Source organism: Bordetella genomosp. 13 (assembly GCF_007679965.1).
In the GTDB taxonomy this organism is placed as follows: domain Bacteria; phylum Pseudomonadota; class Gammaproteobacteria; order Burkholderiales; family Burkholderiaceae_B; genus Bordetella.
Genome location: NZ_VEHL01000003.1, coordinates 451671 through 507639 on the forward strand (window position 1 = coordinate 451671; position 55969 = coordinate 507639).

The window sequence follows — 55969 nt, forward strand, 5'->3', positions numbered from 1 at the left end:
CGGCATTGCCGATCAAGAGGCCGATGCCGCGGCCGCCGCCGCGCCCGCCTCGGCGTCCCCGGCCGCCACCAAGGCCGAGTTCACCGACGCGGACTACCGCAGCGCGGCCGGCTGATCGCTCCTGCCTTCAACGGCCCTTCGCGGGGCCGTGCTCGTGCCCATGGGCGTGGTCATGGGAATGGCCATGCTCATGGCCGTGATCGTGATCATGGCCATGCCCGCACCCGGGCCCATGCACGTGGGCTTCGTTCGCATGTCCATGCGCGTGTGCATGCCCATGATCATGTCCGCAGTCCGGCCCGTGTACATGGGCCTCGTGTGCGTGATCGTGCGTATGTCCGTGTCCATGATCATGCCCGCATCCCGGCCCATGCACGTGGCCGCCGTGGGCATGATCGTGGCCATGCCTGCGCGCGTTGGCCTGAACGTCGGCTTCGGGATCGAATGCGCCTTGCGCCTCTTCCACACTCAGCCCCAGCTGCTGCAGCACGCCGCGCACCGTCGCATCGTCTTCCAGCAGCAGGGCATCCGCCAGCACCTGTACCGGCACCTGACGCTTGCCCAACTGGTAGGCCGCGCGCAGCAGCGCCAGCGGATCGGGGCTGGTGACGCGCAGCACCGGCTGCTGGGCGGCCGTCACGCGCACCAGCGTGCCGTCGGTGGCGATCAGGATGGCGCCTGCGCGCAGGCTGGTGCCTTCGGGCAGGGCCAGCTCCGCCTGGCGGCCGTCGTCCAGCGATACGGCGGCATGGCCGTGGCGGCGGTCCGCATAGGCCAGCGTCAGTCCGGCGGCACGGCGGCGTAGCGGCGCCGCGATGCTGGATTCATCACCAAGTACTTTCTCGATACGGATCATGTTCGGGCAACAAAGGAACGCTGCGGCTCGGGCAGCAACCGCGCCGTGGGCCCTGCGGCAGGGCTGGCCACGACGCGGCGGGGTTTCGGGATCGGCTTAGACATGGGCATGCCGGCCATGATGGATCATATCCGCCTTGCGGATCGCGTGTCTGGCCCGGCGCGTTCTCGGAATCCTTCACAAGCTGCATTGTCCGTGGAATAACGCCGCGCCATGGGGCGCCATGGTGCATGGCCGTTGTCCCGACCGGCGTCACGCCGGCGATTTCCCATCACCTGGTTGCCCATGTCCTCCGTACCCGTTCCAGACGCCACCGCCGGCCGCTACGACGGCCCGACCCGCCTGCTGCACTGGGCCACGGCCCTGCTGATCATCGCCATTTTTTCGCTGTTCCTGATCTGGGACGCGCTGCCGCGCGAACAGACCGGCCCCTACAAGCACCTGCACGTGGGCCTGGGCGTCATCCTGGCCGCCGTTTTCCTGCTTCGCATCGTGTGGCGCGCCTATGCGGGCCGCAAGCTGCCCAATGCCGATCCTGGCTGGAAGGGCATGGCCGCCCTCGCCATGGCGGAGGGTTCGCGCCCGCAGCGCGAAAGCGCGAGGACGAGAATCCGCAGCCATGACTGCGGCGCTGAATAACCCCTCTCCAGGCCAGCCCGCGAGCAGACGACGCCACCTCGTCCATCACATCCGCGAGCGGACAGTCCGGGTTCAAGCCGCCATCATGCGCGCGGCCGCATCCACATCCCCATCCGGATACCGCGTCGCGCACACCAGCCGCCCCTGCGACCACGTATGGCTCACCATCGGCATCCCCGCGACCTGCGTCACCGCCACCAGGTCCGCCCGCAGTCCTTGCGCGATCCGTCCACGGTCCGGCAGCCCGCACGCCGCGGCCGGATTCGCCGTCACCAGCGCCACGGCCTGCGGCAGCGTCAGGTCCGCCTGCGACACCGCCAGGTACACCGCACCGATCAACGTCGAGGGCTGGTAGTCCGAGCACAGGCAGCTCGCCACGCCCGCGCGGATGGCGTCGATGGCGCGCATCGAACCGCTCTGGCTGCCGCCGCGCAGGATGTTGGGCGCGCCCATGATGGTCGCCAGTCCGCACGACACCGCCGCCTTGGCGGTGTCCAGCGTGATCGGGAACTCGCTGATCGTCACGCCCAGGTTGCGCATCGTGGCGATGCGATGCACCGAATCGTCGTCGTGGCTGGCCGTGGGCACGCCCGCGCGCTGCGCGTGCGCCACCAGGCGTTCCACGCGCGCGCCCGCACCGGTGGCCGCGCGCAGCTTTGCTTCGGCGGCCGCCTCGGCCTGGCCCCGGTCCATGCCGTGGTTGCCCATCATGTACTGCAGATAGGCCTCCATCGTCTTGAACTGCCCCTGGCCGGGCGAATGGTCCATCACCGACAGCAGGTCCACCACGCCTTCGTCCAGCAGCGATTCCAGCACGTCCATGGCCTGGGGATCGGTGATCTCGTAGCGGCAGTGCACGCGGTTGTCGACCAGCCCCTGGCCGCGAAAGCCCCGGATGGTGCGCGCCAGCTGCGCCGCGGTCTGGTTGTTGCGCACGCCCCATTCATTGTTGGCGAACGACAGGGCGTGATAGGGCGTGGTGATGCCCGCCGCGGCGTTGCGGCGGTCCACCTGCGCCACCGCGAAATCCATCGGGAACTGCACCCGGGCGCGGGGCTCGGCCTCTTTCTCGATGGCGTCGCAATGCAGGTCGATCAGGCCCGGCATCAGCGTCTGCCCGTCCAGGTCCACGACCTGGGCGCCGCGCGGCGCGGCGCCGGGCTCGATGGCCGCGATGCGGCCGTCCTCGATCAGCAGGGCGCTGCGTTCCAGCACGCGGTCAGGCATGACGATGCGGGCGCGGGTCAGGTAGGTGGCGGTCATGGGTTCATTCCGTCAGGGCCGCGGGCGCGGCGGCGTGCAGGGGCAACAGGCGCGTGGCGACGGCGTCGCGAACGGCCTCGTCGTGGAAAATGCCGACCAGGCAGCGCCCGGCGGCCAATGCCTCTTCGATCAGTTCGACGACCACGGCGCGGTTGCCCGCGTCCAGCGATGCCGTGGGCTCGTCCAGCAGCAGCACGGGATGCCCGCCGATGAAGCCGCGCGCGATGTTCACGCGCTGCTGCTCGCCGCCCGAGAACGTGGCGGGCGCCAGCGTCCACAGCCGTTCGGGCACGTTCAGCCGGACCAGCAGCCGCGCGGCGCGCTCGCGCGCCTCGTCGGCCGGCGTGCCGCGCTGGCGCAGGGGCTCGGCCACCACGTCCAGCGTGTTCACGCGCGGAATCACGCGCAGGAACTGGCTGACGTAGGCCACCGTGTCGCGCCGCAGGGCCAGCACCTGCTGTTCGGTGGCGCCGGTCAGCGTGGTCCACTGCGCGCCGCCGCGCACGCGGATGCTGCCCGCCGTCGCCAGGTAGTTGCCGTACAGGCAGCGCAGCAGGGTGCTCTTGCCGGCGCCCGACGGGCCCGACAGCACCAGGCAGTCGCCGCCCGCGGCGTCGAAACTGATTTCGTCCAGCACGGGCAGGCGGATGCCGCCCTGGTTGTGCAGCGTGAACAGCTTGCGCAGGCCGCGCACTTCGATCATGGATTCGCGGGTCGTCATGTCAGCTCTGCAGAATGGAAGAGACCAGCAGCTGCGTATACGGATGCTGCGGGTCGTCGAGAATCTGGTCGGTCAGGCCGCTTTCCACCACGCTGCCGCCGCGCATCACCAGCGTGCGCTGGGCCAGCAGGCGCGCCACGGCCAGGTCGTGCGTGACGATCACCGCGGCCAGGCGCAGGTCGGTCACCAACTGGCGCAGCAGATCCAGCAGGCGCGCCTGCACCGACACGTCCAGCGAGGCGGTGGGCTCGTCCATCAGCACCATGCGCGGATGCGTGACCAGGTTGCGGGCGATCTGCAGGCGCTGCTGCATGCCGCCCGAGAACGCGGCGGGCGCCTCGTCCAGGCGGCCCTCGTCGATCTCCATCTTGGCCAGCCAGCTGGCGGCGGTGCCGCGCAGGGACCCGTAGTGGCGCTGGCCCACCGCCATCAGTCGCTCGGCGATGTTGGCGCCCGCGCTGACCTGCATGCGCAGGCCGTCGCGCGCATGCTGGCGCACGAAGCCCCAGTCGGTGCGCGACAGCAGGCGGCGCTGCGCGCCCGACAGGTTCGACAGGTTGACCAGGCCTTGCTGGTCCACGTCGTACCAGATACTGCCGGCCTCGGGCTCGACCTGCCAGGACAGCGCCTGCAGCAGGGTGCTCTTGCCGGAGCCGGATTCGCCGACCACGCACAGCACCTCGCCCGGATACAGGTCGAAGCTGACGTCGCGGCAGCCGTGCACGCCGTCCCAGGTACGCGTCAGGTTGCGTACGGACAGCAGGGCGCGTTCGTCCATCACGAGGCCTCCTCGTTGGCTTGCTGGCGGTGCCCGCAGTACTCGGTGTCAGAGCACACGAAGCGGCGCGTGCCCTGGTCGTCCAGGATGATCTCGTCCAGGAAACTGTCGTGCGAGCCGCACAGCGCGCAGCTTTCCGACCACTTCTCGACGGTGAAGGGATGGTCCTCGAAATCCAGGCTGGCCACTCGGGTGTAGGGCGGCACGGCGTACACGCGCTTCTCGCGGCCGGCGCCGAACAGCATCAGCGCGGGGTTCATGTCCAGCTTGGGGTTGTCGAACTTGGGGATGGGCGAAGGCCGCATCATGTAGCGTCCGTTCACGGTGACGGGATAGTCGTAGGTCGTGGCGATATGCCCATAGCGCGCGATGTCCTCGTACAGCCGCACGTGCATGGCTCCGTATTCGGCCAGCGCGTGCATGGTGCGCGTCTCGACTTCGCTGGGCTCGAGCCAGCGCAGCGGCTCGGAGATCGGCACCTGGAACACCATCACCTGGCCTTCCGACAGCGGCGTTTCGGGCACGCGGTGGCGGGTCTGGATGATGGTGGCCTCGCGCGTCGACTCGGTGGTGCGCACGCCCGTCACGCGGCCGAAGAAGCGGCGGATGTTGATGGCGTTGGTGGTGTCGTCCGAGCCCTGGTCGATGACCTTCAGCACGTCGTGCTGGCCGATGATCGAGGCGGTCACCTGGATGCCGCCCGTGCCCCAGCCGTAGGGCAGCGGCATCTCGCGGCTGCCGAACGGCACCTGGTAGCCGGGGATGGCCACCGCCTTGAGCAGCGCGCGTCGCAGCATGCGCTTGGTGGACTCGTCCAGGTAGCCGAAGTTGTAGTGCGGATCGCGGGTGGGAAGTTGCGGGGTGGCGGTCATGCCTGGGCCTCCGTGCCGGCGTCCGCCGGCGGTTGCAGCCGGGCCGAGACGGCCTCGTCGTGCTCGGCCCGCAGGCGGCGCAGCAGTTCGAGGTTGGCCTGGAAATCGACGTAGTGGGGTAGCTTCAGGTGCTGCACGAAGCCCGAGGCTTCGACGTTGTCGCTGTGGTACAGCACGAACTCCTGGTCGTTGGCGGGCGACTGGGCCGGCTCGCCCAGCTCGGCGGCGCGCAGCGAGCGGTCCACCAGCGCCATGGACATGGCCTTGCGCTCGCCATAGCCGAAGGTCAGGCCGTAGCCGCGCGTGAACTTCGGGCCTTCCTGCGTGCTGCCCGCGAACTGGCTGACCATCTGGCATTCGGTGACGTCGATCTCGCCGATGACCACCGGCGCGTCGAGCTCTTCCAGAATCATCTCGACTTCCAGCGAGCCGTAGCGGATCTCGGCGGCGAAGGGGTGCGTGTTGCCGTAGCCGCGCTGCGTGGAATAGCCCATGGACAGCAGGAAACCCTCGTCCGCGCGGGCCAGGTTCTGCAGCCGCGCGGGACGGTCCGCCGGGAAGGTCATGGGCTGGCGCGTCAGGTCGAAGGGCGCGGGATCGCCGGGCGGCGGCAGGTCGGCGTCGATCAGCGCGTCGCGCTGCAGCAGGTCGGTCACGCGCGGCGTGGCGGTCTGGCCGGGACGCAGGCCGATCGCGGACTCATCGGCGGGGGCGTCGGACGCGGCGCTGCGCGGCACGGGATCGCCCGTGGGCAGGGGATCGGCCGCGCTCGGCTCTTCCAGGCTGAAGTCCAGCAGGCGCTGCGTGTAATCGTAGGTGGGGCCCAGCATCTGGCCGCCCGGCACGTCCTTGAAGGTCGATGAGATCCGGCGCTGCAGTTGCATGCGCCCGGTGTCGATGGCCTCGGTATAGCCCAGGCGCGGCAGCGTGGTGCGGTAGGCGCGCAGCAGGAACACGGCTTCCAGCGTGTCGCCGGCCGCCTGCTTGATGGCCAGCGCGGCCAGGTGCGGGTCGTACAGCGCGCCCTCGGCCATGACGCGCGAGACGGCCAGCGGCAACTGCTGCTGGATCTGCGCCAGCGTCAGCTCGGCCAGCGCGGTGTCGCCGCGCCGGTACTGGTCCAGCAGGCGGTAGGAATTGAGGATGGCGCGTTCGCCACCCTTGACGGCTACGTACATGGCAGCTCCGATGGGCCGCTCCCGAGGAGCTGGGAGGCTTCCCTGGAGAACAGTAAATGAAGTGGGTGCATGGGCATTGCTGTTACGCCTCCATCCGGCAGGTGCGCGGCAGGCCGCACAGCAGGTTGCCGCTGGTCAGCAGCACGTCCACGCCCAGCGGGAAACGCTGCTGGTTGGCCTGCCACTGCGCCAGGAACCCGGACGGCAGGCCCCGCACGCGCAGCGCCTGCGTGTCGCGGATGCCGGGGCCGCTCAGCGTGTACCTCTCGCCATCTCGCAGCGACTGCACTTCCAGCACCAGCGTCGCCGAGCGGTCGGGATAGGCCGGCTCGCCCGGATGCAGGTCGGCCAGCGCGGGCATCTCCAGCCCCGCCGGAACGGCGACGAACACCGCCATGCCGGGCCGGCCCATCACGCGGCTGCCCGTGTGAAAGCGCAGGAAGTGCGCCACGTCGGCGCTGACGCCGGGCGGCAGCCACAGCGGCGCGTCGCCGTCGGCCAGGGTCAGCAGCACCGCGGTCATGGCGGGCGACAGGCCCGCGGGCACGCCGCAGGGCGCATCCAGCTCGGCCACGCGGCCCGGATGCGACAGCGCGTGCAGCGTGCTGCGGAAGACGGCCTGCGCGCCCGGGACCGGGTCGTCGAAGCCTGGCAGTACGGCGGCTGCAGGAGCAAAGGGGGTGATGGACATCAGTTCTCTCCGCGAACCAAGGTGAAGAAGTCGACCTTGGTCTGCGCGGCCAGGCCGGCGCGCGCGGCGCGGCGTTCGGCATGGGCGCGGGCCAGGGGCTCGATCAGTTCGGCCTGTACCCGCTGGCGCCACTGCGGCATCTGCAGCAGCGCGTCGGCCACGGCCGCCTGCTCGGCGTGCCGCGTGGCGCGGCCGCGTACGTAGGCCACGCCCATTACGCCGTTCTCGTCGCCCAGGGCGACCACGCAGCGCGTGACGGTGATCTCGCCCAGGTTGAACTGCGCGCCCGTGCCGCCGCTGCGGGCGCGCACCATGGCCATGCCGGTCTCGGGCTTGCGCAGCCAGCGGCGGGCGGGCAGGGGACCCAGCGCGGCGAAGGCGCGATCCAGCTCGGCCGTCTCGGCCAGCGCCAGCACGCGCATCCAGCCGCGGCGGGCGGCATCCGGGAAAATTTCCATTTTGGCCACATCCTCTAAACGTCTATACCATTTGCGTAGTATGATCCTTGTCGAGCCGTGATTCAAGCGCCAAGGCGTGAATTTATGATGACATTGCGTAAAGCGGCCGTGGGGCACAATGCAGGAAATCGCGGCAAAATCGCGGTACGCATCAGACGATTCACCACGACACACAGGGATTTATGGTCGAGCGAGGTTCCGGGGTTGCAGTGTGGCGGCAGATAGGCGAACTGCTGGCTGACGACATACGCAAGAAACTCTATGCGCCGGGCGAGCGGCTGCCGCCCGAGCCCGAGCTGGCGGCGCGCTATGCCGTCAACCGCCACACCATCCGGCGCGCCATGGGCGAGCTGGAGCAGAGCGGGCTGGTGCGCATCGAGCAGGGCCGCGGCACGTTCGTGCAGGAACACGCCATCGACTATGCGATCGGCAAGCGCACGCGCTTCTCCGAGAACCTGCGCCGCCAGGGCCTGCCCGCGCACCTGCAGTTCCTGGGCAAGCAACTGCTGCGCCACGCCGAGGCGGCCGCGCAACTGGATCTGCCGCGCAACGCCGAGTTGCTGCGCGTGCAGATGCTGGGCAAGTCGGGCCAGCGCGTCATCGACGTGTCCGAGCACTATTTCGACGCGCGGCGCTTTCCCGACCTGGCCGAGAAGCTGGACGCGCTGGGCTCCGTGTCCAAGGCGTATGCCGAGTACGGCATTGCCGACTACACCCGCAAATGGTCGCGCATCACCGCGGCCATTCCGGACCCCGACGTGGCGCGCCTGCTGGGCCAGCCCAAGACCCGGCCGATCCTGCAGGTCGAGGCGCTGAACGTCGACGTCAGCCAGGCGCCGCTGCAGTACAGCGTGACGCGCTTCGGCGGCGATTTCGTGCAATTGGTGGTGTCCGACGACGAGACCTGAGAGGAGGCGGGGCAGGGTGCTCCGCCTTTTTCACCATCCTAATCGTCTAGACATCTGGTCGTAATCAAGCAACGCTAGCATCCGAGCATCATGCAGAACACTTCCGAGCTTTCCGACGTCCTGGGCGGCATTGCCGGCGCCAGGGTGCTCACGCCCACCGGCCTGCGGGCCGCGGCATTCGATTTCGCCGATGGCCGCCTGGCGCCCGCCAGCGAAGGCGCGACGCGCCTGGACGCGGGCGGGCTGCTGGTGCTGCCCGGCATCGTGGACCTGCACGGCGACGCCTTCGAGCGCGCGGTCATGCCGCGCCCCGGCGTGGCGTTCCCGTACGAGGGCGCGCTGCGCGACGTGGACTGCCAACTGCTGTCCAACGGCATCACCACCGAGTTCCATGGCGTGACGCTGTCGTGGGAGGGCGGCCTGCGCGGCGAGCCCTATGCCGAGCGCATGTTCGACACGCTGGACCGCATGCGTCCGGCGCTGGGCGCCAACCACCACGTGCACCTGCGCTTCGAGACGCACCACGTGGCCGGCGTCGAGACGGCGCAGGCCTGGATACGCGAAGGCCGCGTGCGCTTCCTGGCGCTGAACGATCACCTGCCCGCCATGGTCAAGCGGCTGGGCAACGACCGCAAGCTGCTGCAGTACGCCGAACGCGCGGAGTGCGACCTGGACACCTTCCAGGAGCGCATCCGCCAGGCCATGCGCTCGGCCGATGCGGTGGCCGGCGCCATGCGCGCGCTGACCGACACCGCGCGGGAAGCCGGCCTGCGGATCGCCTCGCACGACGATCCCGACGCCGCCACCCGTCGCTACTACCATCAGCTGGCCTGCAGCGTGGCCGAGTTTCCGCTGGCGCGCGACGCGGCCCAGGTGGCGCGCGAGCTGGGCGATTCCATCGTGCTGGGCGGGCCGAACGTGGTGCGCGGCGGCAGCCACAACGGGGCATTGAATGCCACGGACATGATCCGCGCCGGGCTGTGCGACGTGCTGACCTCCGACTACTACTATCCCGCGCCGCTGGCCGCCGCGCTGCGCCTGGTGCGCGACGGCGTGTTGCCGCTGGCGCGGGCCTGGGACCTGGTTTCGCGCAATCCGGCGCGCGCCGCCGGACTGGCGGGCTATGGCGAACTGCTGCCCGGCATGATGGCCGACCTGATCCTGGTGGACGACAGCGACCCGCAGCATCCGCGCGTGTGCGCGGCCATCGTGGCCGGCCGCCTGCGCTACGCCAACCGTCCCTTCGCGCACGCTGCCCGCGTCGCGGCGGTCGGGGCCTGACGCCATGCCGCTGGCGCATCGATACGCGGTATACCTGGATCCCGCCGAGCCCTGGCGCAGCGCCGGGGCGCGGTGGCTGGGCCGTTGCCCCGAGACCGGCGCCTTGCTGCCGCCCGGCCCCGACGCCGATCCGCGCCAGGCCGCCTGGACGGCCGCGCCGCGCCACTACGGTCTGCACGCCACGCTGAAGCCGCCGTTCCGCCTGCGCGTCGGCCGCACCCCGCAAAGCCTGGACGAGGCCGTGCGCCGCCTGGCCACGGGCGTCGAGCCGTTCTCGGTGCGGCTGCAGTGCCAGGCGCTGCGCGGCTTCCTGGCCTGGCGGCTGGCGAGCGATGGGGCCGTCCCGGCGCCGATGCCGGCCCGCGCTGACTACGCCGTGGCGCAGGCGCCGATGCAGTCGCTGGCCGACCAGGAGATGGCGCAGGCGTCGATGCAGCCCCTGGCCGACCCGGCGATGGCTCAGGCCCCAATGCAATCCCTGGCCGCCGAAGCGGTGCGCCAGCTGGACGACTGGCGTGCGCCGCCCACCGAGGCCGAGCTGGCACGCCGCCGCAAGTCCTCGCTGAGCCCGCAGCACGAAGCCATGCTGGCGCGTTGGGGCTACCCCTACGTGTTCGAGCACTTCATCTTCCACATCACGCTGACGGGCTTGCTGGACGGCGCCGAGATGCGGGACGCCCTGGCGCGCGTGCGCGCTTTCAGCGATCCGCTGTGCGCGGCGCCGATGCCGGTCGACGCGGTCAGCGTGTACGTGCAGGCGGAGCCCGACGCCCCGTTCCTGGTGGCGCGCCACTACGGTTTCGACGGTACGGTCGCCGACGGCATCGCGGCCGGCTACCTGCAAGGGCCGGCGGCATCATGAACGGGCAGGACCGCCGCGATGGCGAATGCGTCAGCGCGCAGGGGCGCGAGAACAGCGACTACCGGGGCGCGGAGCACGAAAGCATGCTTGCCCGCCCGCGGGGTCGGTCCAAGGGCCAGTGCCATGAACACGCCTGGGACCCCGCGAGCACGGAGACGGCGCGCTCGGACGCCAGCGGCGCGCGCCTGGTCTACCTGATGGGCCCGTCGGGCAGCGGCAAGGACACCTTGCTGCGCCTGCTGCGCGAATCGCTGGGCCCGGCAGACCCGGTCTGGATCGCGCAGCGCTACATCACGCGGCCCAGCAGCGCGGACGAGGGTTCGCGTGAACTTTCCGAAGACGACTACGCCCGCATGGCCGCCACCGGCGCCTTCGCGCTGCACTGGCGCAGCCATGGTTTCGGCTACGGTATCGGGACGGAGCTCGACGAGCATCTGTCTCTGGGCCACGTCGTGGTGGTCAACGGCGCGCGCCGCTGCCTGCCGCAGGCCTGCGAACGCTATCCCGCGTTGCAGGCGGTGCAGGTGACGGTGGATGCCGCCGTGCTGTACGAGCGGCTGGTGCGGCGCGGTCGGGAAAATGCCGTGCAGATCGCGGGGCGTCTGGCGGACGCCGGACTGCCTTTGGAACTGCCACCCGGCGTGACGCTGCATCGCATCGAGAACAACGATGTGCCGGCCAAGGCTGCGGGAGAGTTGGTCTGTCTGGTTCGCCGGCTGGCGGTGCCTGTCGCCTCGTAGCGGTGTCTGGGTTCTGTTCAGCGCTGGCGGTGCATGGTGGGATGCGGCTTTGAGTTCTTGAGCGCTGGCAGTGCTTGGTGGGATGCCGGCTTTGAGTTCTTGAGCGCCGGGGTCATGGCTGCGATGTCCCGTCCTCGCGCTTGCGCGCTGCGGGCGCGACTTCTCCGCCATGCCCCCGGCTCAAGCCGTCTCTATGCCAGAGGTCCGATCACACATTCGTTCGAGCGTGGGATCGGGGCCCTGCCATGCCCTAGGCTCGTATTCCACGGCTCAGTTATCTTCAGCAGCTTCGTTGTCTCAAGCCGCTCGTACGCCAGCGGCAGCCGTCGGCGAACCTGTGTTTTCAATCCGCCGATTGACGCCTCTGAGAGCCGCGGGCGTGCCGGAGAAGTCGCGCCCGCAGCGCGAAAGCGCGAGGACGGGACTTCGCAGGTGCGGCTGCGGCGGCCAGAAGAACATCAACCGCCGCATTGAGAACAGAAGCCGATCAGAAGAACGCCAACCGCCGCATTGCTGAGAAACAAAAGCCCGCCGAAACGGAGATGAGAGAGAGAAAAAACTCAGATGAACGCCTTCCGGATCCGCGAAGAAAGCATATCCGTCACGATCACGAACGCGATGATGATGATCATCACCGCGCACGTCTGCGCGTACTGGAAACTGCGGATGATCTCCCATAGCACCATCCCGATGCCGCCGGCGCCCACGATGCCCACCACCGAGGCGGAACGCACGTTCGATTCGAATCGGTAGAGGGAGTACGAGATCCATAGCGGCATCACCTGCGGGATCACCCCGTACACGATCTCTTCCAGCGCATTCGCGCCCGTGGCGCGCACGCCTTCCACGGGGCGCGGGTCGATGGCCTCGACCGCTTCGGCGAACAGCTTGGCCAGCACGCCCGTCGTGTGCACCCAAAGCGCCAGCACGCCCGCGAACGGGCCCAGGCCCACCGCCACGATGAACAGCATCGCGAACACCATCTCGTTGATCGCGCGGCAGGCGTCCATCAGGCGGCGCATGGGCTGGTAGATCCAGGGAGGCACGATGTTCGACGAGCACATCAGGCCCGCCGGCACCGCCACCACGATGGCCAGGAACGTGCCCCACAGCGCGATCTGCACCGTCACCAGCATCTCGGCCAGGTAATTGCGCCAGTCGCGGAAGTCCGGCGGGAAGAAGTCGGCCGCGAACGTGCCCATGTTGCCGCTGTCGCGCAGCAGGTCCATCGGCCGCATGTCCGCGCCTTGCCAGGACAGGCCCAGCAGCAGGAAGACGGCGGCCCAGGCCAGCAGCGTGGAGACCGGCGTGCGCAGTCGCGCGGAGGGCGCGGCGGAAGAAGAAAGAGTGTGGCTCAAGGGCGGGCTCGCGGAGGAGGGGCTGCCAGGGCCGGCGCTCGGGCCGGCCTGGCGTCGTTCTGGAAGGTGCCTTGGATGCGTGGGCGGCCCGTGCGAGGCAGGGCCGCCCGCGGTCTTACTGCTGCTTGGCCTGCGCGGCGGCCTGCTTGTCCAGGGCGGCCAGCTTGGCGTCGATCTCGGCGATGCGCCTGGCCTTGTCGTCGGCCGACAGGTTGGCGTCGTTCTCCAGGCGCCCCTTGGCACTGGCCAGGTCCATCTGGCGGATCGGGATCAGCTGGTTGTCGTCCGACGGGCGAAAGCCCTTGTAGGTCAGGCGCTTCAGGTTCTCCAGCTCCTGCTGCGAAGCCTTGCCGTAGTTGACGAAGAAGCCGCGGATCTTCTCCTTCAGCTCGGGCGACAGATCGGTGCGCCACACCAGCGGATCGGCCGGGATCAGCGGCGACTTCCACAGCACGCGCACGTCGTCCATGGCGTTCTTGCCGGTGGAGATGTGATAGCGCTCGACGGCCTCGGTATTGGTGATGGCCACGTCCGTCTGCTTGTTGATCACCGACAGCAGGTTGGTCTCGTGGTTGGCGATGCGCACGTTCTTGAACAGCGTCTTGGGCTCGACCTTGTTGGCCAGCCACAGGTAGAAGTTCGGCACCGCGGTGCCCGAGGTCGAGTTGGGATCGCCCGCGCCGTAGCTCAGGGTCTTGCCGTTCTTGATCACGTCCTGCACGCTTTGCAGCGGGCTGTTCTTGTTCGTCAGCAGCAGCGACCAGTAGCCGGGGTTGCCGTCCTTGTCGATCACGGAAGCGAACACCTCGCCCTGGGCGCGGTCCACGGCCTCGATGGCCGCCTTGTTGCCGTACCAGGCCATCTGCACCTTGTTGAAGCGCATGCCCTCGATGATTCCGGCGTAGTCGGATGCGAAGAACGGCTTCACGGGCACGCCGATCGCGCGGCTCAGGTCGGCGATGACCGGGTCCCAGGCGGACTTCAGGTTGGTCGACGATTCGGTCGAGATGATGCCGAAGTTCAGCGTCCTGGCGTCCTGGGCCAGGGCGGGCGCGCCGAGGACGACTGCGCTGGCGAAGAGGGCGGTAAGGGTCTTGACGAACATGGGGGGCTCCGATGAGGAGGGCAGGGGGGATGGCGGAATGAGAAAGGGGCGCGCGGTTAGACGGCGGCGTCCAGCGCCACCTGCAAGCCCTGGGCGCGCGGGCGCGCCGGCAGGGCGGCGGGTGCCGTGCCCCGCAGATCGGCCAGGTCGGCGCCGTACAGCTCCTGCTGCATGGCGGGCGTGAGCGCGGCCGAGGGGCCGTCGTACACCACGCGGCCGTGCCGCAGCGCGACCACGCGCGGGCAATAACGCAGCGCCACGTCGACCTGGTGCAGCGACACCACCACGGCGACCTTGCGGGTGCGGTTGATGTCGGCCAGCGTGTCCATGACGCGACGCGAGGATTCGGGGTCGAGCGACGCGATCGGTTCGTCGGCCAGGATGACGCGGGCATTCTGCACCAGCGTGCGCGCGATGGCCGCCCGCTGCTGCTGGCCGCCCGACAGCGTCGAGGCCCGCTGGAATGCATAGCCGTCTATACCAACCAGGGCCAGCGCTTCCATGCCGGCGGCCACTTCATGGCGCAGGAAGGTGCGCGTCAGGCTGCGCCACAGCGGCACGCGCGGCAGCAGGCCGGTCAACACGTTGGTGATGACGGGCAGGCGGCCCACCAGGTTGAATTGCTGGAACACGAAGCCGATGCCGGCGCGCGAGCGCCGCACCGAGCGGCTGATGCGGCCGCCGCGCTGGATCAGCTCGCCGTTGACGTGCACTTCGCCGCTATCGCGGTCGCCGGGCACGAAGCCGGCCAGGTGGCGCAGCAGGGTGGACTTGCCCGAGCCCGAGGCGCCCAGCAGCGCGATCATCTCGCCGGGCGCGACGCGCAGGTCGACATTGTCCAGCGCCTTGCTGCCTGCCTTGAACGTCTTGGACAATCCGCGTACGTCGATGGCGTGGGTCATTAGGGTCTCCCGCTTGAGATGCTGGCGGAAGTATGGGGACCGCAAATGACCGCCCCGTGAAGCGGGATCGTAAAAAATCGATGGTATGCCATGAAAAGGGACGGAGTAATGTCATCAAACTGACATCAGTTCCGTCCCAAGCCCCGGAGGCTGCGAGCGCCATAAAGCACCAGGCCGCCGGCGCGGCCTGGCGCAGGGATCACTGCGGCTGCACGTTGAATTCCTTCACGACGCCGCTCCACACCTCCCGCTCCTGGGCGATGGCCTTGCGCAGTTCGTCCGCGTCCGTGAACTGCAGCTCGGCACCCTGCTGGGCGAGCGCGGCCTTCAGGTCGGGTTGGGCCAGCACCTTCCGCAGCGCGCGCGAGAGCGTCCGCACGGCCTCGGGCGGGGTGCCCTTGGGCGCGACGAAGCCGAACAGGTTGTCCGCCGCGACGCCCGGCACGCCGGCCTCGGCCAGCGTGGGCACGTCGGGCAGCAACGAGACGCGGGCCTTTGAGGCGACGGCGAGGTAGCGCAGCTTGCCGCCGGACACCAGCGGCATCGAGGACGGCAGGCTGTCGAACATCATGGCGGAACTGCCGCTGGCCACGTCGGGCAGCGCCTCGACGCTGCCCTTGTACGGAATGTGCACCATCTGCAGTCCGGCCTTGGCCGCGAACAGCTCGGACTCCAGGTGCGACAGCGTGCCGGTACCCTGCGAGGCGAAGTTGTACTTGCCAGGCGCCTGCTTCACAAAGGCGGCCAGTCCGGCGACGTCATGGATGCCCAGGGACGTGGGCACGACCAGCGCGTGCGGCACGGCGCCCACGCCGGCCACCGGCACGAAGTCGGTCTCCAGGTCGGCCTTCCAGTCCTTGTAGATGGCGCGCGCGATCTGCGTGTTGGTGACGGCGGCGAGATACAGCGTGTAGCCGTCGGCGGGCGCGCGGGCCGCGGCGACCAGCCCGATGGCGCCGCCCGCGCCCGGCCGGTTCTGCACCACGACCGACTGGTTCAGCTCCGCCGCCAGCTTCTGGCCGACCGCGCGCGCCAGCACGTCCGTGGCGCCGGCGGGCGGGAACGAGATAATGACCTGTATGGGTTTCTCGGGATAGGCCGCCTGCGCCGCGGGGGCGGCGACCAGGCTGGCCAGCAGCAGCGCGCCCAGGCGCCGGAGGGATCGGAAAGCGGGGACTGCGTTCATGCGGGGTTTCCCTTGGAGTGTGGTTGTCGTAGCGCGTGTTGTCTCCACGTCCTCCAGGGATTCGGCACGGGGCGGTGCGCCCAGGCCGGCCGCGGATCTGTGCCCGCTGGACCGGCGCGAACGGCGCCGGCAGGCAAAAGATACGCTGCCGGCGGGAAGGGATCAATCGACTCTGTTTGTTTCTGCCGCAAACGGAGTCGATGGGTCCCGCCGTGTCACTCCGCCTTCAACCCCAGCCGCTGGATGGTGCCGGTCCATCGCTGGAATTCCTGCGCGATGTGCGCCTTGCACTGCGCGGGGTTCAGGTTCATGGGCTCGGCCCCCTGGAAATCCAGGCTTTCCTTCACCTTGGGATCCTTGATGGCGGCCTGGATTGCCTGGTCCAGCCGCGCCAGGATGGCGGGCGGCGTGCCGTTGGGCGCGGCCAGGACCTGCGCCGTGCCGGCGTCGAAGCCCTTGAGCTGCGGAATGCTTTCCGACAGCGAGGGCACATTGGGCAAGGCCGACGAGCGGCGCTCGGACGTCACCGCCAGCGCCTTCACCTGGCCGTTCTGGATGAACGGCATGGCGCTGTTGAACGAGCCCGAATACATGAAGTTGACGTTGCCGGCCGCCAGGTCGGTCAGCGCGGGGCCGTTGCCCTTGTAGGGCACGTGCTGGAAGGTCAGCCCCAGCTTGCCCGCCACGTCCATCGCCACCAGGTGGTCGACCGAGCCGTTGCCCGACGAGCCCAGGAAGAACCTGGACGGGTCGGCCTTCATGGCCTGGTACAGCGCCTGCGGGCTGTCGGCCGGATTCTTCTTCGACGCCAGCAGGATCAGCGGCACGGCCACCGAGCAGCTGGCCACCTCGAAGGCCTTGGTCGGATCCAGGTCCGCGCGGTTGAACAGCGCGGGCGCGGTGGTCAGCGACGAGGTGCCGTACAGCAGCGTGTAGCCGTCCGGCTTGGCGCGCACCAGTTCCTGCGTGCCGATGTTGCCGCCCGCGCCGGGCCGGTTCTCGATCACGATGGGCACCTTCAGCTCCTCGGATACGCGCTTGAACAGCACCCGCCCGATGGCGTCGGTGGGGCCGCCCGGCGCGAAGCCGATGATCAGCGTGATGGGCTTGTTCGGATAGGCGTCGGCGGCGCGCGCGGACGGTACGCCGGTCGCCAGCGCGGTCAAGGCCAGGGCCAGCAGGGCTTGCTTGCGGATCATGATGTCGTCTCCTCTTGTGATTCTTCTTGCGGCGCGATGCCGCGGTCGTGTCCGTGCGGCGGCGCGCTCGTGCCGCGCTCGTGTTTCCACGGTGGCGCGGTAGGGCGACGCGGCGTCAGGCGCGTTCCAGGTTGTCCAGCCAGGCCGGCGCATGCGCCCCGTTGGGCGCGGGCGGCAGGTTCCAGTGGGCTCGCGTGCGCGAGAACTGGGCCACGGGCGGCAACTGCTGCAGCGGGCCGTAGGCGGAGGGGCGCGTCTCCAGCAGCGGCGCCAGGCCGTCGGCGAAGTGGCGGCGCGCCTCGCGCGGCGCGAATCCCGCGTCCAGGCCCAGGCGCTGCACCCACATCGAGGTCTGCGTCAGCGACACCTTGACGTGGTAGCTGCCGCCTTCGGTCGCGCGGCGGATCAGCGCCAGCATCGCGCCCGTGGCGCCCAGGTAGCCGGTCAGGTAGTCGTTCAGCAGATAGGTCGGCACCACGCGCGGACGGCCGCCCGCGGCCTCGGCCATCGCGATGCCGCTGGCCACCTGGCCCAGTTGCTCGAAGCCGCCGCGCCGCGCCCATGGCCCCGTGTCGCCGAACGCGGTGACGCTGACGTACACCACGCCGGGCCGCAGCGCCACCGCGTCTTCGGGGCCGAAGCCGCGCCGCGCCAGGCTGCCCGGCCGCCACGATTGCACCACCACGTCCGCGCCGCTGATGAGCTCGCGGGCGCGCAGGCGGTCTTCCTCGCGCTCCAGGTCCAGGAAGGCCGAGCGCTTGCCGATGTTGGTGTCCACGGTCTGGCGGAAGGGGTCCTGCATGGCGGGCGGGGCCACGCGCAGCACTTCGGCGCCGTGCTCGGCCAGCGAGCGCGCCACGACGGGGCCGGCGATCACGTGGCCCAGGTCCAGCACGCGCAGGCCGTCCAGCGGGCGGTTCAGCGCCTGCGCGGGCTCGGGGTCGCCGTCGGCGATCTTGATGACCTCGACCACGGGCAGCTGCGCCAGCAGCTCGCCCTGCGGGTGCGCCAGCCATTCCTCCGTGGTGCGCGCGTACACGCCGGGCAGGCGGCGTTCCTCGAAGGCCGCCTCCAGCGCGTCGCCTTCCCAGCGCGCGATGCCGCGGGCCAGCGCGGTGGGGTTGTTGGCGCAGTCCAGCAGGTCCAGCACGCCGTCGCGCAGGTGCGGATAGGAGCCGATGGGAAAGAACCAGCGGTCGTCGGCGGTGCGGTAGAAATCCGCCTTCAGTTCGGTCAGCAGGGACAGCGCGGGCAGGCCGTAGCCGCTCTGCGTCTGGAAGTGGCCGGGATTGAGCGAGCAGGCCGCCTGCATCCAGTCGATGCCCACGTTCTGGCGCTGGCCGGTGGCCAGGTGCCACCATTTCTCGACGGCCAGCGCATAGGCGCCGATGGCCGCGCCTGCCGACAGCGTCAGCCGGTGCGGCGAATCGAAGGCCGGCGCGCGCCCGTAGAAACGCAGGCGTTGCGACGGCGGTTCGTCCCAGGGCGCTTGCGCGCCGAGGATGTCGGCGATGGCCTGGTAGGCATCCTCGGGCTTGGGATGGGGGGCATCCATGGTCTCTGTCTCCAGCGTTGGGGGTCTTTGCCGGGCAGTCTATAAAGCCCTTTTACCCTCGTCCAACATATAATTCCTCGGTCTGTAAGACGAAAAAAGTCTTTATGCTGAACAGCCGCCTGCTCAGGCAATTCATTGCCGTGGCCGAGGAACTGCACTACGGCCGCGCCGCCGCGCGGGTCGGCATCGCGCAATCGCCGCTCAGCCAGGCCATCCAGAAACTCGAGACGCAGGTCGGCACGCCGCTGCTGGTGCGCAACAAGCGCTCGGTCGCGCTGACGCCCGCGGGCAAGGTCTTCCTGGAAGAGTCCTACCAATGGCTGCGCTACGAGCAGGTGGCCCTGCAGCGCACGCTGGGCGCCGCGGACGGCGGGGCGGGGCAGCTGTCGGTCGGTTTCATCGGCAGCGTCGGCTATGGCTTCATGCCCGAGCTGATCAGCCGCTTCCGGCACGACCATCCGCAGGTGCGGCTGCGGCTGTCCGAGATGACCACCAAGGACCAGCTGGAGCAGTTGCGCGGCCGCGCGCTGGACGTGGGCCTGCTGCGCACGCCGCTGCCCGTCGAGGCGCCGCAGATCGAGACGCGGCTATACCAGCGCGACAGGCTGATGGTGGCGCTGTCGCGCAGCCATCCGCTGGCCGCGCAGGCCCGCATCCACCTGAAGCAACTGGCGGGCGAGTCCTTCGTGGCGTTCTCGCGCGAGAAGGTGCCGGCCGCGCACGCGCAACTGATCGCGGCCTGCGCCACGGCGGGCTTCTATCCGGCCATCGAGCAGGAGTGTTCGCAGATCGCCAGCGTGATCTGCGTGATCGCCGCCGGCCTGACGGTGGCGCTGGTGTCCGGCAACCTGACCTCGCTGATCCATCCCAAGGTGCAGTACGTGCCGCTGGCCGACCGCCTGCCGCTGCTGGAGCAGGAGGTGGCCATCGCCTGGCGGCGCAGCGACGAGAATCCGGCGCTGGCGTCGTTCCTGGCGGTGGCGCGGCGGTTGGAGGACACGCACGGGAAACTGTCGGCGCGATCTGGTGTCCATGCAAGTGGACTGGGCACAGCGTAGGCGTATTTCCGATGAACGTTGCCGATTTTCCCGATGAACTGATCGCCGCCTTGCGGCGCGCCTCGCACGTCGTCTTCCTGACGGGCGCCGGCGTGTCCGCCGAAAGCGGCATCCCCACGTTCCGCGATCCCATGACGGGCCTGTGGGCGCGGTACGATCCGATGGCGCTGGCCTGCGCCGACGCCTACCGGCGCGATCCGGAACTGGTCTGGGGCTGGTACGAATGGCGCCGCATGGGCGTGCTGCGCGCGCGGCCCAACGGCGCGCACCTGGCCATCGCGGCCATGGCCACGCGCGTGCCGCGGGCCACCGTCGTCACGCAGAACGTCGACGACCTGCACGAGCGCGCCGGCAGCCGCGGCGTGCTGCACCTGCACGGCCGCCTGGACCGGCCATTCTGCTTCGCGTGCCGGCGCGATCACGCGTTCGCGGCCGGCATCCCCGACGAACCCGAAGGCGGCCGCCGCCTGGCGCCGCCGCGCTGCGCGCAATGCGGCGGGCCGGTGCGCCCTGGCGTGGTGTGGTTCGGCGAGGCCCTGCCGGAAGCGGAATGGGAGGCGGCGGTAGAGGCCTGCGGCCAGTGCGACGTGCTGTTCAGCATCGGCACGTCGGCGGCGGTGCAGCCGGCCGCCGGGCTGTCGGCCCAGGCCGCGCGGCGCGGGGCCTGCGTGGTGCAGGTCAATCCGCAGCCCACGCCGCTGGACGGCGTGGTGGCGTACAACCTGGCCGGCCCGGCGGGCGAAGTGCTGCCGGCCCTGTACGACAGGGCGTGGGGTCGCGGCCCGGCGTGATCGTCGACGTCGCATAACGTGGGCCCATGGTGCGCACACCGGCATGGCCAATTCTCTTCATCGGGACCATGGGCCGACGCCTTGCGCGGTCACGAGGCCTTGCGCCGCGGCCTTGCCACCGGATGCACCGCGCCGCGCAGGGCCTGGAGCACTTCATGGGTCAGCGCCGAGGCGTCGTGCCGATGCAGCATGGCCACGGTGGTCGATGTGTCCTCGTCCGCCAGGGGCACGAACCGCACGCCGGCGGGCGCGATGGCCCGCATGCTGGCCGGCAGCAGCGATACGCCCAGCCCGGCGGCGATCAGCGCCAATTGCGTGGTCTTGCGCGAGGTCGCACGCGCTGCATTGGGAAAGAAGCCGTTGCGCAGGCAGAGCTCCGCCACGCGAAAGCTCAGGCCGCCGCGTTCGGGGTGGGGCAGCGAGACGAAACGCTCGTCGCGCAACGCGGCGATGCTCACGTGCTTCCTGCGTGCCAGGCGATGCGCGGCTGGCGCCGCCAGCATCAGCGGTTCGATATGCAACGCCTCGATCCGCACGGCGGGGTGCCGGTGCTGCACGGGTAGCCGTGCCAGGCCGACATCCCCGAGCCCCTGCTCGATGTCGTCCCCCTGGTGCTCGGACGACAGTTGCGATATCTCCAGCGACACGCCTGCGCGCGCATCCAGGAAAGCCTGGATGCGGCCCATCAGCGTGGCGTCCAGCGGCACCGAGCTGGAATGCAGCAGCCGCACGACTCCTTGCTCGCCGCGTTCGGCGTGCTGGGTCTGAACCAGCGTCTCGTTCAGGTTGAACAGCAGGCGCTTGGCGCCGTCGTAGAACGTGCGGCCGGCCGGCGTCAGTTCCACGCGGCGCGCGCCACGCGTCAGCAGCTGCGCCTGCACGGTGGCTTCCAGTTCCTTGATCTGGCGGCTCAGCGCCGACTGGGCGATGTACAGCCGCTCGGCGGCCAGGGTGTAGTTGCCTGCCTCTACGATTTCCACGAAGTAGCGCAACTGCCGCAGCGACACCATGCCTATGCCTTTTTGAGATGGGTTGGCGAGAATTCGCTATTTTCCACGATCCCCGGCCGAGCCTATAGTCGCTTGCCGGCACGGACCGCCAAGGCGGCCGCGCCGATCGCGACGCGATCCAGCCGGGCGCGTCTTTCCCTTCGATGCCGCGTGGCAATGGCCGGCGGTGCTTCCGTAGAAATCAGGACCCACGATGCCGTTGCCTGCCCATCTCGCCCTTGCCGACCTGTCGATCATCTGGCTGGGGGTGGCGCTGGCCTACCTGGTCTTCGGCATCGCGGGCTTCGGCACCGCCCTGGTGGCCAGCCCGGTGCTGGCGCAGTTTATGCCGGTGGCGCAGGTCGTGCCGCTGCTGGCCCTGCTGGATTTCTGCGCGGCGGCGGCCAATCTGGCACGGGACGGCAGGCAGGCCGACGTGGCCGAGTGCAAGCGCCTGGCGCCCTGGATGCTGGCGGGCAGCGGCATCGGGGCGGGCATCCTGCTGTACACGCGGGCCGACGTGCTGCTGCTGCTGCTGGGCGTATTCGTGACCGTCCATGCGCTGTATTCGCTGGCGGGCGGCTACCGGTCCGGGTCGAGGCTGTCACCGCGGCTGGCCATGCCCTTCGGGCTGGTGGGCGGCGTGTTCAGCGCGCTGTTCGGCAGCGGCGGCTTCCTGTATGCGATCTATCTGCAGGGCAGGGTGGACGACAGGCAGCGCATGCGCGTCACGCAAAGCGCGTTGATCGGCCTGTCCACGCTGACGCGGGTGGCGCTGTTCCTGGCCGCCGGAGTCTATGCGGACAGGGACCTGCTGCTCCTGGCGACACTGCTGATCCCCAGCATGCTGATCGGCGTGCGGGTGGGCAGGCGCATCACGCTGCGCCTGTCGCGCGAGCAGTTCGTGCGCGTGGTCAACGCGGTGGTTCTGGTGTCGGGGATATTCCTGTTGGTACGGTACTTTTCGTGATTCGCCGGGACGTGGGTCAGGCCCGCTTGGACTCGATGCCGTTCAGGAACATCCCCACGAAACAATCCATGATCTCGGGCGCGGTCTTCTCCCCGTCCGGGCGATACCAGCGCGACAGCTGATTCAGCGACGACAGCAGGAACTTGCTGGCCAGGCTGACATTGGTGTCGGGCCGGAACAGGCCTTGGGCCACGCCGTCGCGTATCGCGTCCTTCAGCAGGCCCTCGTACGCATCGCGCCATTCCAGCACCAGCGCGCGGTGCTCGGGATTCTCGGCGCGCCAGAACAGCAGCGAGCCCGACACCCAGCTGTCGTGGTACTGCTCGTAATACGCCACCGATGACCGCATGAATGCATGCAGCCGCGCGCGCGGCGTGCCGTCGCTGGCCAGCACATCCTTCTGCACGTACTCGAACAGCACGCGCATGCCAGTGGCCACCAGGCTGCGGTACAGCGTGTCCTTGTCCGGGAAGTGGTGGTAGAGCGCGGCCTTGGACACGCCCACCTCGGCCGCGATCATGTTCAGCGAGGTGCCCTGGTAGCCGTGCCGCGCGAACAGCCGGCGGGCAACATCGATGATCTGGTCGTAGCGTCCGGGGTCCCGCGCGGTCATGGGCTGATGTCCTGTGGTCGAAAAAGCCGAGGCCGATGATAAAGGGAAAACGGGACTTGAATTTCCCGGAAAACCGCCTATCATCTGAACTTACCGACCGGTCGGTAAGGTGTATGGATCATCCGCCACATCGACCGGAAAAACAAGTTTTGCCCAGGCAAAACATATAGATAGGTGGAGACGACATGCGCAGCGGAACGCGAGTTTTGCTGGCGATGGGCGCATGCTGCGCGTTGCTGGGCGCCATGCCCGCGCGCGCCGCGGAACCTTTCCCCAGTCGGCAGCCCATACGCCTGATCGTGCCGTTCGCCCCGGGCGGCGGCGCGGATGCGGCAGCCCGCGTGGTGGCGGTGCCCTGGGGCAAGGCGCTGGGCCAGTCCATCGTGGTCGAGAACCGGCCCGGCGCGGGCGGCACGCTGGGGGCAGGCTTCGTGGCGCAGTCCAAGCCCGACGGCTACACGTTGCTGTTCACCACGCCGGGCCAGCAGATGACGGCTCCCTATCTGTTCAAGAACCTGCCGTACGACCCGTACAAGGGCCTGGTGTCGGTGGGCAAGATGCTGGAAGGCGCCAACGTGCTGGTGGTCACCAAGAGCCTGCCGGTGCACAGCGTGCGCGAACTCATTGAGTACGCGCGCGCCCATCCCGGCAAGCTGGGTTTCGCCAGTTCCGGCGTGGGCTCGACCAGCCACCTGGCGGGCGAGCTGTTCAAGCAGGAAGCCCGCATCGACATCTTCCACGTGCCGTATCGCGGCACGGGCCTGGCGCGCAACGACGTGATCGGGGGCCAGGTGCCCATGACCATCGACACCCTCAGCGTCTATCTGCCGCAGATCCAGGCGGGCGAGGTGCGCGCGCTGGGCGTGTCGACGCCGCAGCGCAACCCGGCCGCACCCGACATCCCGGCCATCGCCGACACGCTGCCGGGCTTCGAGGCCGCGCCCATCAACTACGTCACCGCGCCGGCGGGCACGCCGCGCGACGTGCTCGACAAGCTCAACGCCACGCTGAACCAGGTGCTGGCGGACCCGCAGGTGCGAAAGAGCATTCCGCCCGGCACCGAGCTGGACGGCAGCACGCCCCAGGAGATGGACGCCCTGGTGGCGTCGGAGCAGAAGAAGTGGAAACGCCTGATCGACAGCGCAGGCATCAAGCCCGAATAGCTGCATACAAGCAGCCCAGGAGACATCAGATGAGAAGACTGCTGCGCGCCTGCGCGGCCGTGGCCGCGTTCGCGCTGCCGGCGGCCGTGCCGGCAGGCCAGAAATATCCCGGCCAACCCGTCACCATCGTCGTGCCGTATGCGCCGGGCGGCGTCACCGACGTGTATGGCCGCGCCATCGGGGAGTACCTGGGGCGGCAATGGAAGGTGCCCGTGATCGTGAAGAACGAGAGCGGGGGCGCCACCATGATAGGCACGCAGGCCGTGGCCCGGGCCGAGCCGGACGGCCTGACCATCCTGCTGACCAGCTACGCCTATACGTCGAATCCCATCCTGCGCAAGGACATGACGTACGACAAGGATGCCTTCCGGCCCGTGATGCTGCTGGGCAACAGCCGCAACCTGCTGGTGACGTCGGGGCGGTCCGACCTGAAGACCCTGGATGACGTCGTCGCCAAGGCGCGCAAGGCGCCGGGCACTCTGCGCCTGGCCTCGTCCGGCATGGCGTCCAGCCCGCACATCGCCGCCGAGCTGTGGGCGAAGGCCGAAGGCGTGAAGATCACCCACGTGCCCTATCGCGGCACGTCCCCGGCCATGAACGACGTGTTCGCGGGCCAGGTGGACGGCATTTTCGACGGAGCCTCGGCCATGCCCAACGTGCATGCCGGCCGCCTGCACGCCATCGCCATCGCCAGCGAGCAGCGGCATCCGGGCGCACCCGAGGTGCCCACGTTCCGCGAACTGGGCGTGGACCTGGTGTTCGGCAGCTGGTTCGGCTTCTTCGTGCCCAAGGGCACGCCGGACGCCATCGTCGACCAGCTGAACGCCGACCTGCGCAAGTCGCTGGCCGATCCGGTCACGCGCGCCGCCATCGACCGCACGTCCTTGCTGGTGGAGGGCGGCTCGCCGCAGCAGTTCGCCAAGTTCCTGGATTTCGAGTCCGAACGGCTGAAGACGCTGGTGAAAAGCGGCGTGGAGCTCAACACGCAATGAATGCCCGGGACCGGGCCGCGCACGCGCCTGCCCGGTCCGGCCCGTACCGACCGCCCGCGCGGCGGCAACCCATGGAGTGAACGATGTCCTATGAATGCCTGGAAGTCGAACGCGAGGGCCACGTGGCCGTCGTCTACATGAACCGCGCGCCCGTCAACGCGCAGAACGCGCAGATGCGCTCGGAGATCATCGAGGTGTTCGACAGCTTCAACGATGACGACGACGTGCGCTGCGTGGTGCTGGCCAGCCGGCTGAAGGTGTTCTCCGCCGGCGCGGACGTGTCCGAGCGGCCCGCCATCAAGCAGAAGGGGCCGGGCGCGTACTGGCGCCACAACCGCCTGGTGCGCGAGTCGTCGCTGGCCATCGCCGAGTGCAACAAGCCCATCATCGCCGCGGTGAACGGCGCGGCGCTGGGCGCGGGCTTCGGCCTGATGACCTCGTGCGACATCTGGGTGGCGTCCAGCGACGCCTACGTGTCCATGCCGGAGATAAACGTCGGCCTGGCGGGCGGCACGGCGCTGCTGCAGCGCGTGTTCGGCAAGTCGCGCGCGCGGCGCATGTTCTTCACCGGCATGAAGGTGTCGGCCGACGAGCTGTACCGCCTGGGCCTGATCGAGGCCAGCCTGCCGCCCGACCAGTTGATGCCCTATGTAATGGACCTGGCGCGCGAGATCGCCGGCAAGGCCCCGATCGCGCTGCGCTATGCCAAGGAGGCCTCGCAGGTCACGGCCTCGATGCCGCCGCGCGAGGGCTACCGCTTCGAGCAGAACATCACCGTGGCGCTGTCCAACACCGAGGACTCGCGCGAGGCCCAGCGCGCCTTCCTGGAAAAGCGCGCGCCCGTCTACAAGGGGCGTTGAGATGTCCGCCGTGCTGAATCCCGAGTTTCTGTCCCTGCCCAGCAGCGGGCACCGCGAGCCCGCCGAGGACGCCGCGTTCCGCGAGGAACTGCAGGCCTTTGCCCGCGCGCATTGCCCGCCGGAGATCCGCTCGGTGGTGGCGGCCGGCGACAAGATCACCCGGCCCGTCTACAGCCGCTGGCAGCAGATCCTGAACACGCGCGGCTGGGCGGCGCCCAACTGGCCGCCCGAGCACGGCGGCACCGGCTGGGACCTGCGCCGCCGCATGATCTTCGAAGAGGTGATGGCCGACCTGGACTGCCCGCCGCTGTATCACCATGGCCTGGGGCACATCGGCCCGGTCATCATGCAGTTCGGCACAGAACAGCAGAAAGCGAAGTTCCTGCCGCGCATCCTGGACACCACCGACTGGTGGTGCCAGGGCTATTCCGAGCCGGGCTCGGGCTCGGACCTGGCCTCGCTGTCCACGCCGGCCGTGCGCGACGGCGACCACTACGTCATCAACGGCCAGAAGATCTGGACCTCGCACGCCCATGAGGCCGACCGCATCTACCTGCTGGCGCGCACCTCGCGCGAGGGCCGCAAGCAGGAAGGCATCTCGCTGTTCCTGATCGACATGGACACCCCGGGCATCCGCGTGCGGCCGATTCCCACCATCGACGGCTGGCATCACGTCAACGAGGTCTTCCTGGACGACGTGCGCGTGCCGGCCGACCGGCTGGTGGGCGAGGAGGGCCGCGGCTGGACCTGCGCCAAGTATCTGCTGGAGCGCGAACGCCTGCCGCCCGCCAGCGTGGCGCAGTTGATGCGGCAATGGCGCCGCGTGGCGCGCCTGCTGCACGAGCGCCGCCAGGCCGAGCCGCTGCGCGACTACGGCGCGCTGGACGACGAGCTGTTGGCGCTGGCCGCGCGCATCAAGGGCGCGCGCGAGATGCTGGCGCAGGCCATCGACGCCATGATGCGCAAGGAGCCGCTGGACGCGAAGCCCTCGGCCCTGAAGCAGGCCTGCAGCGTGGTCTCGCAGTCGCTGACGCGCATCGCCTACCTGGCCGTGGGCGAGGGCGGCACGCAACGCCTGCTGCGCGAGGACGACGCGGCCTCGCCCGACGGCACGTGGGTGCAGAACTACCTGTTCGCGCGGTCCAAGACGATTGCCGGCGGCACGACCGAAGTGCAGCTCAACGTCGTGGCGCGGTCCCTGTTCGGCAGCTGATTGGAGCCTACAGACATGTCATTCGAACCTACCATCGCCTTTCCCGGCCTGCTGTCCGACAGCGCCGTGCGGATGGCGCAAGACCAGGCCGGCCGCCATCCGCTGCGTCCCGCCGCCGCGCTGATCGGCGAGATGGGCTGGAACGCGGTGCTGGTGCCCGAGGCCCACGGCGGCGCGGGCGGCGACTTCGCGGACCTGGCATCCATCGTCGAGGGGCTGGCGCTGCATGCGGTGGACCTGCCCGTGATCACCCGCTGCGGCATCGTGCCGGCCGTGCTGTCCGCCTTGCCGGACTCGCCGCTCGCCGCGCCGTTGCTGGCCGCGTGCGCGGAAGGCGCCGCCGTGATCGAACTGGCCGGCCCCTTGGCCACGGCGGAGCCCGTGCGGCCGCTGGTGGCGCGGCTGCACGACAACGCCTGGCGGGTGTCGGGCGCCACCGCCCCGGCCCGCCTGACCGACGATTGCACGCACGTGCTGCTGGCCTGCGAGGAAGACGGCGGCGGCCCCGTGCTGGCCGCGGTGCCGCGCGCCGCGCTGGAAGGGCTGCCGGCCGTGGCGTACCGCACGATGGAAGACCAGCCGGTGCAGGTCTACGAGTTGGCCGACTGGGCCCTGCCGCCCGACGCCGTGCTGGCCAGCGGCGCGCCGGCCCGCGAGGCCCTGCGCGCCGGCTGGCGCGTGGCAGTGGCCGCCGTGGCCACCGACACGGTGGCCTGCATGGGCGCGGCACTGTCGCGCACCATCGCCTACCTGCTGGAGCGCCGGCAGTTCGGGCAGGCGCTGGCCCAGTTCCAGGCCTTGCGCCACGACGTGGCCCGGCTGTATATCGAATACGAGATCGCGCGCAATCTGCTGCAGGCGTCGCTGCGGGCCCTGGACGCCGAGCCGGGGCAGGGCAACGACGCCGCCTTCGACCTGCTGGGCCTGCACGTCGGCCAGCAGGCCGTGCCGTTCGCCGAGACCGTCATCCAGCTGCACGGCGGCATGGGCATGACGCGCGAAATGCCCGCCGCCCGGCTGGCCGTGCGCATGCTGGCCAATGCCGCGCGCCATGGCGATCCGCTGGCGCACCGGCGCAGCCTGCATGCGATGAGAAAACAGTGAGCCCGCGGCCCGCCGGCGTGCGCGGCACGAGCGCGCAACAGCCTGCGGGCCGTCCTGAAGTCGGCTGGCGCAGCGCGCAGCACGGAGACACAATGCGTACCGATCATCCCTTGCAGGCTTTCTTCGATCCCGGTTCCGTCGCCATCATCGGCGCCTCGTCCGACCCGGACAAGCTGGGCGGCCGGCCCATCCGCTTCCTGCGCGACGCGGGCTACGCCGGCCAGATCTTTCCCATCAATCCCAAGTCCGACACGGTGCAGGGCCTGAAGGCCTATGCCAGCCTGGCCGACGTGCCGCAGGCCATCGACCAGGCGCTGATCATCGTGCCCGCGCCCGGCGCGCAGGCGGCCCTGCAGGCCTGCATCGACAAGGGCATCCGCCACGTGCAGGTGCTCAGTTCCGGTTTCGCGGAAGAGGACGACGCCGGCCGCGAGCGCCAGCGCGCCCTGGTCGAGCTCGCAGGCAGGCACGGCGTGCGGCTGACCGGCCCCAACTGCCTGGGCGTGGTCAGCGTGCACAACCGCTTCTATGCCACGTTCTCCACAGCGCTGGAGGCGCTGGCGCCGCGGGAGGGCGGCATCAGCTTCGCCACGCAGAGCGGTGCGTTCGGCTCGTGCGCCTATGCGCAGGCCATCCAGCGCGGCCTGGGCATCGCCCGCATCGTGGCCACCGGCAACGAGGCCGACGTGGACGTGGCGCAGTGCATCGATTTCCTGGCCTCGGACGACAAGACCCGCGTCATCTGCGCCGCCATCGAGGGGTGCCGCGACGGCGACGTGCTGCGCCGCGCCCTGCGCAAGGCCGCGGCTGCCGGCAAGCCGGTGATCCTGATGAAGGTGGGCACCTCCACCCGCGGCCAGGTGGCGGCGGCCACGCACACAGGCGCCGTGGCCGGCAACGACCGCATCTTCGATGCCGTGGTGCGCGAATGCGGCGCCTGGCGTGCGGCCACCATCGAGCAGATGCTGGACATCGCCTACGTGTGCACGCAACTGGCCAAGCCCGCCAACAACCGCGCCGGCATCCTGACCGTGTCGGGCGGCATCGGCGTGCTGATGACCGACGACGCCGAACGCATGGGCGTCGACATTCCCGTGCTGCCGGCCGAGGTACGGCGGCGCGCGCACGAACTGGTGCCGTTCTCCATCGGCGAGAACCCGCTGGACACCACCGCCCAGATCGGCGCGGTGAAGAACGGCGTGCCTCGGCTGGCCGAGGTGCTGCTGCAGGACACGGACTGGTCGACGCTGTGCATCTACCTGGCGCAGATTCCGTGCGACGAGAAGCGCTTTCCGGTGATGCTGGAAGGGCTGTCGGACCTGCGGCGGCGCTATCCCGACCGGCTGATCGTGCTGGTGGGGCCGTACAGCGAGCAGATGCGGGTGGCGATCGAGGCGAGCGGACTGGTGATCTTCGCGGACCCGGGACGCGCGATGGCCGCGGTCGGCGCCGCCTGCGGGATGGCGGCTCGGCGCTGCGCGATGGATGCGGCGCGCGGGCAGCCGGGGGCGGCGCATGGCGAGGCGTCGGCCCACGTCGACGCTCAGGCAGATGCCTCCATTGGACGGGGGCAATCGGCCAGGGCCGTTTCGGCAGCTGCGTCGGTGTCCGCACCGCAGCCGGCCGCGCCGAGGCCGGCCGCGCCGCAGCCGGCCGCGCCGCGCATGGCTCCGCCGGCTTTCGGCACGCGCCTGGACGAGGTCCAGGCCAAGCAGGTGCTGGCCGCGTATGGCCTGCCCATGCTGGACGAGACGCTGTGCGCCGATGCCGACCAGGCCGTCGCGGCCGCGGCGCGGGTGGGCTATCCCGTGGTCGCCAAGATCGTGTCGGCGGACATCCCGCACAAGACCGAGATCGGCGGCGTGCTGCTGAACCTGAAGGACGAGGATGCCGTGCGCTCGGCCCATGCGCTGCTGCGCCAGCGCGCGGGGCAGGCGCCGGTGTCGGGCGTGCTGATCGCGCCGATGTGCGCGCCGGGCACGGAAATCATTTTGGGCGTGCACGTCGATCCGCTGTTCGGCCCGATGGTGATGTTCGGCCTGGGCGGCGTCGCGGTCGAGCTGTACCAGGACGTGGCCTTCGCCACCGCACCGCTGGACGAGGCGCGCGCCCGGGCGCTGGTGGGGTCGGTGCGCGCATCGCGCCTGCTGGAGGGATGGCGCGGCCAGGCCGCGCTGGACGTGCCCGCGCTGGTGCGGGCCCTGGTCTCGCTGTCGCAACTGGCCTACGACTGGCGCGGCGTGCTGGCCGGGGTGGACGTGAATCCGTTCGTGCTGCGCCGTGACGGCGGCGTGTGCCTGGATGCGCTGATCACGCTGAAGGCGCAGGCGTGATCCGGCGGCCGCCCCTGCACGCAGCGGCCTGACTCATGGGCTGGCAGGCCTCGCGGCGCCTTGCCATGCGGGCACCATGACCTTCCACGTCCCTTGCGTGGGCGCGATGCTTTGCGCGCACGAGACGGCCACCCGGTGCAGCACGCCTCGGCAGTCGGGGAAAGCGCCAGCGTGGCAAGACCAAGCACGCGTACTGCGATGGATGGCTTCATTCGCGCTTCCGCAGAGGTCGGGTTGTTGCATGGGCATCGCGCGCGGGAATCGGCACAGGCTCGGCTACCGTTGCGCGATTACAGCGCATCTCCTGCGCGTAAAGCTGTCACCGAGCAGCGGTGGCCGAACGGCTTGCTACTTCGCCAGGTCGTACTCCCATTGCACCGGCTCGTCGTTGCTGTACCAGTTGCCCCGGTTCCAATACAGCTTGCCATCGTGCGGCGACAGTCCCATCACGCCCAGGTAGCCGGGGATGGCCAGCTGGCGCCAGGTGCGGCCACCGTCGCGGGTATAGAAATGCGCGTCGGTGTCGATCTCGGCGCGGTCCTTCGTGAAGGGCGCCAGCCATCGCGGCAGGACGGTATCGCCCCACAGGCTGACCACCTGATACTGGCCGTTGCTCCAGAAATAGCGCGCCAACGTGCGGTCCTGCGCCAGCCAGCGGGGCAGCAGGGAGGGCATCCTTTGCCGCTCGACCCATTTGCCGGTCGCGGTATCGAGCCGGACGAGCCATTTGCCGTCCTCGTCTTCCTGTACGGCGTAGGTCCTGCCATCGAGCGAGGTCGACAGCTGCACGATGCGCGTGCCGGCCTGGCGAGTCACCTTCGTGACTTGCCATTCGCCTTCCGGCCCCAGGCGCGAAAGCTCGGCGCGGGTAGTAAGCGTCAGCCGCCGGCTGCCCTTGCCCGCGTCATGCCAGATGACCTCTGACGCCCAGGCGTACGCGCGCTCGCCGCTTGTCTGGACCACGTAGCGATCCTGGTCCATATCGCGGCGGTTGGGAAAGGTGGCCATCGAGTCGCCGACCAGTTCGCGCAGGTAGGCATTGGGGGCGATCAAGGGTTCGGGGCTGTAGACCACGCGCGAGGTCCGGCCCTGATCGGGCGAATGGAACAGGCCGGTGGGCTTGATTTCGCGGCCGTCCGCGGCGTGGCGCGGCGTCACGGGCTCGGGGCGGCCCCAGACGGTCTCGGCGGCCTCCCCGGTGGGTTCGCCGCCCCAGGCCCAGACGTCCTGGTCCGAAGCGAACGTGGGCGCCAGGTTCGAGGCGAATGTGTCGACCTCGGACAGGAAGCCGGATTGCACCCACTCCCAGGTCGCGCCGTGATCGGCGGAGCGGAACACGGCAGTCTGTTCGCGCGCCAGCGACGACGACTGCGGGCGCTCGACGTCGGTCAGCAGGAACAAGGTGTCGGACTGCGGCGACACCACCATGCAGGCGCTGTCCGGCACGGCGGCCACGAGCTTGAAGCTGCCGTCGTCCTGCAGGCGCGCCAGCGTGGTCAGCTCGGGCCGCGAGCCGAATCCGCGATAGCCTTGCCGTTCATCGTCCTGCTGGTCCCGGGCAACGAGCCGGCTCAGGTCCTGCACGCCTTCCGGTACGTACGAGGCCGAACCGAGAGCGTCCTCGTTGCGTGCGATCAGCCAGGTGCCGTGGCGGGTCTGGACGACGCCGGTGCAGCCTTGCGCCATGCTGCGCCAGCGGGCGCTGCCCAGCTCCCCGGTCACCGCCATGCCGGGCGCGCTGCCGGCCAGGCCCAGGTTGGAACGCGCAAGCGTCCACGCCACATAGGCGGGCAGGGCGGCGCACAGCGCCAGCACGGCCAGCACGGCGCTCCAACGCCGCGGCGAGGCGCGCATCCGGCCGCTGGCCAGGCACAGCAGCACGAAGGCGGCGATGGTCACGGCGACGGCCCAGGGCAGGGCGCTTTGCGGATCGCCCGCGAACTGCCGCGGCAGCGAGTAGACCAGTCCCGGGCTTGCCCATGCCGCGAGCCACGCGAGGGCCAGCAACACGAAGCTCGTCAACAGGTAGGCGCCGATGCCCGCCAGCAAGGGCTTGAGCACCATTGGGAACGCGCCGTCATCGGCAAATTCGACGCGGCGCGCGTACACATGGGCGGCCACGGCGCACGCCAGGCCGGCCAGCCCGATCTGGCCGAGCGCCAGCGGCAGGCTCAGCCCGTTGAGCGCCTCCATGGGCAGGTCGACGTCCGCCAGTTCCGCCATCCACGGCCACAGGCCCATGTAGACGGCCTGCAGCAGCGCGACGTGCATTCCCAGGCATCCCAGCAGGAACGTCGCGAATACGGTGGGTCGTCGCAGCGCAGGCACCCCGGGCTCGACAGGCGGGACGACTGTGTTCGATATCGCGCCGGCGGACGCCCGAGCGGACCGGAAATGCAGCCACGTGGGCAACCAGGCCCATAGCGGCGCCGATGCGTAGATCACCGCGGTCAGCGTCCAGTACTCCCTGCGCAGGAAAGGCGCCATCTGGTCCAGGTCCGCCGCTTCATGCAGCCTGCGCAGGCCCTCGAAGGACAAGCCCTGCACATAGGCGAGCAATTGATGGCGGAGTGCGAACGACCAGACCAGCGCGGCCGCGATGAAAACGATCCAGCCGCGGGCGCCTGCGCCTGCCGCGGCCCATGGCCTGCGGCGCAGGATCCGGGCGCTGAACAGGAACACGAGCAGCACTTCGATGGCCAGCACGGGCGCAAGCGCCAGCGCCTGCTGGAACCCCTGGGGCACGTTGAGCACCTGCATCGGCACGATGGGATACACGTGGCGCAGCCAGGCCTCGTGCGTCCGTACCAGCGCTTCGAAGGTCTCCGGCGGCAGCAGGTCCAGCAACACCAGCAACAGGTCTGGAATGCCGCGTATCAGCAGATACGCCAGGGCGATTTTCAGGGCGTGGCGCTTGGATCCAGAGACGTCGGGTGCGGGCATGTCCGGCAGGGTGGCGTAGTCGAGGGCGCATTATTCCCGCAGCGCGCGCGGCGGCCGTTTCAGGATTTGACGAGATCTTGCGGAAGGTTCTGGAGCTGCACGATGCCGCCTATCGCAGGCCCATCGCGGCCGATCGCACGCGATTCGATGCGCCTCATCGCAGCCTCGTGTGCGGATGGACACGCGGGTTTCTCGCGGCGAGCATCGTCGCCCTCCTGCGGTCGAGCCGCCCCGTCGATCCCAGGGCGGATGACACGCAGTCCTGCTTTGCACATAATGCCCGTCACCGGTGGAATGCGCGCCGCAACGATCAGGAGAGTCCCTGCATGTCTGCCCCACGCACGGCGAGTCTGCAATCGGCGTGGCGCCGCGGCGCCTTGCCTGGACTGCGGTCAGGACTGCTTGCCCTGGCCATGCTGGCCGGACTGGGCGCACCGGCCTGCGCGCCCGTGGCCCACGCCTTCGACCGGCAGGCCCAGACCGAGCGGTACGCGCGCTGGGTGGAGGACTTTCAGCGCGACTTCCGCAAGCTGTCGGGCCTGCGCGATCCAAGCGATGCGGACATCGAGCGCCTGTTCGCCGACACCATCGTGCCGGGCTCGCGCGCGGTGGATTTCGTGCGGCTGCTGAGCGAACAGCCCGAAGGCTCGGCAGCGGGCGGCATCGCGTTCCAGGGGCCGGCGCGGCTGGTGTTCGGCGTGCTGCGCGACGCGGTGGTCGCCGGAGACGGCGGCCTGTACACCGACCAGCCGAAGGACAGGGCTCCGCTGCAGTTGCGCGTCTGGTACCTGCACATCGACGGCGGCGGCCTGCTCGAGCCTTACTTCAACGACCCCGAGGCCTTCAAGCCCTACGGACTGCCGCCCGAGGGCACGCTGACGCGGCACGCGTATCCCTTCCTGCTGTTCGAAGAGGGCCCGCGCCTGCGACTGGGCGCCATCACGCAGGAGTTCTGGGGCGTGATCCGTTTCCTGGACAACAAGCAGCATGGTTGAGACGACGATGAGGCGACATGCCGTACGCGCATTGGGCGCCTTGCTGTTGTCGTCCTTGCCCGCGCTGGCCTGGGCGGCCTGCGAGCCGCTGGACGCGCCGCTGGACCGCAGCGCGCAATCCGAAGGCCTGCACGCCCAGGCCCTGGGCCTGGAGCTGCCGGCGCACGACACGCGGGTATTGCTGGGCCCGAAGGGCGAGCGCGTGCTGGCCGGGCCGGCGCCGATCGTGCTGGCGGATGACGACCTCGTCCCCCGGACCTGGATCGACGCGGTCGACTGGTCGGTCTATGGCGTGGCGGACCCCAGGCGGGCGTTGACGTTCCTGCAGCGCGATGCCGACGGACGCCTGTGCCGCGTCGACCGCCTGCGCGCCACGCGGGGCGGCGCGGTGGACGAGGGCGGCTTCCGCCTTGCCTACGATGCGCAGGGCAGGATCACCGGCTACGCCGAATACGACGGCCCGCGCGACGGCGGCAAGCTGCGCAGCCAGGCTTGCCTCACGCGCGATGCCCAGGGCGGGGTCCTCGCCGCGCGCGCAGAATGCGGCGCCTCCGGGCCGGGCATCGCCACGCCGGGCGCCGCCGCATCGGACGTATCCACGCCGGACGTCTCCACGCCGGACGCCGCTGCGCCGGGCGCCGCTGCGCCGGCCGCGGGCGTGTACTACGTGCGTGATGCGCAGGGCAAGCTGCTGCGTACCGTCGACCTGCGCGCGGGCCCGGAGGGTGCGGTGGTGCGCCGCCTGGGCACGGACGGCAAGGTGGATGCCGTGTACCGCCTGATGCCGGACTCCGCGCATCCCGACACGATGCTGGCCTACGCCGTGCCCCGGAATGACCGCGACCGCGTGCTGGTGGTGGCCGCCGGCACCTCGCCGGTGGTCCCCACCGGCATTCCCGACGAGGCCTGGCAAGTGGTGCGCGTGCCCGCGGACACCCTGGTGGACGACGGCATGTATTCGTGGGATCCGGCCGTGCAGACGGTGCTGCTGCAAGGCCGCAGCACCCCGAACGGCAACGTGGTGCTGGGCGCCGACCAGGCGCACGCGTTCCATCGCGCCCTGCTGGAAACGCCGGGCCGGGTGTTCCTGTACTACTCTCCCATGAGCCGCGTGCTGCCGGTCAGCGCGCTGGACGCGCAGACGTGGCGGCGCTGCATCGATCCGACCCAGGCGGATCCGAAGGCGTGCGGGTAGGGCCAGAGGGAGGCCGAGACGCGGTGTATGCGGCACCGGCCGTGGCCCGCGGCCACGATCCACAGTCCGCTCCCGGCCTACGGGCATGCCCCGCAACGCCGGCCATGGCGGACGGCCCGAAAAGCAAAAAAGGCACGCCATCGAGAAATGGGTGCCTTCTTTGACTGGGATGTTGGTGGAGCGGAGGAGGATCGAACTCCCGACCTTCGCATTGCGAACGCGACGCTCTCCCAGCTGAGCTACCGCCCCATCAAGCAAGAGCAGGACTATACCTGATTTTCAACTCAGGCGCCACCCAGTTCCAGCGTCGCCACCACCGGCGTATGGTCCGACGGTTGCTCGTTGCGACGCGGTTCCTTGTCGATGACGCAGGCCGTGCAGGCCTTCATCAGCGAGTCGGTCAGCAAGATGTGGTCGATGCGCAGGCCGGCGTTGCGGCGGAACGCGAACTGGCGGTAGTCCCACCAGCTGAAGGACTTCTCGGGCTGTTCGAACTGGCGGAACGAATCCGTCAGGCCCAGGTCGAGCAGGGCGCGGAAGGCCGAGCGTTCGGGCTCGGACACCAGCACCTGCCCCACCCACTTCTCGGGGTTGTGCACGTCCTCGTCGGCGGGCGCCACGTTGTAGTCGCCCAGGATGGCCAGGCGCGGATGCGCGGCCATCTCTTCCTGCAGCCAGCGCTTCAGCTCAGAGAACCACTCCAGCTTGTAGATGTATTTTTCCGACTCCAGCGACTGGCCGTTGGGACAGTAGGCGCAGATGACGCGCACGTCGCCCGCCGGGCTGGGCAGCGTCACCGCGACCACGCGCTGCTGCAGGTCTTCGTAGCCGGGAATGTTGCGCACGACGTCGCGGGCAGGTTCGCGCGACAGGATGGCCACGCCGTTGTACGTCTTCTGGCCCGTGAAGGCGGCGTGATAGCCGATTTCGGTGAAGGCGGCCGTGGGAAATTTGTCGTCCGACAGCTTCAGTTCCTGGATGCACAGCGCATCGACGGGATTGGCCGACAGCCAGTCCAGTACCTGCGGCAGGCGGACGTTGAGGGAATTGACGTTCCAGGTGGCTAGCTTCATGTGACGCGAGGGTGTGCTTGGGATGCGCCATGGTAACAGCCAGGTGGCGTGTCCGTTCGCGGGCACAGCGCATGCTGGCTGCGCGCAGTACCCCGTAAAATGGGCGATCGCCGCGTTGGAAGCGAAGCGCGTGCCGGTTGTCCCGAGAACACAGGAGAGCTGCAATGGACAAGAATGTTCACTACGACGCCAAACAGGATCTGGTCGTTTTCTGCATGCAAGGCGAGACCAGCGAATGGGTGGAGGCGGCCGTGACGGGGCAGGCGCTGGCCGAGGCGTACGGCTGCGGGGAAGGCGAGGCGGCGCGCTTGAAGGCCTTTGCGGACAATGAAACGCACATCCGCAACCGCGCGGAACAGCTGCTGGACGAAGCGATGGAGCCGCTGGTCAAGGCGGAGGACCTGGCGCCGCACAACCGGCCGGGCAGCAGGAAGGAAGCGGTGCGCAGCATCGGCGAGGACAGCGCGGGGTCGGTCGACTGATATGCCTGGTCCGGCCTTCACGGATCGCGTGATCTCTACACGCCGGGTTGACCTGGCAGCGGTGTGCGCGACGGCGCTCTGGACAGTTTGCGGTCCCGCGCAAACCGCCACGTCCGCCCGGCAAGACGGGCAGACGCTGCCCGGCGACGTCCGCACCTTCATCGAGCGCCGCGAACGGTGCGATCACTTTCGCGGTGAAGACCCCACCGACGACAAGCGCTTCGAGGAGATTTCGGCCGCGCTGGACCGCTATTGCACCGGCACGGATGCGGAGCTGAAGAAGCTCAAGGCCGCCTACAAGGGCGACGCGGCGGTGCAGAAGGCGCTGTCAGCCTACGAGCCGGACATCGAATAGGAATCCGGGCTGCGTCCATCAACGGGATGTCTTGCCCGCCCGTTTCTGCTCGTACATCGACGCATCCGCATCCGCCAGCAACGCCTGCACCGACGCATGCCGTTGCGGGTCGTACGTCATCTGGCCCATGCTGTACTTGATGTCGTAGCCGCGCTGCAGCGACCGGTTCTTCTCGTCCAGCGACTCTTGCAGCCGCGCCGCGATCCGCTCGACGTCGCTGCCGCTGGCGTCCACCAGCAGCACCACGAACTCGTCGCCGCCCAGCCGCGCGATCACGTCCATGTTGCGCAGCGAGCTGCGCAGCACCGCGGCGAAGGTCACCAGCGCCCGGTCTCCTTCGGCGTGTCCGAAGCGGTCGTTGATGGGCTTGAATTCATTCAGGTCGAAGAACAGCAGGGTGGCCGACTTCTCCATGCGCAGGCAGAAGCTCAGCGCGTGCATGGCCAGGGTCTCGAAGCCCGCCCGGTTGGACAGCCCCGTCAGCGGATCCGTGCCGGCCAGCTTCAGGCTGGACAGTTCTTCCTGGACCATGTTGGCCAGGTCACGCAGCAAGCCCTGATTCTCTTCATCCATGATGCGCGGCTCAAAGTCCAGCAGGCACAGGGTGCCCAGCTTGCTGCCATCGGGCGCGGACAACGGGCAACCCGCATAGAAGCGGATGCGCGGGTCGCCGGACACCAGCGGATTGTCGTGGAAGCGTTCGTCCTGCCGGGCGTCCGGCACGAGCATGACGTTGTCGCTGAGGATGGCGTGGCCGCAGAAGGAGACGTCGCGCGGCGTCTGCGGCACATCCAGCCCCATGCGCGACTTGAACCACTGTCGATCGGTGTCGATCAGGCTGACCAGCGACACCGGCACGCCGAACAGGCGGCGGGCCATGCGGGTGTAGCGGTCGAAGCGTTCTTCGGGCAGCGTATCGAGGATATTGAGGGAACGAAGCGCCGCGATGCGCGCTTTTTCGTCGGCCGGAACGGGCGCAGCCTGCATGACACATACCTCTACTGGCGGTGACGTGTGATGGAGCAGCCTGCGCGGCGCAAGGCACCCGGCAAGGCATACTCGCTGTACTTGCCGCCATTCTAGTTCATGGTGACGGACCCGCTGTTTGCTGAAAACTCCCGTTTCATCCGGAAACGGTCAAGCCTGCGAAGGCCGCAGTGTCGCGAAAGGCTCACATCCTCAAGCGTGATAGCGTTTTCACGTGGATGGCGGGGCCCCGGACGCCTACAATTCGCCACCGGTCCGCTCGCCGTAGGTCGGCGCTGCCGGGTGCGCGTCCAAACAATAATGAACCGAATCTCCCTCCGTCCCGACCTGCGCCACCTCATCCTCTGGGCGTCGCTGGTCATCTTCGCCCTGGCACTGGTCAACACGTTCCTGGCCGCGTACCGCGTCCAGCAAAGCGCATTGCTGACGACCACGCTGGAACTGAACCGTGTCTACGCCAACAAAGTGGCGCAGGCGACGGACGTGTTCCTGGACGGCGCGCGGCAGCTGCTGGGGGCCGGCGCGGACGAACTGGGCGGCCGGACGGACCTGTACGGCCAGTCGGCCAAGCTGGTGGTCGGCCGGCTGTCGCGCGTCACCAATACCTTCAATTCGCTGCTGGTGGTCGACCGGTATGGCACCGTGCTGGCCACCATCCCGCCCACGCTGGGCCTGCTGGGCACGGTGCTGCAGAGCGACGAGGTGCGCCGCATCCTCGGCGCGAAGGCGCCGCTGACGTCCCAGCCGTTTCGCGCGGTCACCGGCCGCTGGGTCGTCACGATCTCGCATCCGATCTTCGACGCCGACGACAACTACGCCGGCGCGCTGATCGGCACCATCTACCTGCACGAGCAGAATGCCCTGCACACGGTGCTGGCCGAACACGACTTCACGGACGGCTCGGTGCTGTACGTGGTCGACAAGGGCGGCCGTGTGCTCTATCACCCCGACATCGCCAAGGTCGGCGAGCAGGTCGCCAGAACGCCCGCCGTGCTGGTGGCGCAGTCGGTGAAGACCGGCTCGTCCCGGGTGCGGGACGAGCACGACACGGATGAACTGGCCGGCTATTCCCGCATCACTTCCACGGGCTGGACGGTGATCGCCCAGCGGCCGACGGCGATGGCGCTGGACGTGGTCGAGGCGCTGTTCCTGCGCATGTTCCTGTTCTCGCTGCCCATCATCGCGCTGTGCCTGGCGGGCATCTGGTGGCTGGCGCAATTCGTGTCGGTGCCGCTGCGCACGCTGGCCGACGCGGCCGGCGAGCTGGGTTCCAACCAGGCCACGGACCAGATCCGCGGCGTCAACGGCTGGTATTTCGAGGTCGAACAGCTGCGCGGCGCGATGCTGCGCGCGGCCAGCGCAGTGGCCGGACGCATCGGCCGGCTCAAGCGCGAGCGCGCCTCGGATCCGCTGACGGGCCTCTTGAACCGGCGCGGCGCGGACGAGGCCCTGGGCGAGGCGCGCCACCAGGGCGTGCCGATGGCCGTGGTGCTGCTGGACGTCGACAATTTCAAGCAGATCAACGACACGCGCGGCCATGCGGCCGGCGACGAGGTGCTGCGCGGCCTGGCCGACGTGGTGCGCGCCCAGGTGCGCGAGGACGACATCGCCGCGCGCATGGGCGGCGAGGAGTTGGCCGTGTTCGTGCCCGGCGTGGACCGCGCGGACGGCCTGGGCTTCGCCGAACGCCTGCGCGCGGCGGTGCAGGCGCAGCTGGGCGGCGTCACCGTGTCGATCGGCGTGGCGCGCTGGCCCGACCACGGCTCGACCATGGAAGCGGTGTTCGCGCAGGCCGATCAGGCCATGTACGACGCCAAGCGCGCGGGCAAGAACTGCGTGCGCGGCGCGCCGTAGCGCGCGAACCGCGTTCCGCTGTTCAGGCCGGCACCACGTAATCCGGATAGCGGCTGCAGATCTCGTCGACCTGGCTCAGCGTGCCCGACAGGTGCTCGCGCAACGCCTGCTGCGCGCCCGCCACGTCCTGCGCGGCGATGGCGTCGACGATGCGCTGGTGGTCGCGCAGGATGCGCTCGGCCTTGCCCTTCTCGGGCAGGTGCAGCCGGCGCAAGCGGTCCACGTGGCCGCTGTAGCGTTGTTCCAGGTCCCACAGGCTGGCAACGCCGGCGGCATCGTGCATCTCGCGATGGAAGGCCTGGTCGGCGGCGATGAAGCGCTGGTAGCGCTCGGGCCCCAGATTGGCGCGCTGCACGTCGATGTGCGCCTGCAGGCGGTCGACCAGCGCCGGGTCCGCCCGGCCTGCCAACTGGTGGACGATCTCCAGTTCCAGCGAGCGGCGCAGGAAATGCGCCTGGCGCGCGGCGGCGATGTCGATGCGGCTGACGGCCGTGGTGTGCTGCGGGAAGATGTCGACCAGGCCCTCGTCTCGCAGCTGGCTGAGCGCGTCGCGGATGGGCGTCTGGCTCAGGCCGAACGCCTCGGCCAGTTCGCCGCGCGACAGCACGGCGCCGGGTGCCAGTTCCAGAGACATGATGAGGTCGCGCAGTTTCTCGAACACCTGCGGGGCAGCGTGGCGCGAGCGGTCCAGGCGCAGGTCGGCGGGCAGGGTGTCCAGCAAAGGCATAGGCGAAAAGAAGCGGGGAAATGCCCGGATTGTACCCAGGCCCTCCTGCATTGACGTACTAATATATTAGTGTTTCAATAATCGTCGTTGCTGATCAACCCACCGCACACGCCATGACACGTTCCTACGAAGACCTGCGCAGCGCCCGTTGGATGGCGCACGACGACCTGCGTTCTTTCGGCCACCGCTCGCGCATGATGCAGATGGGCTATGGCCCGCAGGACTGGGTGGGCCGCCCGGTCATCGCCATCATCAACACCTGGTCCGACCTCAATCCCTGTCACAGCCACTTCAAGCAACGGGTGGAGGACGTCAAGCGCGGCGTGTTCCAGGCGGGCGGGTTCCCGGTGGAGCTGCCGGCCATCTCGGTGTCGGAGTCCATGGTCAAGCCCACCACCATGCTGTACCGCAATTTCCTGGCCATGGAAACCGAGGAATTGCTGCGCAGCCATCCCGTGGACGGCGCGGTGCTGATGGGTGGCTGCGACAAGACCACGCCGGGCCTGATCATGGGCGCCATCAGCGCCAACCTGCCGTGCGTCTACGTGCCCGCGGGCCCCATGCTGCGGGGCAACTGGAAGGGCAAGATCCTGGGCTCGGGGTCGGACGCCTGGAAGCTGTGGGACGAGCGCCGCGCCGGCAACCTCACCACGGCAGAATGGACCGAGGTGGAAGGCGGCATCGCGCGTAGCTACGGCACCTGCATGACGATGGGCACGGCCAGCACCATGACGGCCATCGCCGAGGCCATCGGCATGACGCTGCCGGGCGCCTCGTCCATTCCCGCGGCCGACGTCAACCACATGCGCATGTCGGCCGAATGCGGCCGGCGCGCGGTGCAGATGGTGTGGGAAGACCTGACGCCGCAGCGCATTCTGACGCCGGCTTCGTTCCACAACGCCATCAACGTGGCCATGGCCATGGGCTGTTCTACCAACGCCATCGTGCACCTGGTGGCCATGTCGCGCAGGGCCGGCTGCGCGGTGGGACTGGACGACTTCGACGCCGCCAGCCGCAAGGTGCCGGTGATCGCCAACATCCGGCCCAGCGGCAGCACCTACCTGATGGAAGACTTCTTCTACGCGGGCGGACTGCCCGGCCTGATGACCCGCCTGGCGGACAGGCACCTCGACCTGACGGCCATGACCGTCACCGGCCGCACGCTGGGCGAGAACCTGCGGGGCGCCGAGGTCTACAACGACGACGTGATCCGTCCGCTGGACAACGCCATCTACGACGAGGGCGCGCTGGCGGTGCTGCGCGGCAACCTGGCGCCGGACGGTTGCGTGATCAAGCCCAGCGCCTGCGCGCCGCAATACCTGCGGCACACGGGGCCCGCGCTGGTGTTCGACGACTATCCCAGCATGAAGGCGGCGGTGGACGACGAAGACCTGGAGGTCACCGCCGACCACATCATGATCCTGCGCAACGCGGGGCCGCAGGGCGGGCCGGGCATGCCCGAGTGGGGCATGCTGCCCATTCCCACCAAGCTGGTGAAGCAGGGCGTGCGCGACATGCTGCGCCTGTCGGATGCCCGCATGAGCGGCACCAGCTACGGCGCCTGCATCCTGCACGCCGCGCCCGAGTCGTACGTGGGCGGGCCGCTGGCCCTGGTGCGCACCGGCGACCTGATCACGGTGGACGTGCCGGCGCGCCGTATCCACCTGAACGTCAGCGACGAGGAACTGGCCGCGCGCCGCGCCGCCTGGACGCCGCCGCCGCGCCGCTACGAGCGCGGCTACGGATGGATGTACAGCCAGCACATCCTGCAGGCCAACGACGGCTGCGACTTCGATTTCCTGGAGACCGGCTTCGGCGCGCCGGTGCCCGAACCTTCCATCTTCTGACTCCCGGGCGCGGGCCACGTCCGCGCCGCCATGGACAAACACCGGAGACACCGTGTCCCAGCTCAATCCCCAAACGCGCGCCCGGCTGATGGGCGTCAGCACCGCCACGCTGTGCACCGCGCTGTTCAAGCGCGGGCTGCGCAACCAGTTCATCCAGGACGTGCGCCCGCTCAATGCCGCGCTGCCCAACATGGTCGGCCCGGCCTACACACTGCGCTACATCCCGGCGCGCGAAGACCTGAACACCATCAAGGTATTCGAGGACCGCTCGCATCCGCAGCGCGTCGCCGTGGAGACCTGCCCCGAGGGCGCCGTGCTGGTGATCGACAGCCGCAAGGACGCGCGCGCGGCGTCGGCCGGCGGCATCCTGGTCACCCGGCTGATGAAGCGCGGCGTGGCGGGCGTGGTCACCGACGGCGGGTTCCGCGATTCGCCCGAGATCGCCACGCTGGCCATGCCGGCCTACCACCACCGTCCGTCGGCGCCGACCAACCTGACGCTGCACCAGGCCATGGACATCAACCTGCCCATCGGCTGCGGCGACGTGGCCGTGTTCCCGGGCGACGTGGTGGTGGGCGACGGCGAGGGCGTGGTGGTCATTCCCGCCGGCATCGCCGACGAGATCGCGGTCGAGGCCGTGGAGATGACGGCCTTCGAGGATTTCGTGACCGACGAAGTGCGGCAGGGCGCGTCGGTGCTGGGCCTGTACCCGCCCACCGATCCGGCCACGCGCGAGAAGTTCGCGCAGTGGCGTGCGAGGCAGGGGCGCTGATGACGTGATTCCGCCGCGGCGCGGGCCGGCCGGCCCGGCGCCGCGGCGCTTTTCCGCAGTACCGGCCGGCGTCGCCCCGCGGCGGCCGGCCACACCCATATCTACAAAACACCGGAGACAACTCATGCAACCCACCCGCTACGTGCTGGCCGCCGCTCTGGCTGCCGTCCTGGCCGCGACAGCCCCGTCCGCGCAGGCCGCCGACTGGCCAGGCCAGAAACCCATCAGCTACGTCGTGCCCTTCACCGTGGGCGGTTCGACCGACGTCGTCGGCCGCGTGCTGGCCCAGAAACTGGGCGACCGCCTGCACCAGAGCGTGGTGGTCGAGAACAAGCCCGGCGCGGCCGGCGGCATCGGCGCCGCCTACGTGGCCAAGGCCACGCCGGACGGCTATACGCTGTTCGGCGGCACGATCAGCACGCACGCCATCAACGCCAGCCTGTACAAGAGCCTGAAGTACGACCCGGTGAAGGACTTCGAGCCGGTTTCGCTGGTGGCCACGCTGCCCAACGTGCTGCTGGTCGATCCCAACCTGGGCGTGAACTCGGTGGCAGACCTGATCGCGCTGCTCAAGCGCGACCCGACCAAGCGCACCTTCGCCTCGTCGGGCGCGGGCACGTCCACCCACCTGACGGGCGAACTGTTCGCCGGCATGATCGGCGTGCCGCTGACCCACGTGCCCTACAAGGGCACGCCGCCGGCCATGGTGGACGTGTCGTCCGGCGCGGTCACCTTTATGTTCGACCAGATGACGGCCGCGCTGCCGCTGCTGCAGACCGGCAAGCTGAAGCTGCTGGCCGTCACCACGAAGAACCGCATCAAGCTCTCGCCCGAGACCCCCACGATGGAAGAGGCGGGCGTGCCGGGCTTCGACGTGGCGTCCTGGCAGGCGGTGTACGCGCCCAAGGGCACGCCCAAGACCGTGGTCGACCGGCTGTCGCAGGAGATCGCCGCGATCCTGAAGGAGCCGGACGTGCAGGAGAAGCTGGGCAGGACCATGGGCATGGAGCTGGTGGGCAGCACGCCCGAGCAGCTGCGCGACCTGATGGCGGCCGAGATTCCGCGCTGGGCCGAGGTGGTGAAGAAGTCGGGCGCCAGCGTCGACTGACTCGCGGGCGGCCCCCCGGTCCACGGCATGCGGCGGGCCGGGGCATGAAGCGGGCGGGCAGGGCGGCTGGCGTTTCTGCCCATTGCCCGCGTCGTCATCAGCCGTTACGATCGGCGTTCGCCCGGCAGCCCGCATCGGCGCTAGGTTGCCGGCCTGTGCGTAGCATGCCTGTATCCGGAGCCCGTCCCGCATGCGCCGAAAGGTATTCATCGTCGCGGGTTGCCTGGCCATCTGCGCGGCGATCCTTCCATTGGTCGCCACGGTGCAGTTCTCGCGCGTGCGGGCCAACGAGGCCGAGCTTCGGCATCTGTCCGAGTACGCCACCTGGACCGCGCAGCGTGCCGATGCCAATCTGTCGCAGGGCCGCAAGCTGCTCGACGACATCGAGAAAGAGAACTGGGACGAGTGCTCGCCCGAGCACATCGCACGCATGCGGCAACTGGCGGTCGCATCCTCGTACATCGCCGAAGTCGGCTTCTTCCAGAACGACCTGCTGGCCTGCACCAGCTGGGGCGTGGTCATGCAGCGCATCCCGTTCGGCGAGCTCGACGCCACGCTGCCCGACGGCTTCGGCCTGCACGTGGGCCACGATGCGCTGGTGTCGCAGGCCGGGCCGATGCTGGCGCTCAGCAAGGGCAGCCACAACGTGCTGATCCGGCCGCAGCAACTGGTGGATGTGCTGCGCGACACGCACATGACCCTGGGCATCGCCACCGAGAACGGCAAGCTGATCGCCATGTCCGGCGAGGCCGATCCCGGCCTGGTGCGCGCGCTGCTCGCGCATCCCGCCAACGGCATGGACGCCGACCATTTCTATGCCAGCGAGAACCGCCGGGGGCTGACGGTGTTCGCGATCTCCGAGCGCGCCGCGATCCGGCAGCGGCTGGACCGCGAATTGTGGACGTTGGTGCCGCTGGGCATGCTGGCCTCGGTGGCGCTGCTGGCGCTGGTGGTCTGGATGTCGCGGCAGCGCCTGTCGCCACGCGGCGAACTGGTGATCGCCATCAAGAAGCGCGAGTTCGTCGCGCACTACCAGCCCATCATCGAGCTGTCGACGGGCCTGTGCGTGGGCGGCGAAGCGCTGGTGCGCTGGCAGCGGCCGGACGGCTCGCTGGTGCCGCCCAACGTCTTCATCCCCCTGGCGGAGCAGGTGGGGCTGATCACCCGCATCACCGACCTGGTGATCGAACGGGTCGTGCAGGACCTCGCCAGGACGCTGGCGCAGGAGCCCGGCATGCACGTCTCCATCAACATCTCGTCCAGCGACATCGAGAGCGGGCGTTTCCTGCCCGTGCTGGCGCGCACGCTGCAACGCTACGGCGTCGATCCCGAGCAGATCTGGCTGGAGGCGACCGAGCGCGGCTTCATCCATGCCAAGGCGGCCCGCAAGACCATCGAGGCGGCGCGCGCGGCGGGCCACGTGGTCGCCATCGACGATTTCGGCACGGGCTATTCCAGCCTGTCGATGCTGGAGCAGCTGCCGCTGGACACCCTGAAGATCGACAAGACCTTCGTCGACGCCATCGGCAAGGAAGCCGCGACCAGCGTGGTCACGCCGCACATCATCGAGATGGCGCAGGGCCTGCGGCTGCGCATCGTGGCGGAAGGGGTCGAGACGGCCGAGCAGGAAGCCTATCTGCGCGAAGCGGGCGTCGACTACGCGCAGGGCTGGCTGTATGCCAAGGCATTGGCGCCGGCGGAGTTCATCGATTTCTACGACCGCCGCAACGGCGGCGGGGCGCCGGCCAAGGGTTAGCGCGGCGGGCGCCATCGAGGTCCTGGCCTCCGAGCGGCGCGAGGGCGATCTGGCGGGCTGCGCGGCGCTTTGGCGCCGAACCGGTCTTGCGCCGGCGGCGGCTTGAGCGGATTAATCGGCTTGATCGGCCTGGGCGGCGGCACCTGCCGGCGCGCCGGCCAGGATGTGCTGCATCAGTTCCCTCACATAGCCGGGCAGGTCGTCGTCGGCCCGCACGCCCAGCACCAGCGAACGATGGGCCCAGGCATCGGCCAGGGCCACGCGGCGAATGCCGGCCGCGCGGCCGTAGCGCAGCGCCGCGGCCTGCGGCACCACGCCGATCCCGATGCCCTGGCCCACCATGCGGCACACGGCCTCGAAACTGCGCAGCCGGATGCGGTAGGCCAACGGCTTGCCCGCGCGCCGCGCATGCCCGGCCACGTGCGCCTGCAACGCGCTGCTTTCCTCCAGCCCCACGAAGTCCAGGTGCGCGACGTCGGCCAGGCTGACGCGTGCGCGTTGCGCCAGCGCGTGGCCGCGCGCCACGATCAGCGTCAGCGGGTCGGGGCGATAGGGGTGGACCTGCAATCCGGACAGGTCAGCGGTATCGGCGATCACGCCGAGGTCGCACAGGCCGGCGCGCAGCGCATCGGCGATGTCGCGGCTGACGCGCTCTTCCAGGTCGATGGAGATGGCCGGGTGGCGCGCCAGGAAGGCGGCCAGCGCCTCGGGCAGGTATTCGCTGAGCGCCGAGGTGTTGCACTGCAGGCGCACGTGCCCCTTCAGGCCGTGGCCGTATTGCTGCAGGTCGCCGCGCAGGCGGTCCATCTGCAGCAGCACCGTGCGGGCATGGTGCGCCAGCGTGCGGCCCGCGGGGGTCAGGTTGACGCCGCGCCGGTTGCGCGTCATCAGGGGCACGCCCAGCGCGTCCTCCATGCCCCGGATGCGCTCGCTGGCGGCCGCCAGCGTCATGTGCGAGCGCGCCGCGGCCGCCGTGATGGTGCCGGTCTCCTGGACGTCCAGGCACAGCCGCAGGTCGGTCAGGTCGAAGCGCATGGCGGGCAGCGTAGCATGGCAAAATAGGCTGGCGAGGCAGGGCGTCAGGGCCGCGGGAGATCCGCTTCCTGTGCTTTCCGGCCTCGAGGGCGCCTAGGCCCGTTCGCGCCGCCTCGTTCCATCGGGTTCGTTACGGGATGCCTCGGCCTGTTCGAGGCGCCTCGTCCCATCAGCCCGTTTCAAGGCCCTCGCGGCCCCTGCGCATGACGACATCCGATACCCCCGCGCCCGCCGCCGGCCCGCGCATCACCATCCAATACTGCACGCAATGCCAGTGGCTGCTGCGCGCGGCCTGGATGGGGCAGGAACTGCTGTCCACGTTCGCCACCGACCTGGGCGAGGTGGCCCTGCTGCCAGGCACCGGCGGCGTGTTCCGCATCCATTACGACGGCCAGCTGCTGTGGGACCGCGTGACGGACGGGGGCTTTCCGGACGCCAAGGTGCTCAAGCAGCGGGTGCGCGACCGGCTGGATCCGCAGCGCGACCTGGGACACATCGACAGGAAGAAGGCGGGCGACCACACGGGCGGGTGAAGGCGCGCGGTCCCCGAGCCGTGCCATGCCGTTCAGGCCGGCTGCGACCATTCCTCGGGCAGGCTGCTCTGCGTCAGCGTGGACACGAAGGCCGCAGTGCGCGGATCGCGCGGCTGCGTGAACAGCTGGCGCGGCGCGCCGGCCTCGACCACCTGGCCGGCTTCCAAGAAGACGACCTGCTGCGCGATGGCCGCGGCCAGGCGCAGGTCGTGGGTGGCCATCAGCATGGTCATGCCCTCCGCCGCCAGGCGGCGCAGCACGTCCACTACCTCGCCCGCCAGGGAAGGGTCCAGCGCCGAAGTCGGCTCGTCGCACAGCAGCACGCGCGGCGAGGGCGCCAGCGCGCGGGCGATGGCCACGCGCTGCTGCTGGCCGCCCGACAGCGTGGCCGGCCAGGCGTCGGCCTTGGCGGCCAGGCCCACTTTTTCCAGCAGGTCCAGCGCCCGCTGGCGCGCGCGCGGCTTGTCCCACTTCTGCACGGTGACCAGTCCTTCCATGACGTTGGCCGCCGCCGTCTGGTGCGGGAACAACTGGAAGTTCTGGAACACCATGCCGGTCTGGCGGCGGATGCGCTGCACGGCCTCGCCCGCGGGGCGCTGGGCGCTGAAGCGCAGCGTTTCCTCGCCCAGCGTCAGCGTGCCGGCCTCGGGCACTTCCAGCAGGTTCACGCAGCGCAGCAGCGTGCTCTTGCCGCTGCCCGACGGGCCGATCAGCGCGGTGACGCTGCCTTCGGGGATGTCGACGTCCACGCCGTGCAGCACGCGGTTGCCGTCGAAGGTCTTGGTGATGCCTTGCAGGCGGATCATCGCAGGTTTCCCGAGAAGGCCGCGTGCTGTCCGTAGCGCCGTTCCAGGCGGGTCTGCAGGACGGACAGCACCGAGCTGAAGGCCAGGTAGATCACGGCCGCCTCGACGTACAGCACCAACGGCTCGTAGGTGACCGCCGCGATGCGCTGGGCGGCCTGGAATATCTCGGGCACGGTGATGACCGCGGCCAGCGAGGTGTCCTTCACCAGCGATATGAAGGAGTTCGCCAGCGGCGGCACCGCCACGCGCGCGGCCTGCGGCAGGATGGTGCGCCGCATGGCCTGGCCGCGCGTCATGCTCAGCGAATAGGCGGCTTCCCACTGGCCCTTCGAGATGGATTCGATGGCCGCGCGGATGACTTCCGAGTTGTAGGCGCCGACGTTCAGCGTGAAGCCGATCAGCGCCGCCGGCAGCGGATCGAGCACGATGCCCGCGCTGGGCAGGCCGTAGAAGATCACGAACAGCTGCACCAGCAGCGGCGTGCCCCGTACCAGCCAGACGTAGAAGCGCACCACCGCCACCAGCGGCGCCGGCCCGAACAGCCGTATCAGCGCCACCACGAAGGCCAGCATCAGGCCCGCCGCGAAGGACAGCAGGGCCAGGGGAACGGTGAAGGTCAGGCCGGCGCGCAGCAGCGGCCAGAAGGACTCTGCCATCAGCGGCAGCCACGCTGGCAGCAGCGACGCGTACTCGGAGAGCATCTACGGGTCGCCTGCTTACTGGGCGGCCGACAGGTCGGTGCCGAAGTACTTCTCGGAAATCTTCTTGTACGTGCCGTCCGACTTGATGGTCGCCAGCGCCTTGTTGATGGCGTCGCGCAGCTCGGGATTGTTCTTGCGCAGCAGCACGCCCGACGAGTTCAGGTCCTTGCCTTCGGCGTAGGCCACGGCCTTGATCGGCGCGTTGGGCTTCTGCTTCTTGAAGTCGAGGTAGGACAGCTTGTCGTTGACGGTGGCGTCGACGCGGCGCGACAGCAGCAGGTCGACGGATTCGTTGAAGCCCTGCACCGGCACGATCTCGGCGCCGTAGCTTTGCGCCAGCTTGCCGAAGTTGCTGGTCAGCGTGTTGGCCGAACGCTTGCCCTTCAGGTCGGCGAAGGCCTTGATGTCCTTGTTGTCGTCGCGCACGACCAGCGCGGCGGGCGACGAGATGTACGCTTCCGAGAAATCGTACTTCGCCTGGCGCGCCTCGGTGATGCCGACCTGGTTGATGACCACGTCGTAGCGCTTGGCATCCAGGCCGGCGATCAGGCCGTCCCACTTGCCTTCGACGAACTCGGCCTTCACGCCCAGCTGCTGGGCGATGGCACGGCCGATCTCGACGTCGAAGCCCGTCAGGCCCGAGGCATCATGGAAAGTGAAGGGCGCATAGGTGCCTTCGGTGCCGATCTTGATGGCGCCCGCCTTCTTGATGGCGTCCAGTTCGGACTGGGCATGCGCGGCGCCCAGGGCGGCCAGTTGCATGACGCCGGCAACGAGCAGGGTACGGAAGGAGAATTTCATCGTGGAGCTCCGCGTGGACGTTCACAAAAAGGGGTAGGGCGCTCACTGTAACCAGGGCTTCATTTTTCCACAAAGAATATGGAATGATGAAATGATAACTATTGGTTATTTGTCGAGCAGGCTGCCGGGCCACGCTGGCCCGCCTCGGAAGCTGGGGCGGTGGCTGGCCCGGCCGCCGTGCCTGCGCCAGACGCGCCGCCGCCGTTCGCGCGCAACAGCCGCAATCCGTTGGCCACCACCAGCAGCGCCGCGCCCACGTCGGCGAACACCGCCATCCAGAGCGTGGCCTGCCCCGCCAGCGCCAGCACCAGGAACACGGCCTTGATGCCCAGCGCCAGGCCGATATTCTGCATCAGCACGCGATGCGTGGCGCGCGACAGGCGCACGAAGGTGCCGATCTTGCGCAGGTCGTCGTCCATCAGCGCCACGTCGGCGGTCTCGATGGCGGTGCCCGTGCCGGCCGCGCCCATGGCGAAGCCGATGTCGGCGCGGGCCAGCGCGGGGGCGTCGTTGATGCCGTCGCCGACCATGCCGATGGTCCCGGACGGTCCGAGCTTGCTCTCGATGGCGGCCAGTTTGTCCTCGGGCAGCAGGTCGCCGCGCGCCTCGTCGATGCCGGCCTGGCCGGCGACGGCGCGGGCGGTGCGGGCGTTGTCGCCGCTGAGCATCAGCGTGCGCACGCCCAGGCGGTGCAGGTCGGCGACGGCCTCGGCGCTGCCGGGCCGCAGGGTATCGGCGACCGCGGCCAGCAGCAGCACCTGGCCGTCCACGGCCAGGGCCACGGCGGTCTTGCCCTGGCTTTCCAGCGCGTCGATGCGCGCGTCCAGGTCGGGGGCCGCCACGCCGAGTTCGCGCATCAGGCGGCGGTTGCCCAGGTGGAAGGTCTCCGCGCCGATGCGGCCGCTGACGCCGCGGCCGGGCAGGGCGTTGAAGTCGTCCACGGGCAGGGCCCGCGGGGCATCGGACGCCTGCGCCAATGCGCGCGAGACGGGGTGGTCCGAGCGCGCCGCGAGGCTGACGGCGGCCTGGGAAGCGGGCGTGCCCGCCGGACTGGCGGCCACCAGGACGTTCAGGTCGGTCTGTTGCGGGGCGCCGCGCGTCAGCGTGCCGGTCTTGTCCAGCGCCAGCCACGCCAGCTTGCGGCCTTCCTCCAGGTACACGCCGCCCTTGATCAGGATGCCGCGCCGGGCGGCGACGGTCAGCCCGCTGACCACGCTGACCGGCGTGGAAATGACCAGGGCGCAAGGGCAGGCGATGATCAGCAGGGCCAGCGCCTGGTAGATGGCGTCCATCCAGGCGTGGTCCAGCAACAGCGGCGGCAGCACGGCCACCAGCAGCGCCAGGCCGACCACGGCGGGCGTGTAGATGCGCGAGAAGCGGTCGATGAAGCGCTGCGTCGGGGCGCGGGCGCCCTGGGCCTGTTCGACCGCGTGGATGATGCGGTCCAGCGTGGTGTTGCCGGCCGCGGCGGTGACGCGGTAATCGAAGCTGCCCGAGGCGTTGACGGTGCCGGCGTAGACGGGGTCGCCCGGGCCCTTGTCCACGGGCAGGCTCTCGCCGGTGATGGGCGATTGGTCCACCGCCGAGCGGCCCTCGGCCACGTCGCCGTCGGCCGCGATGCGCTCGCCGGGACGCACGCGCACCAGGTCGCCGGGCCGCAACTGCGCCGCCGGCACCTCGCCCCAGTTGCCGTCGGGCTGGCGGGCCGTCGCTGTCTGCGGCGCCAGGTCCAGCAGGCCGCGCACCGCGTTGCGGGCGCGGTCCAGCGCGCGGGCCTCGATCAGCTCGGCCACGTTGAACAGGAACATCACCATGGCGGCTTCGGGCCACTGGCCGATCAGCACGGCGCCGGTGACGGCAATGCTCATCAGCGCATTGATGTTGAGGTTCCCGTTGCGCACGGCGATCCAGCCCTTGCGATAGGTGGAGATGCCGCAGGCCAGGATGGACAGCACCGCCAGCACCGCCGTCACGGCCAGGGGCAGCGCGGCGAAGTGCGCGATCTCGGCCGCCGCCGCCAGCACGCCCGCCGTGGCCAGCATGCGCCAGCCGCGGCCGGGCGCGGGCGGCGCCGCGGCGGGCGCATCGTCCTCCAGCGGCTCGGGTGTCATGTCCAGCGAACGGATGGCGGCGGTCACCTTGTCCAGCGCCGCCTCGGCGTGCACCACCGTCAGCACGCGCTGCATCAGGTTGAAGTCCAGGGCCTGGACCTCGGGCAGGTTGCCGAGCTTGCGGCGGATCAGCGTTTCCTCGGTGGGGCAATCCATCTGCCCGATGCGCAGGCGCGAGACGCGCTGGCCGGGGCCGGCCTGCAGGGGGGAGTGCGCGGGGCGGGGAGTGGCGGCCGCGTCGTCCGCGTCGTGGTCGCAGCAGGCGTGGGAATGGCCATGGTCGTGTTCATGCGCATGGCTGTGGCCGTGATCATGTCCGTGCGAGTGGCTGTGGCCGTGATCATGTCCGTGCGAGTGGCTGTGGCCGTGATTGCCGTGCTCGTGGTCCGGATGATCGCCGCTTTGCTCACGGGCGTGCTGTTCAAGGCCTTCATGGCCGTGGGCCTCGGCGTCGCGGGCGCCATGCGGCCTGGCGGCATGGCCGCGAACGGGCTGGCTTGCGACGCCGGCCGGCCCCGGCCCGCTTGCCTGGCTCCGGCATCCTGAATAACCGGCGCAGCAGCTGTCCTGCGCGGCGGCGGGCGCGGATGACGACGGGTGGTCCGCGGAAGGTGGAATCGTTCGGGACATGGCGGTTTTCCGGTCGGGCGACGAGCCCGGATGTCTGCGATTGCCTGCATTCCACACCCTGGAGTTACTATAGGGTCAACAGGCAAATACGGCTTTGACGTCCCCCGGGAGACCTGCCTTGAAGATCGGTGAACTGGCCCGCGCGGCGGGCACGACCGTGGAAACGGTCCGCTACTACGAGAAAGAGGGCCTGCTGCCCGCGCCGCAACGCGGCCTGAACAACTATCGCAGCTATGGCCAGCCCCATCTGGAGCGGCTGAAGCTGATCCGCAACTGCCGCGCGCTGGACATGACGCAGGAAGAGATCCGCGCCATCCTGGCCCTGGCGGACAATCATGAGTCGGGCTGCGCGCCCATCAACCACCTGTTCGACGAACACATCGAGCACGTGGATGCCCGCATCGCGGAACTGACCCAGTTGCGCGGCCAGCTGACGGAACTGCGCCAGCGCTGCCTGTCCGCTCGTCCGGATGCGGAGGATTGCGGCATCCTGCATGGGCTGGCCGAAATGGAGGCCGACGAGCGGCCGGAACGGCACACGCACCTGGGATAGGCCGGGTTCGGGCCCGGTTTCGGGCCAAGTCCGGGTGGCTTCGGGTCGGGTCCGGGCGTGGATGCGGGCGCGGGGCGGCTCGGCGCCTGCAAACCCGCACGCTGGCCCGGGGCATGCCGCGCCGCGCCATCGACCTGGCGTATGATGAGAATTCTTCTCGACTAGCTTCTGCCTCATTCGATGACAGCCAACACGATAGACGCTCTGCTCACCCGCCGTTCCACCAAGATGCTGCGCGGTCCCGCGCCCAGCGACGCCGAGCTGGCGCAGATCCTGCAAGCCGGCATGTGCGCCCCGGACCATGGCGCCATGCGGCCGTGGCGCTACGTTGTGATCCGCGGTGAAGCCGTGGGGCGTCTGGCCGACATGGCGCTGGACGTGGTCAAGCGCGGCGGCGACAAGCGCATGACGCCCGAAAAGGAAAAAGCCACGCGCGAATGGCTGGCCCAGGTGCCCATGGTGATCGCCGTGGCCCAGAAGATCGACCACGACAACACCAAGATTCCGGAGCAGGAGCAATTACTGGCGACGGGCGCGTCGGTGATGAATGTGCTGAACGCCATTCATCTGTCCGGCTACGCGGCATTCTGGAGCACCGGCCTGGGCACCTACGTGGAAGAGGTGCAGGACAAGCTGGGTCTGGACGCGCTGGATTACCGCTTCCTGGGTTTCCTGGCCGTGGGCACGCTGTCCATGGAATTGCCGCCGCTGCAGCGTCCCGACCACAGGAAGTTCGTGACTGAGTGGACGGGGCTGTAAGGCTTCTGGTGCGCGGGTGCGCCGGAGTGGTTCGATCGTGCCCCGCGCCGGTCGCGAATGCGATTGAGTGCTGCCAGGCGCGTGCCGCTGCCATGCAAGAAAAAAGCCACTTCTCGAAGTGGCTTTTTTTGTATCTGGCTGGGTGGTGCCGGCAGAAGATGCTGGCCGGAGTCATCGGCCAGCAAGGTGGGGCGTCAGGCCGTCTCGGCCAGCACGCGCTGCGCTTCCACGCGCACGCGGTCGGGGGCGGTGCCGCCGACGTGATTGCGGGCGGCGACGGAGCCTTCCAGGGTCAGCACCTGGTGGATGTCGGCCTCGATGGCGGTGTGGTAGCCCTGCAGTTCGGCCAACGACAGGTCGGCCAGGTCGATGCCGCGCTGTTCGCAGTCACGCACCGCGTGGGCCACGATCTCGTGGGCATCGCGGAAGGGCAGGCCGCGCTTGACCAGGTAATCGGCCAGGTCGGTGGCGGTGGCGAAGCCCTGTAGCGCGGCAGCACGCATGTTGTCGGCCTTGACGCGGATGCCGCCGGCCATGTCGGCGAAGATGGTCAGCGTGTCGCGCAGCGTGTCGACGGTGTCGAACAGGCCTTCCTTGTCCTCCTGGTTATCCTTGTTGTAGGCCAGGGGCTGGCCTTTCATCAGGGTGAGCAGGGCGACCAGGTGGCCGTTGACGCGGCCGGTCTTGCCGCGGGCCAGCTCGGGCACGTCGGGGTTTTTCTTCTGCGGCATGATGGAGCTGCCGGTGCAGAAGCGGTCGGCCAGGTCGATGAAGCCCACGCGCGGGCTCATCCACAGCACCAGCTCTTCGGACAGGCGCGACACGTGCGTCATGACCAGGGCGGCGGCGGCGCAGAACTCGATGGCGAAGTCGCGGTCGGACACGGCGTCCAGCGAGTTGCGGCACACGCCGTCGAAACCCAGGGAGGCGGCGACGCGTTCGCGGTCGATGGGATAGGACGTGCCGGCCAGGGCGGCGGCGCCCAGCGGCAGGCGGTTGACGCGCTTGCGGCAGTCGGCCAGGCGCTCGGCATCGCGGCCGAACATTTCAGCATAGGCCAGCAGGTGGTGGCCGAAGGTGACGGGCTGGGCGACCTGCAGGTGCGTGAAGCCCGGCATGATGGTGGCGGCGTTTTCCAGCGCCACGGAAGCCAGAGCGCGGCGCAACTGGCGCAGCAGGTCGATGAGGTGGTCGATCTCGTCGCGCAGCCACAGGCGGATGTCGGTGGCCACCTGGTCGTTGCGCGAACGGCCGGTGTGCAGGCGCTTGCCCGCGTCGCCGACCAGTTCGACCAGGCGCTTTTCGATG

General features: G+C 69.5%; 53 protein-coding genes, 1 tRNA gene and 1 pseudogene (2 of these 55 only partly in view). 28 read left to right on the forward strand and 27 right to left on the reverse strand.

Annotated elements, in window-relative coordinates:
• A protein-coding gene (locus FS845_RS26490) for a hypothetical protein (protein WP_186332235.1) crosses the window boundary here: on the forward strand, positions 1-115 show its 3' portion. It extends 53 nt beyond the left edge of the window; 115 of the gene's 168 nt are visible here — the last part of the coding sequence; its start codon lies off the left edge, out of view; it ends in the stop codon at positions 113-115.
• A 12-nt stretch (positions 116-127) separates the two neighbouring features.
• Here the strand turns inward: FS845_RS26490 and FS845_RS10790 are convergent, their stop codons facing one another.
• Complete coding sequence (locus tag FS845_RS10790; protein ID WP_144634206.1) at positions 128-856, reverse strand: urease accessory protein UreE; 729 nt, start codon at positions 854-856, stop codon at positions 128-130.
• Positions 857-1141: 285 nt separating this feature from the next.
• On the opposite strand from FS845_RS10790, the gene FS845_RS10795 reads away from it, so the two are divergent.
• Complete coding sequence (locus FS845_RS10795) at positions 1142-1495, forward strand: cytochrome b (RefSeq protein ID WP_186332236.1); 354 nt, start codon at positions 1142-1144, stop codon at positions 1493-1495.
• A 72-nt stretch (positions 1496-1567) separates the two neighbouring features.
• Here the strand turns inward: FS845_RS10795 and FS845_RS10800 are convergent, their stop codons facing one another.
• The 7 genes from FS845_RS10800 to phnG all read right to left on the reverse strand — a co-directional run bounded on the left by FS845_RS10800 (position 1568) and on the right by phnG (position 7456).
• Positions 1568-2758: an alpha-D-ribose 1-methylphosphonate 5-triphosphate diphosphatase gene (locus FS845_RS10800; RefSeq protein WP_144634212.1), complete on the reverse strand. Its 1191-nt coding sequence runs from the start codon at positions 2756-2758 to the stop codon at positions 1568-1570.
• A 4-nt stretch (positions 2759-2762) separates the two neighbouring features.
• Entirely contained in the window at positions 2763-3479 is a 717-nt protein-coding gene (gene phnL / locus FS845_RS10805; protein WP_144634214.1) for a phosphonate C-P lyase system protein PhnL, read from the reverse strand.
• Between the two features lies 1 nt (position 3480).
• Positions 3481-4257, reverse strand: a complete 777-nt coding sequence (gene phnK, locus FS845_RS10810; RefSeq protein ID WP_144634217.1) for a phosphonate C-P lyase system protein PhnK — start codon at positions 4255-4257, stop codon at positions 3481-3483.
• A complete protein-coding gene (locus FS845_RS10815) occupies positions 4257-5129 on the reverse strand; it encodes an alpha-D-ribose 1-methylphosphonate 5-phosphate C-P-lyase PhnJ (RefSeq protein WP_144634220.1) in 873 nt (290 codons plus the stop codon). Before FS845_RS10815 ends, phnK begins: the two co-directional genes overlap by 1 nt.
• Positions 5126-6307: a carbon-phosphorus lyase complex subunit PhnI gene (locus FS845_RS10820; protein ID WP_144634223.1), complete on the reverse strand. Its 1182-nt coding sequence runs from the start codon at positions 6305-6307 to the stop codon at positions 5126-5128. Before FS845_RS10820 ends, FS845_RS10815 begins: the two co-directional genes overlap by 4 nt.
• A gap of 82 nt (positions 6308-6389) precedes the next feature.
• Positions 6390-6998 carry a phosphonate C-P lyase system protein PhnH gene (phnH, locus tag FS845_RS10825; protein WP_144634226.1) on the reverse strand — a complete coding sequence of 203 codons (609 nt, stop codon included), beginning with the start codon at positions 6996-6998 and terminating at the stop codon, positions 6390-6392.
• Positions 6998-7456: a phosphonate C-P lyase system protein PhnG gene (phnG, locus tag FS845_RS10830; protein ID WP_144634229.1), complete on the reverse strand. Its 459-nt coding sequence runs from the start codon at positions 7454-7456 to the stop codon at positions 6998-7000. Before phnG ends, phnH begins: the two co-directional genes overlap by 1 nt.
• Before the next feature lie 182 nt (positions 7457-7638).
• On the opposite strand from phnG, the gene phnF reads away from it, so the two are divergent.
• The 4 genes from phnF (at position 7639) to phnN (ending at position 11247) form a co-directional block, all read left to right on the forward strand.
• A complete protein-coding gene (gene phnF, locus FS845_RS10835) occupies positions 7639-8364 on the forward strand; it encodes a phosphonate metabolism transcriptional regulator PhnF (protein WP_144634233.1) in 726 nt (241 codons plus the stop codon).
• Positions 8365-8454: 90 nt separating this feature from the next.
• On the forward strand, positions 8455-9645 hold the full coding sequence (locus tag FS845_RS10840) for an alpha-D-ribose 1-methylphosphonate 5-triphosphate diphosphatase (protein ID WP_144634236.1): 1191 nt from the start codon (positions 8455-8457) through the stop codon (positions 9643-9645).
• Between the two features lie 4 nt (positions 9646-9649).
• A complete protein-coding gene (locus tag FS845_RS10845; protein WP_144634239.1) occupies positions 9650-10507 on the forward strand; it encodes a DUF1045 domain-containing protein in 858 nt (285 codons plus the stop codon).
• Entirely contained in the window at positions 10504-11247 is a 744-nt protein-coding gene (gene phnN / locus FS845_RS10850; RefSeq protein WP_313960319.1) for a phosphonate metabolism protein/1,5-bisphosphokinase (PRPP-forming) PhnN, read from the forward strand. Before FS845_RS10845 ends, phnN begins: the two co-directional genes overlap by 4 nt.
• Before the next feature lie 560 nt (positions 11248-11807).
• Here the strand turns inward: phnN and phnE are convergent.
• The 6 genes from phnE to FS845_RS10880 all read right to left on the reverse strand — a co-directional run bounded on the left by phnE (position 11808) and on the right by FS845_RS10880 (position 18552).
• Positions 11808-12563, reverse strand: coding sequence for a phosphonate ABC transporter, permease protein PhnE (gene phnE, locus FS845_RS10855; protein WP_409929284.1), 756 nt, complete (start codon positions 12561-12563; stop codon positions 11808-11810).
• A 157-nt stretch (positions 12564-12720) separates the two neighbouring features.
• Positions 12721-13710 (reverse strand): phosphonate ABC transporter substrate-binding protein, encoded by a 990-nt coding sequence (gene phnD / locus FS845_RS10860; RefSeq protein ID WP_144634246.1) that lies wholly within the window; start codon positions 13708-13710, stop codon positions 12721-12723.
• Positions 13711-13766: 56 nt separating this feature from the next.
• Positions 13767-14612, reverse strand: a complete 846-nt coding sequence (gene phnC / locus FS845_RS10865; protein ID WP_144634249.1) for a phosphonate ABC transporter ATP-binding protein — start codon at positions 14610-14612, stop codon at positions 13767-13769.
• Positions 14613-14811: 199 nt separating this feature from the next.
• Positions 14812-15798 carry a Bug family tripartite tricarboxylate transporter substrate binding protein gene (locus tag FS845_RS10870; RefSeq protein WP_144634252.1) on the reverse strand — a complete coding sequence of 329 codons (987 nt, stop codon included), beginning with the start codon at positions 15796-15798 and terminating at the stop codon, positions 14812-14814.
• Between the two features lie 215 nt (positions 15799-16013).
• On the reverse strand, positions 16014-16997 hold the full coding sequence (locus tag FS845_RS10875) for a Bug family tripartite tricarboxylate transporter substrate binding protein (RefSeq protein ID WP_186332237.1): 984 nt from the start codon (positions 16995-16997) through the stop codon (positions 16014-16016).
• Positions 16998-17112: 115 nt separating this feature from the next.
• The gene (locus FS845_RS10880; RefSeq protein WP_144634261.1) at positions 17113-18552 is read right to left on the reverse strand and encodes a CoA transferase; all 1440 of its coding nucleotides are present in this window, start codon (positions 18550-18552) and stop codon (positions 17113-17115) included.
• Between the two features lie 104 nt (positions 18553-18656).
• Between FS845_RS10880 and FS845_RS10885 the strand changes: the two genes are divergently transcribed.
• Both FS845_RS10885 and FS845_RS10890 read left to right on the forward strand, forming a co-directional pair.
• A complete protein-coding gene (locus FS845_RS10885) occupies positions 18657-19610 on the forward strand; it encodes a LysR family transcriptional regulator (protein WP_144634264.1) in 954 nt (317 codons plus the stop codon).
• An 11-nt stretch (positions 19611-19621) separates the two neighbouring features.
• Positions 19622-20401: an SIR2 family NAD-dependent protein deacylase gene (locus FS845_RS10890; RefSeq protein WP_144634267.1), complete on the forward strand. Its 780-nt coding sequence runs from the start codon at positions 19622-19624 to the stop codon at positions 20399-20401.
• An 89-nt stretch (positions 20402-20490) separates the two neighbouring features.
• Here FS845_RS10890 and FS845_RS10895 read toward each other — a convergent pair whose 3' ends face one another.
• Entirely contained in the window at positions 20491-21411 is a 921-nt protein-coding gene (locus tag FS845_RS10895) for a LysR substrate-binding domain-containing protein (protein ID WP_144634270.1), read from the reverse strand.
• A gap of 193 nt (positions 21412-21604) precedes the next feature.
• Here FS845_RS10895 and FS845_RS10900 point away from each other — a divergent pair, with 193 nt between their 5' ends.
• Positions 21605-22360, forward strand: coding sequence for a sulfite exporter TauE/SafE family protein (locus FS845_RS10900; RefSeq protein ID WP_144634274.1), 756 nt, complete (start codon positions 21605-21607; stop codon positions 22358-22360).
• 16 nt (positions 22361-22376) lie between these two features.
• Here the strand turns inward: FS845_RS10900 and FS845_RS10905 are convergent, their stop codons facing one another.
• Positions 22377-22973 (reverse strand): TetR/AcrR family transcriptional regulator, encoded by a 597-nt coding sequence (locus FS845_RS10905; RefSeq protein ID WP_186332238.1) that lies wholly within the window; start codon positions 22971-22973, stop codon positions 22377-22379.
• Positions 22974-23158: 185 nt separating this feature from the next.
• On the opposite strand from FS845_RS10905, the gene FS845_RS10910 reads away from it, so the two are divergent.
• The 6 genes from FS845_RS10910 (at position 23159) to FS845_RS10935 (ending at position 30638) form a co-directional block, all read left to right on the forward strand.
• Positions 23159-24136, forward strand: a complete 978-nt coding sequence (locus FS845_RS10910) for a Bug family tripartite tricarboxylate transporter substrate binding protein (protein ID WP_144634280.1) — start codon at positions 23159-23161, stop codon at positions 24134-24136.
• Between the two features lie 29 nt (positions 24137-24165).
• On the forward strand, positions 24166-25128 hold the full coding sequence (locus FS845_RS10915) for a Bug family tripartite tricarboxylate transporter substrate binding protein (RefSeq protein WP_144634285.1): 963 nt from the start codon (positions 24166-24168) through the stop codon (positions 25126-25128).
• A gap of 83 nt (positions 25129-25211) precedes the next feature.
• A complete protein-coding gene (locus FS845_RS10920) occupies positions 25212-25988 on the forward strand; it encodes an enoyl-CoA hydratase/isomerase family protein (RefSeq protein WP_144634288.1) in 777 nt (258 codons plus the stop codon).
• 1 nt (position 25989) lies between these two features.
• On the forward strand, positions 25990-27201 hold the full coding sequence (locus FS845_RS10925) for an acyl-CoA dehydrogenase family protein (RefSeq protein ID WP_144634291.1): 1212 nt from the start codon (positions 25990-25992) through the stop codon (positions 27199-27201).
• Between the two features lie 15 nt (positions 27202-27216).
• Positions 27217-28305, forward strand: coding sequence for an acyl-CoA dehydrogenase family protein (locus tag FS845_RS10930; protein WP_144634294.1), 1089 nt, complete (start codon positions 27217-27219; stop codon positions 28303-28305).
• Between the two features lie 92 nt (positions 28306-28397).
• Positions 28398-30638 carry an acetate--CoA ligase family protein gene (locus FS845_RS10935; protein ID WP_144634296.1) on the forward strand — a complete coding sequence of 747 codons (2241 nt, stop codon included), beginning with the start codon at positions 28398-28400 and terminating at the stop codon, positions 30636-30638.
• Between the two features lie 348 nt (positions 30639-30986).
• On the opposite strand, the gene FS845_RS26495 is transcribed toward FS845_RS10935, so the two are convergent.
• Positions 30987-33581 (reverse strand): hypothetical protein, encoded by a 2595-nt coding sequence (locus tag FS845_RS26495; RefSeq protein WP_186332239.1) that lies wholly within the window; start codon positions 33579-33581, stop codon positions 30987-30989.
• Between the two features lie 326 nt (positions 33582-33907).
• Here FS845_RS26495 and FS845_RS10945 point away from each other — a divergent pair, with 326 nt between their 5' ends.
• Both FS845_RS10945 and FS845_RS10950 read left to right on the forward strand, forming a co-directional pair.
• Positions 33908-34576, forward strand: coding sequence for a hypothetical protein (locus tag FS845_RS10945; RefSeq protein ID WP_144634299.1), 669 nt, complete (start codon positions 33908-33910; stop codon positions 34574-34576).
• Positions 34577-34583: 7 nt separating this feature from the next.
• Entirely contained in the window at positions 34584-35771 is a 1188-nt protein-coding gene (locus FS845_RS10950) for a hypothetical protein (protein ID WP_144634302.1), read from the forward strand.
• 173 nt (positions 35772-35944) lie between these two features.
• Here FS845_RS10950 and FS845_RS10955 read toward each other — a convergent pair.
• Both FS845_RS10955 and xth read right to left on the reverse strand, forming a co-directional pair.
• Positions 35945-36020, reverse strand: a tRNA-Ala gene (locus FS845_RS10955).
• A gap of 35 nt (positions 36021-36055) precedes the next feature.
• Positions 36056-36844 carry an exodeoxyribonuclease III gene (gene xth, locus FS845_RS10960; RefSeq protein WP_144634305.1) on the reverse strand — a complete coding sequence of 263 codons (789 nt, stop codon included), beginning with the start codon at positions 36842-36844 and terminating at the stop codon, positions 36056-36058.
• A gap of 164 nt (positions 36845-37008) precedes the next feature.
• Here xth and FS845_RS10965 point away from each other — a divergent pair, with 164 nt between their 5' ends.
• A complete protein-coding gene (locus FS845_RS10965; RefSeq protein ID WP_144634308.1) occupies positions 37009-37326 on the forward strand; it encodes a DUF1488 family protein in 318 nt (105 codons plus the stop codon).
• A gap of 28 nt (positions 37327-37354) precedes the next feature.
• Entirely contained in the window at positions 37355-37681 is a 327-nt protein-coding gene (locus tag FS845_RS10970; RefSeq protein WP_144634311.1) for a hypothetical protein, read from the forward strand.
• A gap of 18 nt (positions 37682-37699) precedes the next feature.
• Here FS845_RS10970 and FS845_RS26910 read toward each other — a convergent pair whose 3' ends face one another.
• Positions 37700-38668, reverse strand: a complete 969-nt coding sequence (locus FS845_RS26910) for a sensor domain-containing diguanylate cyclase (RefSeq protein WP_144634315.1) — start codon at positions 38666-38668, stop codon at positions 37700-37702.
• A 300-nt stretch (positions 38669-38968) separates the two neighbouring features.
• Between FS845_RS26910 and FS845_RS10980 the strand changes: the two genes are divergently transcribed.
• On the forward strand, positions 38969-40522 hold the full coding sequence (locus tag FS845_RS10980; protein ID WP_186332240.1) for a sensor domain-containing diguanylate cyclase: 1554 nt from the start codon (positions 38969-38971) through the stop codon (positions 40520-40522).
• 22 nt (positions 40523-40544) lie between these two features.
• Here FS845_RS10980 and FS845_RS10985 read toward each other — a convergent pair whose 3' ends face one another.
• Positions 40545-41249, reverse strand: coding sequence for a GntR family transcriptional regulator (locus tag FS845_RS10985; protein WP_144634321.1), 705 nt, complete (start codon positions 41247-41249; stop codon positions 40545-40547).
• A gap of 113 nt (positions 41250-41362) precedes the next feature.
• On the opposite strand from FS845_RS10985, the gene araD reads away from it, so the two are divergent.
• From araD to FS845_RS11005, 4 genes are all read left to right on the forward strand, one after another.
• Positions 41363-43096 carry an L-arabinonate dehydratase gene (gene araD, locus FS845_RS10990; RefSeq protein ID WP_144634324.1) on the forward strand — a complete coding sequence of 578 codons (1734 nt, stop codon included), beginning with the start codon at positions 41363-41365 and terminating at the stop codon, positions 43094-43096.
• 52 nt (positions 43097-43148) lie between these two features.
• On the forward strand, positions 43149-43868 hold the full coding sequence (locus FS845_RS10995) for a ribonuclease activity regulator RraA (protein ID WP_144634327.1): 720 nt from the start codon (positions 43149-43151) through the stop codon (positions 43866-43868).
• Between the two features lie 124 nt (positions 43869-43992).
• Positions 43993-44976 carry a Bug family tripartite tricarboxylate transporter substrate binding protein gene (locus tag FS845_RS11000; RefSeq protein WP_144634329.1) on the forward strand — a complete coding sequence of 328 codons (984 nt, stop codon included), beginning with the start codon at positions 43993-43995 and terminating at the stop codon, positions 44974-44976.
• Positions 44977-45166: 190 nt separating this feature from the next.
• Positions 45167-46732, forward strand: a complete 1566-nt coding sequence (locus tag FS845_RS11005; RefSeq protein ID WP_144634332.1) for an EAL domain-containing protein — start codon at positions 45167-45169, stop codon at positions 46730-46732.
• A gap of 111 nt (positions 46733-46843) precedes the next feature.
• Here FS845_RS11005 and FS845_RS11010 read toward each other — a convergent pair whose 3' ends face one another.
• The gene (locus FS845_RS11010; protein WP_144634335.1) at positions 46844-47767 is read right to left on the reverse strand and encodes a LysR family transcriptional regulator; all 924 of its coding nucleotides are present in this window, start codon (positions 47765-47767) and stop codon (positions 46844-46846) included.
• Positions 47768-47970: 203 nt separating this feature from the next.
• Here FS845_RS11010 and FS845_RS11015 point away from each other — a divergent pair, with 203 nt between their 5' ends.
• Entirely contained in the window at positions 47971-48300 is a 330-nt protein-coding gene (locus tag FS845_RS11015; RefSeq protein WP_144634337.1) for a SelT/SelW/SelH family protein, read from the forward strand.
• Positions 48301-48332: 32 nt separating this feature from the next.
• Here FS845_RS11015 and FS845_RS11020 read toward each other — a convergent pair whose 3' ends face one another.
• From FS845_RS11020 to FS845_RS11035, 4 genes and pseudogenes are all read right to left on the reverse strand, one after another.
• Complete coding sequence (locus FS845_RS11020) at positions 48333-49106, reverse strand: amino acid ABC transporter ATP-binding protein (protein ID WP_144634340.1); 774 nt, start codon at positions 49104-49106, stop codon at positions 48333-48335.
• Positions 49103-49783 carry an amino acid ABC transporter permease gene (locus FS845_RS11025; RefSeq protein WP_144634617.1) on the reverse strand — a complete coding sequence of 227 codons (681 nt, stop codon included), beginning with the start codon at positions 49781-49783 and terminating at the stop codon, positions 49103-49105. Before FS845_RS11025 ends, FS845_RS11020 begins: the two co-directional genes overlap by 4 nt.
• A 39-nt stretch (positions 49784-49822) precedes the next feature.
• Positions 49823-50608, reverse strand: a complete 786-nt coding sequence (locus FS845_RS11030; RefSeq protein WP_144634343.1) for an amino acid ABC transporter substrate-binding protein — start codon at positions 50606-50608, stop codon at positions 49823-49825.
• A gap of 188 nt (positions 50609-50796) precedes the next feature.
• A pseudogene (locus tag FS845_RS11035) lies at positions 50797-52923 on the reverse strand (heavy metal translocating P-type ATPase); the annotation flags it as partial.
• 66 nt (positions 52924-52989) lie between these two features.
• On the opposite strand from FS845_RS11035, the gene FS845_RS26500 reads away from it, so the two are divergent.
• The 3 genes from FS845_RS26500 to FS845_RS11045 all read left to right on the forward strand — a co-directional run bounded on the left by FS845_RS26500 (position 52990) and on the right by FS845_RS11045 (position 54661).
• Positions 52990-53265, forward strand: a complete 276-nt coding sequence (locus tag FS845_RS26500) for a hypothetical protein (protein WP_186332242.1) — start codon at positions 52990-52992, stop codon at positions 53263-53265.
• Between the two features lie 202 nt (positions 53266-53467).
• Complete coding sequence (cadR, locus tag FS845_RS11040; RefSeq protein ID WP_144634346.1) at positions 53468-53902, forward strand: Cd(II)/Pb(II)-responsive transcriptional regulator; 435 nt, start codon at positions 53468-53470, stop codon at positions 53900-53902.
• Between the two features lie 180 nt (positions 53903-54082).
• Positions 54083-54661: a nitroreductase gene (locus FS845_RS11045; RefSeq protein WP_144634349.1), complete on the forward strand. Its 579-nt coding sequence runs from the start codon at positions 54083-54085 to the stop codon at positions 54659-54661.
• Positions 54662-54855: 194 nt separating this feature from the next.
• Here FS845_RS11045 and argH read toward each other — a convergent pair whose 3' ends face one another.
• Positions 54856-55969: the 3' portion of an argininosuccinate lyase gene (gene argH / locus FS845_RS11050; protein ID WP_144634352.1), read on the reverse strand. 302 nt of this gene lie beyond the right edge of the window; the window shows 1114 of its 1416 coding nt (coding positions 303-1416); the start codon falls outside the window, past its right edge; it ends in the stop codon at positions 54856-54858.

Coding starts and splice junctions, on each gene's coding strand:
- FS845_RS10980 (WP_186332240.1), top strand. CDS start 38,969: ATGAACCGAATCTCCCTCCGTCCCGACCTGCGCCACCTCATCCTCTGG.
- FS845_RS10840 (WP_144634236.1), top strand. CDS start 8,455: ATGCAGAACACTTCCGAGCTTTCCGACGTCCTGGGCGGCATTGCCGGC.
- FS845_RS10920 (WP_144634288.1), top strand. CDS start 25,212: ATGTCCTATGAATGCCTGGAAGTCGAACGCGAGGGCCACGTGGCCGTC.
- phnH (WP_144634226.1), bottom strand. CDS start 6,998: ATGTCCATCACCCCCTTTGCTCCTGCAGCCGCCGTACTGCCAGGCTTC.
- FS845_RS11000 (WP_144634329.1), top strand. CDS start 43,993: ATGCAACCCACCCGCTACGTGCTGGCCGCCGCTCTGGCTGCCGTCCTG.
- phnG (WP_144634229.1), bottom strand. CDS start 7,456: ATGGAAATTTTCCCGGATGCCGCCCGCCGCGGCTGGATGCGCGTGCTG.
- FS845_RS26495 (WP_186332239.1), bottom strand. CDS start 33,581: ATGCCCGCACCCGACGTCTCTGGATCCAAGCGCCACGCCCTGAAAATC.
- FS845_RS10800 (WP_144634212.1), bottom strand. CDS start 2,758: ATGACCGCCACCTACCTGACCCGCGCCCGCATCGTCATGCCTGACCGC.
- FS845_RS26910 (WP_144634315.1), bottom strand. CDS start 38,668: ATGCAGGCTGCGCCCGTTCCGGCCGACGAAAAAGCGCGCATCGCGGCG.
- FS845_RS11010 (WP_144634335.1), bottom strand. CDS start 47,767: ATGCGCTTCGACCTGACCGACCTGCGGCTGTGCCTGGACGTCCAGGAG.
- FS845_RS10930 (WP_144634294.1), top strand. CDS start 27,217: ATGTCATTCGAACCTACCATCGCCTTTCCCGGCCTGCTGTCCGACAGC.
- FS845_RS10795 (WP_186332236.1), top strand. CDS start 1,142: ATGTCCTCCGTACCCGTTCCAGACGCCACCGCCGGCCGCTACGACGGC.
- FS845_RS10820 (WP_144634223.1), bottom strand. CDS start 6,307: ATGTACGTAGCCGTCAAGGGTGGCGAACGCGCCATCCTCAATTCCTAC.
- FS845_RS10935 (WP_144634296.1), top strand. CDS start 28,398: ATGCGTACCGATCATCCCTTGCAGGCTTTCTTCGATCCCGGTTCCGTC.
- FS845_RS10790 (WP_144634206.1), bottom strand. CDS start 856: ATGATCCGTATCGAGAAAGTACTTGGTGATGAATCCAGCATCGCGGCG.
- FS845_RS10950 (WP_144634302.1), top strand. CDS start 34,584: ATGAGGCGACATGCCGTACGCGCATTGGGCGCCTTGCTGTTGTCGTCC.
- araD (WP_144634324.1), top strand. CDS start 41,363: ATGACACGTTCCTACGAAGACCTGCGCAGCGCCCGTTGGATGGCGCAC.
- phnK (WP_144634217.1), bottom strand. CDS start 4,257: ATGGACGAACGCGCCCTGCTGTCCGTACGCAACCTGACGCGTACCTGG.
- FS845_RS10870 (WP_144634252.1), bottom strand. CDS start 15,798: ATGAACGCAGTCCCCGCTTTCCGATCCCTCCGGCGCCTGGGCGCGCTG.
- phnL (WP_144634214.1), bottom strand. CDS start 3,479: ATGACGACCCGCGAATCCATGATCGAAGTGCGCGGCCTGCGCAAGCTG.
- FS845_RS10945 (WP_144634299.1), top strand. CDS start 33,908: ATGTCTGCCCCACGCACGGCGAGTCTGCAATCGGCGTGGCGCCGCGGC.
- FS845_RS10880 (WP_144634261.1), bottom strand. CDS start 18,552: ATGGATGCCCCCCATCCCAAGCCCGAGGATGCCTACCAGGCCATCGCC.
- FS845_RS10915 (WP_144634285.1), top strand. CDS start 24,166: ATGAGAAGACTGCTGCGCGCCTGCGCGGCCGTGGCCGCGTTCGCGCTG.
- phnD (WP_144634246.1), bottom strand. CDS start 13,710: ATGTTCGTCAAGACCCTTACCGCCCTCTTCGCCAGCGCAGTCGTCCTC.
- phnN (WP_313960319.1), top strand. CDS start 10,504: ATGAACGGGCAGGACCGCCGCGATGGCGAATGCGTCAGCGCGCAGGGG.
- phnF (WP_144634233.1), top strand. CDS start 7,639: ATGGTCGAGCGAGGTTCCGGGGTTGCAGTGTGGCGGCAGATAGGCGAA.
- FS845_RS10910 (WP_144634280.1), top strand. CDS start 23,159: ATGCGCAGCGGAACGCGAGTTTTGCTGGCGATGGGCGCATGCTGCGCG.
- phnC (WP_144634249.1), bottom strand. CDS start 14,612: ATGACCCACGCCATCGACGTACGCGGATTGTCCAAGACGTTCAAGGCA.
- FS845_RS11015 (WP_144634337.1), top strand. CDS start 47,971: ATGACGACATCCGATACCCCCGCGCCCGCCGCCGGCCCGCGCATCACC.
- FS845_RS10845 (WP_144634239.1), top strand. CDS start 9,650: ATGCCGCTGGCGCATCGATACGCGGTATACCTGGATCCCGCCGAGCCC.
- FS845_RS11005 (WP_144634332.1), top strand. CDS start 45,167: ATGCGCCGAAAGGTATTCATCGTCGCGGGTTGCCTGGCCATCTGCGCG.
- xth (WP_144634305.1), bottom strand. CDS start 36,844: ATGAAGCTAGCCACCTGGAACGTCAATTCCCTCAACGTCCGCCTGCCG.
- FS845_RS26500 (WP_186332242.1), top strand. CDS start 52,990: ATGGCCATGGTCGTGTTCATGCGCATGGCTGTGGCCGTGATCATGTCC.
- FS845_RS10925 (WP_144634291.1), top strand. CDS start 25,990: ATGTCCGCCGTGCTGAATCCCGAGTTTCTGTCCCTGCCCAGCAGCGGG.
- FS845_RS10965 (WP_144634308.1), top strand. CDS start 37,009: ATGGACAAGAATGTTCACTACGACGCCAAACAGGATCTGGTCGTTTTC.
- FS845_RS10985 (WP_144634321.1), bottom strand. CDS start 41,249: ATGCCTTTGCTGGACACCCTGCCCGCCGACCTGCGCCTGGACCGCTCG.
- FS845_RS10905 (WP_186332238.1), bottom strand. CDS start 22,973: ATGACCGCGCGGGACCCCGGACGCTACGACCAGATCATCGATGTTGCC.
- FS845_RS10890 (WP_144634267.1), top strand. CDS start 19,622: ATGAACGTTGCCGATTTTCCCGATGAACTGATCGCCGCCTTGCGGCGC.
- FS845_RS10815 (WP_144634220.1), bottom strand. CDS start 5,129: ATGACCGCCACCCCGCAACTTCCCACCCGCGATCCGCACTACAACTTC.
- FS845_RS11020 (WP_144634340.1), bottom strand. CDS start 49,106: ATGATCCGCCTGCAAGGCATCACCAAGACCTTCGACGGCAACCGCGTG.
- FS845_RS11030 (WP_144634343.1), bottom strand. CDS start 50,608: ATGAAATTCTCCTTCCGTACCCTGCTCGTTGCCGGCGTCATGCAACTG.
- FS845_RS10895 (WP_144634270.1), bottom strand. CDS start 21,411: ATGGTGTCGCTGCGGCAGTTGCGCTACTTCGTGGAAATCGTAGAGGCA.
- FS845_RS10885 (WP_144634264.1), top strand. CDS start 18,657: ATGCTGAACAGCCGCCTGCTCAGGCAATTCATTGCCGTGGCCGAGGAA.
- FS845_RS10875 (WP_186332237.1), bottom strand. CDS start 16,997: ATGATCCGCAAGCAAGCCCTGCTGGCCCTGGCCTTGACCGCGCTGGCG.
- FS845_RS10900 (WP_144634274.1), top strand. CDS start 21,605: ATGCCGTTGCCTGCCCATCTCGCCCTTGCCGACCTGTCGATCATCTGG.
- FS845_RS11045 (WP_144634349.1), top strand. CDS start 54,083: ATGACAGCCAACACGATAGACGCTCTGCTCACCCGCCGTTCCACCAAG.